The organism is Pseudomonas sp. A6 (assembly GCF_052367875.1).
Classification (GTDB): domain Bacteria; phylum Pseudomonadota; class Gammaproteobacteria; order Pseudomonadales; family Pseudomonadaceae; genus Pseudomonas; species Pseudomonas citronellolis.
On the sequence record NZ_CP198970.1, the window covers coordinates 5,120,649 to 5,174,770 of the forward strand.

Annotated in this window: 54 protein-coding genes (2 of these 54 cut by a window edge); 28 read left to right on the forward strand and 26 right to left on the reverse strand. The window is 69.5% G+C overall.

Translation table 11 applies throughout. The annotated features are described in order from the left end of the window. Together ACTWJ5_RS22360 and ACTWJ5_RS22365 are read left to right on the forward strand one after the other, a co-directional pair. A protein-coding gene (locus ACTWJ5_RS22360; protein WP_444436579.1) for an AI-2E family transporter crosses the window boundary here: on the forward strand, positions 1 to 422 show its 3' portion. 676 nt of this gene lie to the left of the window's left edge; the window shows 422 of its 1,098 coding nt (coding positions 677-1,098); its start codon lies off the left edge, out of view; the stop codon is at positions 420 to 422. A gap of 52 nt (positions 423 to 474) precedes the next feature. Further along, positions 475 to 1,185: an rRNA pseudouridine synthase gene (locus tag ACTWJ5_RS22365; RefSeq protein WP_444436580.1), complete on the forward strand. Its 711-nt coding sequence runs from the start codon at positions 475 to 477 to the stop codon at positions 1,183 to 1,185. Between the two features lie 6 nt (positions 1,186 to 1,191). On the opposite strand, the gene ACTWJ5_RS22370 is transcribed toward ACTWJ5_RS22365, so the two are convergent. Together ACTWJ5_RS22370 and ACTWJ5_RS22375 are read right to left on the reverse strand one after the other, a co-directional pair. Further along, positions 1,192 to 2,127, reverse strand: coding sequence for a p-hydroxyphenylacetate 3-hydroxylase reductase component (locus ACTWJ5_RS22370; protein WP_256512133.1), 936 nt, complete (start codon positions 2,125 to 2,127; stop codon positions 1,192 to 1,194). A gap of 197 nt (positions 2,128 to 2,324) precedes the next feature. Beyond that, positions 2,325 to 3,494: a p-hydroxyphenylacetate 3-hydroxylase oxygenase component gene (locus ACTWJ5_RS22375; RefSeq protein ID WP_009621689.1), complete on the reverse strand. Its 1,170-nt coding sequence runs from the start codon at positions 3,492 to 3,494 to the stop codon at positions 2,325 to 2,327. Between the two features lie 301 nt (positions 3,495 to 3,795). Here ACTWJ5_RS22375 and ACTWJ5_RS22380 point away from each other — a divergent pair, with 301 nt between their 5' ends. Continuing rightward, positions 3,796 to 5,025, forward strand: a complete 1,230-nt coding sequence (locus tag ACTWJ5_RS22380; protein ID WP_116423619.1) for an MFS transporter — start codon at positions 3,796 to 3,798, stop codon at positions 5,023 to 5,025. Position 5,026: 1 nt separating this feature from the next. On the opposite strand, the gene ACTWJ5_RS22385 is transcribed toward ACTWJ5_RS22380, so the two are convergent. From ACTWJ5_RS22385 to hpaR, 3 genes are all read right to left on the reverse strand, one after another. Then, a complete protein-coding gene (locus ACTWJ5_RS22385) occupies positions 5,027 to 6,232 on the reverse strand; it encodes a Bcr/CflA family multidrug efflux MFS transporter (RefSeq protein WP_116423618.1) in 1,206 nt (401 codons plus the stop codon). A gap of 401 nt (positions 6,233 to 6,633) precedes the next feature. Beyond that, positions 6,634 to 7,548, reverse strand: coding sequence for a 4-hydroxyphenylacetate catabolism regulatory protein HpaA (gene hpaA, locus ACTWJ5_RS22390; protein WP_009621686.1), 915 nt, complete (start codon positions 7,546 to 7,548; stop codon positions 6,634 to 6,636). Positions 7,549 to 7,750: 202 nt separating this feature from the next. After that, a complete protein-coding gene (gene hpaR, locus ACTWJ5_RS22395; RefSeq protein ID WP_009621684.1) occupies positions 7,751 to 8,173 on the reverse strand; it encodes a homoprotocatechuate degradation operon regulator HpaR in 423 nt (140 codons plus the stop codon). 275 nt (positions 8,174 to 8,448) lie between these two features. Here hpaR and ACTWJ5_RS22400 point away from each other — a divergent pair, with 275 nt between their 5' ends. From ACTWJ5_RS22400 to ACTWJ5_RS22495, 20 genes are all read left to right on the forward strand, one after another. Beyond that, complete coding sequence (locus ACTWJ5_RS22400; RefSeq protein WP_444436581.1) at positions 8,449 to 9,114, forward strand: fumarylacetoacetate hydrolase family protein; 666 nt, start codon at positions 8,449 to 8,451, stop codon at positions 9,112 to 9,114. A 1-nt stretch (position 9,115) separates the two neighbouring features. Further along, positions 9,116 to 9,886 (forward strand): fumarylacetoacetate hydrolase family protein, encoded by a 771-nt coding sequence (locus ACTWJ5_RS22405; protein ID WP_444436582.1) that lies wholly within the window; start codon positions 9,116 to 9,118, stop codon positions 9,884 to 9,886. Positions 9,887 to 9,905: 19 nt separating this feature from the next. After that, entirely contained in the window at positions 9,906 to 11,366 is a 1,461-nt protein-coding gene (hpaE, locus tag ACTWJ5_RS22410) for a 5-carboxymethyl-2-hydroxymuconate semialdehyde dehydrogenase (RefSeq protein WP_444436583.1), read from the forward strand. A 112-nt stretch (positions 11,367 to 11,478) separates the two neighbouring features. After that, on the forward strand, positions 11,479 to 12,402 hold the full coding sequence (gene hpaD, locus ACTWJ5_RS22415) for a 3,4-dihydroxyphenylacetate 2,3-dioxygenase (RefSeq protein WP_444436584.1): 924 nt from the start codon (positions 11,479 to 11,481) through the stop codon (positions 12,400 to 12,402). A gap of 10 nt (positions 12,403 to 12,412) precedes the next feature. Next, positions 12,413 to 12,805: a 5-carboxymethyl-2-hydroxymuconate Delta-isomerase gene (locus ACTWJ5_RS22420; RefSeq protein ID WP_444436585.1), complete on the forward strand. Its 393-nt coding sequence runs from the start codon at positions 12,413 to 12,415 to the stop codon at positions 12,803 to 12,805. A gap of 43 nt (positions 12,806 to 12,848) precedes the next feature. Beyond that, the gene (locus ACTWJ5_RS22425) at positions 12,849 to 14,168 is read left to right on the forward strand and encodes an MFS transporter (RefSeq protein WP_253390897.1); all 1,320 of its coding nucleotides are present in this window, start codon (positions 12,849 to 12,851) and stop codon (positions 14,166 to 14,168) included. Positions 14,169 to 14,180: 12 nt separating this feature from the next. Beyond that, positions 14,181 to 14,984, forward strand: coding sequence for a 2-oxo-hept-4-ene-1,7-dioate hydratase (hpaH, locus tag ACTWJ5_RS22430; RefSeq protein ID WP_116423615.1), 804 nt, complete (start codon positions 14,181 to 14,183; stop codon positions 14,982 to 14,984). A 67-nt stretch (positions 14,985 to 15,051) separates the two neighbouring features. Continuing rightward, positions 15,052 to 15,858, forward strand: coding sequence for a 4-hydroxy-2-oxoheptanedioate aldolase (hpaI, locus tag ACTWJ5_RS22435; RefSeq protein WP_116423614.1), 807 nt, complete (start codon positions 15,052 to 15,054; stop codon positions 15,856 to 15,858). A gap of 140 nt (positions 15,859 to 15,998) precedes the next feature. After that, positions 15,999 to 16,439, forward strand: coding sequence for a GlcG/HbpS family heme-binding protein (locus tag ACTWJ5_RS22440; RefSeq protein WP_116423613.1), 441 nt, complete (start codon positions 15,999 to 16,001; stop codon positions 16,437 to 16,439). 128 nt (positions 16,440 to 16,567) lie between these two features. Next, the gene (locus tag ACTWJ5_RS22445) at positions 16,568 to 17,866 is read left to right on the forward strand and encodes an NAD(P)/FAD-dependent oxidoreductase (protein ID WP_043270797.1); all 1,299 of its coding nucleotides are present in this window, start codon (positions 16,568 to 16,570) and stop codon (positions 17,864 to 17,866) included. A gap of 35 nt (positions 17,867 to 17,901) precedes the next feature. Beyond that, on the forward strand, positions 17,902 to 18,267 hold the full coding sequence (locus tag ACTWJ5_RS22450; protein WP_009621663.1) for a cupin domain-containing protein: 366 nt from the start codon (positions 17,902 to 17,904) through the stop codon (positions 18,265 to 18,267). 236 nt (positions 18,268 to 18,503) lie between these two features. Beyond that, positions 18,504 to 19,172: a helix-turn-helix transcriptional regulator gene (locus ACTWJ5_RS22455; protein ID WP_116423612.1), complete on the forward strand. Its 669-nt coding sequence runs from the start codon at positions 18,504 to 18,506 to the stop codon at positions 19,170 to 19,172. Between the two features lie 59 nt (positions 19,173 to 19,231). Further along, the gene (locus ACTWJ5_RS22460) at positions 19,232 to 20,047 is read left to right on the forward strand and encodes a molybdenum cofactor biosynthesis F family protein (RefSeq protein WP_444436586.1); all 816 of its coding nucleotides are present in this window, start codon (positions 19,232 to 19,234) and stop codon (positions 20,045 to 20,047) included. Next, on the forward strand, positions 20,044 to 20,838 hold the full coding sequence (locus ACTWJ5_RS22465) for an SDR family NAD(P)-dependent oxidoreductase (RefSeq protein ID WP_444436587.1): 795 nt from the start codon (positions 20,044 to 20,046) through the stop codon (positions 20,836 to 20,838). Before ACTWJ5_RS22460 ends, ACTWJ5_RS22465 begins: the two co-directional genes overlap by 4 nt. Next, positions 20,835 to 21,602 (forward strand): SDR family oxidoreductase, encoded by a 768-nt coding sequence (locus ACTWJ5_RS22470; RefSeq protein WP_444436588.1) that lies wholly within the window; start codon positions 20,835 to 20,837, stop codon positions 21,600 to 21,602. The genes ACTWJ5_RS22465 and ACTWJ5_RS22470 overlap by 4 nt, the downstream gene beginning before the upstream one ends. Positions 21,603 to 21,746: 144 nt before the next feature. Beyond that, entirely contained in the window at positions 21,747 to 22,733 is a 987-nt protein-coding gene (locus ACTWJ5_RS22475; RefSeq protein WP_444436589.1) for a response regulator transcription factor, read from the forward strand. A 104-nt stretch (positions 22,734 to 22,837) separates the two neighbouring features. Then, positions 22,838 to 23,707, forward strand: coding sequence for a transporter (locus tag ACTWJ5_RS22480; RefSeq protein ID WP_444436590.1), 870 nt, complete (start codon positions 22,838 to 22,840; stop codon positions 23,705 to 23,707). Between the two features lie 10 nt (positions 23,708 to 23,717). Further along, on the forward strand, positions 23,718 to 24,872 hold the full coding sequence (locus tag ACTWJ5_RS22485; protein WP_444436591.1) for an MFS transporter: 1,155 nt from the start codon (positions 23,718 to 23,720) through the stop codon (positions 24,870 to 24,872). Between the two features lie 33 nt (positions 24,873 to 24,905). Then, entirely contained in the window at positions 24,906 to 26,018 is a 1,113-nt protein-coding gene (locus ACTWJ5_RS22490; protein WP_444436592.1) for a class II histone deacetylase, read from the forward strand. A 133-nt stretch (positions 26,019 to 26,151) separates the two neighbouring features. Beyond that, positions 26,152 to 26,490 (forward strand): hypothetical protein, encoded by a 339-nt coding sequence (locus ACTWJ5_RS22495; RefSeq protein ID WP_444436593.1) that lies wholly within the window; start codon positions 26,152 to 26,154, stop codon positions 26,488 to 26,490. Between the two features lies 1 nt (position 26,491). Here ACTWJ5_RS22495 and feaR read toward each other — a convergent pair whose 3' ends face one another. From feaR to ACTWJ5_RS22510, 3 genes are all read right to left on the reverse strand, one after another. Continuing rightward, positions 26,492 to 27,433, reverse strand: a complete 942-nt coding sequence (feaR, locus tag ACTWJ5_RS22500; protein ID WP_301500286.1) for a transcriptional regulator FeaR — start codon at positions 27,431 to 27,433, stop codon at positions 26,492 to 26,494. Between the two features lie 153 nt (positions 27,434 to 27,586). Continuing rightward, positions 27,587 to 28,165, reverse strand: coding sequence for a DUF3156 family protein (locus tag ACTWJ5_RS22505; protein WP_256512149.1), 579 nt, complete (start codon positions 28,163 to 28,165; stop codon positions 27,587 to 27,589). Then, on the reverse strand, positions 28,146 to 29,645 hold the full coding sequence (locus ACTWJ5_RS22510; protein ID WP_116423605.1) for an APC family permease: 1,500 nt from the start codon (positions 29,643 to 29,645) through the stop codon (positions 28,146 to 28,148). Before ACTWJ5_RS22510 ends, ACTWJ5_RS22505 begins: the two co-directional genes overlap by 20 nt. Before the next feature lie 245 nt (positions 29,646 to 29,890). Here ACTWJ5_RS22510 and ACTWJ5_RS22515 point away from each other — a divergent pair, with 245 nt between their 5' ends. Next, a complete protein-coding gene (locus ACTWJ5_RS22515; RefSeq protein WP_253390887.1) occupies positions 29,891 to 31,387 on the forward strand; it encodes an aldehyde dehydrogenase family protein in 1,497 nt (498 codons plus the stop codon). A 222-nt stretch (positions 31,388 to 31,609) separates the two neighbouring features. Here the strand turns inward: ACTWJ5_RS22515 and ACTWJ5_RS22520 are convergent, their stop codons facing one another. From ACTWJ5_RS22520 to ACTWJ5_RS22530, 3 genes are read right to left on the reverse strand one after another with little or no spacing between them, the layout of a single operon-like run. Continuing rightward, positions 31,610 to 32,932 (reverse strand): TRAP transporter large permease, encoded by a 1,323-nt coding sequence (locus tag ACTWJ5_RS22520; RefSeq protein ID WP_116423603.1) that lies wholly within the window; start codon positions 32,930 to 32,932, stop codon positions 31,610 to 31,612. Continuing rightward, positions 32,929 to 33,465, reverse strand: a complete 537-nt coding sequence (locus ACTWJ5_RS22525) for a TRAP transporter small permease (protein ID WP_261748073.1) — start codon at positions 33,463 to 33,465, stop codon at positions 32,929 to 32,931. Before ACTWJ5_RS22525 ends, ACTWJ5_RS22520 begins: the two co-directional genes overlap by 4 nt. Positions 33,466 to 33,477: 12 nt before the next feature. Continuing rightward, on the reverse strand, positions 33,478 to 34,509 hold the full coding sequence (locus tag ACTWJ5_RS22530; RefSeq protein ID WP_261748071.1) for a TRAP transporter substrate-binding protein: 1,032 nt from the start codon (positions 34,507 to 34,509) through the stop codon (positions 33,478 to 33,480). A 350-nt stretch (positions 34,510 to 34,859) separates the two neighbouring features. Here ACTWJ5_RS22530 and ACTWJ5_RS22535 point away from each other — a divergent pair, with 350 nt between their 5' ends. Then, a complete protein-coding gene (locus ACTWJ5_RS22535; RefSeq protein WP_444436594.1) occupies positions 34,860 to 36,119 on the forward strand; it encodes an OprD family porin in 1,260 nt (419 codons plus the stop codon). A 3-nt stretch (positions 36,120 to 36,122) separates the two neighbouring features. Here the strand turns inward: ACTWJ5_RS22535 and ACTWJ5_RS22540 are convergent, their stop codons facing one another. The 13 genes from ACTWJ5_RS22540 to ACTWJ5_RS22600 form a co-directional block, all read right to left on the reverse strand. Further along, positions 36,123 to 36,944 carry a hypothetical protein gene (locus ACTWJ5_RS22540; protein ID WP_444436595.1) on the reverse strand — a complete coding sequence of 274 codons (822 nt, stop codon included), beginning with the start codon at positions 36,942 to 36,944 and terminating at the stop codon, positions 36,123 to 36,125. A 124-nt stretch (positions 36,945 to 37,068) separates the two neighbouring features. Further along, a complete protein-coding gene (flhB, locus tag ACTWJ5_RS22545) occupies positions 37,069 to 38,205 on the reverse strand; it encodes a flagellar biosynthesis protein FlhB (protein ID WP_444436596.1) in 1,137 nt (378 codons plus the stop codon). Continuing rightward, positions 38,205 to 38,981 (reverse strand): flagellar biosynthetic protein FliR, encoded by a 777-nt coding sequence (fliR, locus tag ACTWJ5_RS22550; RefSeq protein ID WP_058490600.1) that lies wholly within the window; start codon positions 38,979 to 38,981, stop codon positions 38,205 to 38,207. Before fliR ends, flhB begins: the two co-directional genes overlap by 1 nt. Beyond that, complete coding sequence (fliQ, locus tag ACTWJ5_RS22555; RefSeq protein WP_009621633.1) at positions 38,981 to 39,250, reverse strand: flagellar biosynthesis protein FliQ; 270 nt, start codon at positions 39,248 to 39,250, stop codon at positions 38,981 to 38,983. The genes fliR and fliQ overlap by 1 nt, the downstream gene beginning before the upstream one ends. 19 nt (positions 39,251 to 39,269) lie before the next feature. Then, positions 39,270 to 40,049: a flagellar type III secretion system pore protein FliP gene (gene fliP, locus ACTWJ5_RS22560; RefSeq protein WP_061562328.1), complete on the reverse strand. Its 780-nt coding sequence runs from the start codon at positions 40,047 to 40,049 to the stop codon at positions 39,270 to 39,272. After that, positions 40,046 to 40,528 (reverse strand): flagellar biosynthetic protein FliO, encoded by a 483-nt coding sequence (gene fliO / locus ACTWJ5_RS22565; protein ID WP_074977326.1) that lies wholly within the window; start codon positions 40,526 to 40,528, stop codon positions 40,046 to 40,048. The genes fliP and fliO overlap by 4 nt, the downstream gene beginning before the upstream one ends. A gap of 2 nt (positions 40,529 to 40,530) precedes the next feature. Continuing rightward, positions 40,531 to 40,998 carry a flagellar motor switch protein FliN gene (gene fliN, locus ACTWJ5_RS22570; RefSeq protein WP_009621630.1) on the reverse strand — a complete coding sequence of 156 codons (468 nt, stop codon included), beginning with the start codon at positions 40,996 to 40,998 and terminating at the stop codon, positions 40,531 to 40,533. 25 nt (positions 40,999 to 41,023) lie between these two features. Then, the gene (gene fliM, locus ACTWJ5_RS22575) at positions 41,024 to 41,995 is read right to left on the reverse strand and encodes a flagellar motor switch protein FliM (RefSeq protein ID WP_009621629.1); all 972 of its coding nucleotides are present in this window, start codon (positions 41,993 to 41,995) and stop codon (positions 41,024 to 41,026) included. Positions 41,996 to 42,005: 10 nt separating this feature from the next. Next, entirely contained in the window at positions 42,006 to 42,518 is a 513-nt protein-coding gene (gene fliL / locus ACTWJ5_RS22580) for a flagellar basal body-associated protein FliL (protein WP_074977068.1), read from the reverse strand. 356 nt (positions 42,519 to 42,874) lie between these two features. Then, positions 42,875 to 44,152: a flagellar hook-length control protein FliK gene (locus ACTWJ5_RS22585; RefSeq protein WP_444436597.1), complete on the reverse strand. Its 1,278-nt coding sequence runs from the start codon at positions 44,150 to 44,152 to the stop codon at positions 42,875 to 42,877. Between the two features lie 73 nt (positions 44,153 to 44,225). Continuing rightward, positions 44,226 to 44,576 carry an Hpt domain-containing protein gene (locus tag ACTWJ5_RS22590; protein ID WP_009621625.1) on the reverse strand — a complete coding sequence of 117 codons (351 nt, stop codon included), beginning with the start codon at positions 44,574 to 44,576 and terminating at the stop codon, positions 44,226 to 44,228. Between the two features lie 53 nt (positions 44,577 to 44,629). Continuing rightward, positions 44,630 to 46,330: an ATP-binding SpoIIE family protein phosphatase gene (locus tag ACTWJ5_RS22595; RefSeq protein WP_116423596.1), complete on the reverse strand. Its 1,701-nt coding sequence runs from the start codon at positions 46,328 to 46,330 to the stop codon at positions 44,630 to 44,632. A gap of 12 nt (positions 46,331 to 46,342) precedes the next feature. Further along, positions 46,343 to 46,648 (reverse strand): STAS domain-containing protein, encoded by a 306-nt coding sequence (locus tag ACTWJ5_RS22600; protein ID WP_074977073.1) that lies wholly within the window; start codon positions 46,646 to 46,648, stop codon positions 46,343 to 46,345. Between the two features lie 214 nt (positions 46,649 to 46,862). Between ACTWJ5_RS22600 and ACTWJ5_RS22605 the strand changes: the two genes are divergently transcribed. Then, a complete protein-coding gene (locus ACTWJ5_RS22605) occupies positions 46,863 to 47,576 on the forward strand; it encodes a TorF family putative porin (protein WP_256512153.1) in 714 nt (237 codons plus the stop codon). 364 nt (positions 47,577 to 47,940) lie between these two features. On the opposite strand, the gene ACTWJ5_RS22610 is transcribed toward ACTWJ5_RS22605, so the two are convergent. Next, the gene (locus ACTWJ5_RS22610) at positions 47,941 to 48,939 is read right to left on the reverse strand and encodes an AraC family transcriptional regulator (protein ID WP_009621616.1); all 999 of its coding nucleotides are present in this window, start codon (positions 48,937 to 48,939) and stop codon (positions 47,941 to 47,943) included. A gap of 129 nt (positions 48,940 to 49,068) precedes the next feature. Here ACTWJ5_RS22610 and ACTWJ5_RS22615 point away from each other — a divergent pair, with 129 nt between their 5' ends. Further along, the gene (locus ACTWJ5_RS22615; protein WP_009621613.1) at positions 49,069 to 49,386 is read left to right on the forward strand and encodes an Mpo1-like protein; all 318 of its coding nucleotides are present in this window, start codon (positions 49,069 to 49,071) and stop codon (positions 49,384 to 49,386) included. A 74-nt stretch (positions 49,387 to 49,460) separates the two neighbouring features. Here ACTWJ5_RS22615 and ACTWJ5_RS22620 read toward each other — a convergent pair whose 3' ends face one another. After that, positions 49,461 to 53,789, reverse strand: coding sequence for a DEAD/DEAH box helicase (locus ACTWJ5_RS22620; RefSeq protein ID WP_444436598.1), 4,329 nt, complete (start codon positions 53,787 to 53,789; stop codon positions 49,461 to 49,463). Between the two features lie 271 nt (positions 53,790 to 54,060). Between ACTWJ5_RS22620 and ACTWJ5_RS22625 the strand changes: the two genes are divergently transcribed. Next, positions 54,061 to 54,122: the 5' end (the start) of a DUF4388 domain-containing protein gene (locus tag ACTWJ5_RS22625; RefSeq protein ID WP_249917318.1), read on the forward strand. 544 nt of this gene lie beyond the right edge of the window; the window shows 62 of its 606 coding nt (coding positions 1-62); the start codon lies at positions 54,061 to 54,063; its stop codon lies off the right edge, out of view.

Below are 54,122 nucleotides of genomic sequence, written 5' to 3' on the forward strand. Positions count from 1 at the left end.
CCTTCATCCAGACTCTGCTGCTGGGCCTGGGCTTCATCGTCATGGGCATCCCCGCCGCCGGCCTGCTGTCCCTCGGCGTGCTGCTGCTGGGCATCGTCCAGCTGCCGGTGGCGGTGATCTCGCTGCCGGCCATCGTCTACGTGTTCTGGAGCGGCGACTACGGCACCGTCAGCTCGGTGGTGTTCACCGTCTGGACGGTGCTGGCCGGGCTTTCCGACAACGTGCTCAAGCCGCTGATGCTCGGCCGCGGCGTCGCCGTGCCGATGCCGGTGATCCTCCTCGGCGCCCTGGGCGGGATGCTCACCGGCGGCATCATCGGCCTGTTCATCGGCCCGGTGGTGCTGGCCCTGGGCTTCCAGCTGTTCATGACCTGGGTGCGCGAGGGCGCCCGGCCGCCGGAGCCCGAGGACGTTTCGCCCTGAACCCGCGGCCCGGGAGTACAATGGCGGCCTTTCCCGCCGCCGACTCCCTGCCATGACCGAAACCACCCGCCTGTCCAAGCGCCTCGCCGAACTGCTGCCCTGCTCCCGCCGCGAGGCCGAGCTGTACATCGAGGGAGGCTGGGTCACGGTGGATGGCCAACCCGTCGACGAGCCGCACTTCCGCGTCGCCGGGCAGCGCGTCGAGCTGTTGCCCGGGGCCATCCCGGCGCCGATTCCGCCGGCCACCCTGCTGCTGTACAAGCCGGCCGGCCACTCCGCCGAGCAGGCCCTGGGCCTGCTGGTGGCGGCCAATCGCTGGGAAGCCGACAGCGCCGAGCAACGTCCGCTGAGCAAGCACTTCGCCCGCCAGCAGAGCACCACGCCGCTGGACGACCAGGCCAGCGGGCTGCTGGTGTTCACCCAGAACTACGGCGTGCTGCACCGCCTGCAGGACGATGCGGCGACCATCGAGCACGAGTACCTGGTGGAAGTCGACGGCAGCCTCGACGACGCCGGCCTGGCGCGCCTGCGCCACGGCCTGCTGTACCAGGGCCGGCCGCTGCCGGCGCTGAAGGTCAGCTGGCAGAACGAGACGCGCCTGCGCTTCGCCGGCAAGGGCTTCCGCCCCGGGCAGATCGCCGACATGTGTCGCCAGGTCGGCCTGAAGGTCGTGGGCATCCGCCGCCTGCGCCTGGGCGGCGTGTCCATGGGCAAGATGGAACCGGGGCAGTGGCGCTACCTGCTGCCCAGCGAGCGCTTCTGACAGCTTCTACTGCGGCTGGGCCAGGCCCCTGAGCACGGTCTTGAAGGTCTCTACCTGCTCGCTGCTGAAGCGCGAGAAGACCTTGGCCTGCTGTTCCTCGGCGATGCTCCACAGCGTCTCGGCCTGGTCGATGCCGGCGGCGGTCAGCGCGCAGCCGCCCTCGCCCACCTGCAGCAGGCCCTTGCGTTCGAGGTTGGCGCGGGCCTCCTCGATCTCCCGCAGCGGCATCGCCACCAGTTGCTGCAGCGCCGTGGTGTCCAGGGCGGCGTCCTTCTCCATCACCATCAGCATGCGCGCCTCGCTGGTGCGCAGGCCGCTGGCCAGTTGCCGCGGCTGGTAGTCGGCCTGGTAGCAGCGCAGCGCCTGGGTCATCAGGTAGTAGAGGTTGTGGTTCAGGCGGCCCTGGAAGGCGGTGCGCGGCACCCCGGCCTGGGCCTCGCGCAGGCGCGGGTGCGGCAGCACGCTGGAGTACACGCCCTGGTGGTAGAGCAGCGGCGCGCGGCCCAGGTCGTCGAAGGCCAGCACGCGGCCGATGAGGATCCAGTGGTCGCCGCCGTCGAGCTTCTGCTGCAGCTCGCACTGGAAGCGCGCCGCGCAGTCCGGCAGCAGCGGCGCGCCGCCGGCGCCCTGCTCGCAGGCCACGCCGGCGAACTTGTCGGCGCTGGGCCGGGCGAACTGGTTGGACAGGTCGATCTGGTCGGCGGCCAGCACGTTCACCGCGTAGTGGCTGGCCTTGTCGAACAGCGCCAGGCTGGTGGCGCGCTTGTCGATGCTCCAGAGCACCAGCGGCGGGTCGAGGGATACCGAGTTGAAGCTGTTGGCGGTCATGCCGACACGCTCGCCGTCGGCGGCCGCGGTCATTACGGTGACGCCGGTGGCGAAGTTGCCCAGGGCACGGCGGAAGGCACGCGGGTCCAGGCCCGCTTCATTGTTCTGGTTCATGGCGGTTCCTCCGCACCGGCGCGGGGGCCGGCGGGATTGAAGAGATTCATCTGCGGTTGGCGCCCACTTGCAGGAGCGAGGGGGACGCCTAGTTCTTGCTCGCGAACGGATTCCGCAGCGGGGTCGGTTCGCGAGCAAGCTCGCTCCTACGAAGAGCGGTTCGGTGCGGCCCGCAGGATGGGTGTGGGCGTGGTGGCTCAGACCATGCTCGGATCAGGCTCCAGGCCCATCAGCTCGCGGCCGAGGATCTGCGCGCAGACGTCGTAGTCGGTGTAGGCGTGGGCGCCGGTCATGTGCGAGTCGCGGAACAGCCGCTGCATCTCGTTGCTCTCGAACCAGGCGGTGCCGCCGGCGGCCTCGAACAGGCGGTCCACGGCCTGGATGCACATCTTCACCGCGTAGGCCTGGTTGGTGCGCCAGAAGGCCAGGGTCTCGCGGCTGGGGTATTCGTGGCGCTCGCCGTGCTCGGCGTGGTCCTGCCAGGTCTTCTCGAGGAAGGCGCGGGCGGCGGCCACCTGGTGGGTGGACTCGGCCAGGCGCATCAGCGCCGGGGTGGCGGTGCCGACGCTGGCGCCGGTGTAGGCGCGCACGCGGTTGCGCGTCTTCTCCTTGAAGGCTTCCAGCATGCGCTCGGCGATGCCCAGGCCGATGGAGGCGAAGCCGCTGGCGAAGTACGGGCGGTACGGGGTGTAGAAGATCTTGCTGTAGGGGTACAGGCCGAAGCCGGCGGAGCGGCCTTCCATCATGTCCTTGGCCGCCTGGATGCGGTGGTTGGGCACGAAGGCGTCCTTCACCACCAGGGTCTTGGTGCCGCTGCCCTTCATGCCGGCGGCGTACCAGTCGTCGCGGATCTCGTAGTCGCTGCGCGGCAGCACGGCGAAGCAGTACACCTGCTCGCCCTCGGCGTTCTGCCGGCGGCAGCCGAGGATGGCCCATTCGGCGTGGTCGCTGCCGCTGCTCCAGCCCATCTCGCCGTTGAACAGGATGCCGCCCTCGACCTCCTGGATGCGCCCGAACGGCGCGATGCTGCTGCTGGCGGTGGCGTCGGGGTTCTCGCCCCAGACCTCGTCCTGCAGTTGCTTGGAGAACATCGCCAGTTGGTGGCTGTGGGTGCACAGCAGGCTGAAGGCCCAGGCGGTGCTGGCGCAGGCGCCGGCCAGGGCGACCACGCAGTCGGCGAACTCGGGCAGGGAGATTTCCATGCCGCCGTAGCACTTGGGCTGGAAGGCGCGGTGCATACCGATGCCCTTGAGCAGGGCGATGTTCTCGGCGGGCGCGGTGCGCGCCTGTTCGGCCTTGGCGGCGTTGGCAGCAATGGCGGGCAGGACGGATTTCAGGTCTTCGAGCAGGGGGTTTGGCTTTTTCATCTTGGCGACCCTTGATTGTTATTGGAGGCGCGCCGCCGTCTTCGAATGCTTGGCGACTGGCGGCAGGGCTCTCGTGGCGAGAGTGGCAGGGCCGATTATGGGAGCCGCCCGGCGGGGCCTTGAATGCAACTTCCGCGGACTCGATTGCACTTTTCATGGGATTTAGCGGCCCCTGGAAGCGGCGAAATCGGCGCCGGGCCAGGCGCCGCGCGGCTTTCGTTAACATCTGAACGTTCTGACGGAATTTTTCCGTTATCATGGCGCCCTTCCCTCATTCGCCCTCCGCCCGAGCGAGCCGCCGATGTCCGCTTCCCGTTCCTGGCCGAACAGCCTGCGCGCGCTGCGCCACCGCAACTTCCGCCTGTACTTCGCCGGCCATGCGGTCTCAACCCTGGGCACCTGGGTCCAGCAGGTGGCGCTGGCCTGGCTGGTCTACCGGCTGACCGGCTCGGCGGCGCTGCTGGGCATCACCAGTTGCGTGGCGCTGCTGCCGCAGCTGTTCATCGGCCCCCTGGCCGGGGCCTGGATCGACCGCCACGACAAGCGCCGCCTGCTGCTCGCCAGCCAGAGCCTGATGGCCCTGCAGGCCGCGGTCCTGGCCGGGCTGACCGCCAGCGGGCTGATCACCCCGGCGCTGATCGTCGGCATGTCGGCGCTGCTCGGCGTGCTCAGCGCCTTCGACACGCCGCTGCGGCAATCGCTGCTCAGCCGCTTCGTCGACGACCGCGCCGACCTGCCCAACGCCCTGGCGCTGAACGCCTCGCTGTTCACCTGCTCGCGCTTCGTCGGCCCGCCGCTGGCCGGGCTGCTGCTGGGGCTGACCAGCGAAAGCCTGTGCTTCGCCCTCAACGCCCTGTCCTACCTGGCGCTGGTGGCCGGCCTGCTGCGGGTGCGCCTGGCGCCGGGGGTGCGCGCCAGCGGCAGCATGGGCAGCGTGTTCCGCGAGGGCCTGGACTATGCCCTGCGCACCCCGAGCGTGCGCCGGCTGATGCTCGGCGTGCTGCTGGTCAACCTCACCGCCTCCAGCTACGCGGCGCTGCTGCCGGTGTTCGCCCGCGACGTCTTCGCCGGCGATGCGCGCACCTTGGGCTGGCTGTGGGGCGCGGCCGGCTTCGGTTCGCTGCTGTCGAGCCTGTTCCTGGCGCAGCACCAGGACCCGGCGCGCTTGCCGCGGATCATCCTGCTCTCCGCCCTGGCCAGCGCCGGCGCGCTGCTGGCGTTCGCCCTCAGCCGCCACCTGCCGCTGTCGCTGGCGGCCATGGCGGTGCTGGGTTTCGGCGTCACGGTGAACAACGTCGGCACCAACATCGTCATCCAGAGCAGCGCGCCGGAAGCGCTGCGCGGCCGCGTGGTATCGATCTACACCGCCACCCGCTTCGGCTTCGACGCCATCGGCGGCCTGCTCGCCGGGCTGCTGGCGGCGCGCTACGGCGGGCCCTGGGCGATGGCCGCGGCCGGCGCCCTGCTGCTGGCCTACTGCGCCTGGCAGGGCCTGCGCCGCCCGGCGCGGACGGAACAGCAGCCGGCCTAGCTCAGGCCGCTTCCACCAGCGGCTGCGGGGAGTGCCAGCGGGCCAGGAGAAAGGCCAGCAGGCAGCCGATGCCGGCGCCGCCGACCACCAGGCACATCGGCCAGGGGCTGCCATCGGAAAGCGCGCCGACCAGCGCGCTGCACGCCGTGCCCAGGGCGAACTGCCCGGTCACCGCCAGCCCGGCGGCGGCCCCGGCCTCGCGCGGGAACAGCGCCAGCAGGCTGGCCACGCAGTTGGCGCCGAGCAGGCCGGTGACGCTGACGTAGAGCAGCACGCCCAGCACCAGCGCCGGCAACCCGCCCCAGCCGGTGAAGCCGCAGACCAATAGCAGCAGCCCCGACAGCGCAGCCACGGCAGCGCCGCAGGCGAGCATCCGCTGCGGCCCGAGCCGCCCCACCAGGCGCGCATTGAGGCTGGTGGCCAGGATGATGCCGGCGATGTTCAGGCTGAACAGCCAGGCATAGGCCTGCGGGGACACGCCGAAATGCTCGATGTAGACGAAGGGCGAGGCGGTGATGAAGGCGAACATGCCGCCGAACGAAAGGCCCATGCACAGCATGTAGCCCAGCGCCCTGGGCTGCAGGAGGATGCGCCCGTAGGCGTGGAACACCTGCGCCACCGACTGCCCGCGCTGCGCCGCCGGCAGGCTCTCGGGAATCCGCCACAGCACCGTGAGCAGGCACAGCGCGGCGAAGGCGAAGAGCACGGCGAACACCGCGCGCCAGCCGGCGGCCTGGGCCAGCAGGCTGCCCAGCAGCGGCGCTACCAGGGTGGCGAGCATGGTCACCAGGTGCATCAGCGAAAGCACCCGCGCCGACTGCTGCAGGGGGAACAGGTCGCGCACTATGGCCCGCGCCAGCACCGAGGCCGCCGCCCCGCCCAGGGCCTGGAAGAAACGCCAGGCGATCAGCGCCGAAGCCGTGCCGGCGAACAGGCAGCCGAGGGTGGCCAGCAGATAAAGACAGATGCCGCCCAGCAGCAGGCGCCGGCGGCCGAAGCGGTCCGACAGCGGCCCGTAGAACAGCATGCCCAGGCACAGGCCGGCGAGGAACAGGCTGATGGTCAGTTGCACCTCGCTGGCACCGGCGGACAGGTCTCTGGCGATCAGCGGCAGGCTGGGGAGGTAGGTGTCGATGGACAGGGGCGCGAAGGCGACCAGCGCGGCCAGGGGCAGGATCAGGCGCTGGGGGTGGGCTGGGGTGGGCATGGGCGGGTCCGGATGGGGGCGGAGCATAAAGTTAACAAGTTAACCAAAGGACCGGAAGCCACGGGTTTCTGTCGGGGCAACGGGATGCTTTTCGTAGGAGCGAGCTTGCTCGCGAACAGCGGTGCCAGGTTCAGCAACGGAGCGGGATAGAAGTCCGTAACCCTCTCCCCAGCCCTCTCCCTGAAGGGAGAGGGGGCTTGTCCGTGCCGAGAAGATGACAGCTTCAGCTTGCAGCCACGGTGCTTGCCGGCTGACTCCAAACTACCCAAATGCACCGAACGGTCCCCTCTCCCTTCAGGGAGAGGGTTAGGGAGAGGGCGCTCTCAAACCCAGCCCCCATAGTCACCGACGAACCCCGTTCGCGAGCAAGCTCGCTCCTACGAAAAGCCAGCAGCACCCACCTACCGCCAGGCTTCTTCCTTGTCACCCGCCCTACGCTGCCGGTACTCCCCCGGCGCCATCCCGGCATTGCGGGCGAAGAAGCGGCTGAAGTAGGCCGGGTCCTTGAACCCCAGCTGGTAGCAGATCTCGTTCACCGAGCTGCCGCTGAACAGCAGCAGGCGCCGCGCCTCCTGCATCAGCCGTTCGTGGACCAGGCGCTTGGACGGCAGCCCGGCGACGCGCCGGCAGATGTCGTTCAGCCGCGCCTCGGTCACGCCGATGCGCTCGGCGTAGGCCGTCAGCGGCCAGTGCTCGGGGTAGTGCTGCTCGATCAGCTGGTTGAAGCGCTGAAACAGGCGCAGGTCCTCGCGGCGCATGGGCTGCGCCTTGAGCGAACGCGCCGACAGGCGCAGCAGGCTGACGAAGATCAGCCGCACCAGGTCGGCCAGGGCCAGCTCGCGGCCGGGGCGCTCGCCACGGAATTCCTCGCGCAGCAGCTCGAACAGGCCGTCGACCCGCGCCACCTCGCCGGCGAAGGTCTCGTCCAGCTGGTCGAAGGCCACGCACACCGGGCCGATGTCCGGCCCGGCGGCCAAGCCCTGCTCCGGCGCCAGCAGCGGCCAGAGCAGTTGCTGGCGCACGGTCAGCACGTGGCCGTCGGCGTCGTTCTCGGTGACGAAGGCATGGGGGATGGTTGGCGGGGTGAGGAAGAACAGCGGGCCCTGGCGGTGGTAGAGCTGCTCGTCGAGGTACACGCGCACCGAGCCGCTTTTGACGTAGTGCACCTGGAAGAAGCGGTCGTGGCGGTGCACCGGCATGTTGCGGCCGAAGAAGTCGGCCAGCTTGCCCAGCTCCTCGTAGTGCACCTCGGAATCGCTGTAGCGCAGGTCGTAGACCTGGCCGATGTCGATGTTGGGGATGGGTGCGCGGGCCATGGGGTTACCTGCCTGTGGGACTGTAGGGGCGAACTAGCTCCAGCGCCTCACCTCGAACCGTCATTCCCGCGAACGCGGGAACCCAGAGACTTCGGTCGCGTGCACTGGAAGCCACTGGTTCCCCGCGTTCGCGGGGATGACGAATCCGATTTCGGCGCGAGAGGCAGGTTCGCGAGCAAGCTCGCTCCTACACAGAAGAGCCTCAGGGCTTGATCTTCTTCAGCTCGTCCAGCAACCCCAGCAATTGCTGCAGCTTGTCCTCGCCGAACTGTTCGAGGATACGCCGGTAGTTGTTCTCCATGTCGTCGCTCATGGCCACGAAGCACTGCTGGCCCTTCTCGCTCAGGCACACCAGCACGCGGCGCTGGTCGTGCTCGGACTTCCAGCGGCGCACCAGGCCGTCGCGCTCCATGCGCGCCAGCACGCCGGTCATGCTCGGCTTGAGGATGCAGGCCTGCTGCGCCAGCTGGTAGATCTCCATCTCGCCCTGCTGGCGGAGGATGCGCACGATGCGCCATTGCTGCTCGGTCAGGTCGTGCTGGTTGAGCGAGGGGCGGAAGAAGGCCATGGCGGCCTCGCGGGCCTGCAGCAGGGTGAGGGTCAGGGACGGACGCGGCGTGGACATGTAGATGGGCTACTCGACTGAAAATAGGAAAGATTTTAACCAGCATAGCCCCTGCATAGGCAAACCCTGCGACGACCCGCGCGGCGCCCTGGCAGCGTCGGTCAAGGCCATGGCAGCGCCGGACAATCCCCACGCCGGCGCGCCTGCTCCAATGCCTGCAGCGAAACCAGGCCCCGATGGACGAGGCTTGACCATAGTTAACATATTAACTATAACGCTAACATGTTAACGATACCCGGGTATCCACGGCCCGGGTGAAGCAGGAGAACGAAGCCATGCGTCGCGCTATCAGCGAAGCCGCAACGGGCACCCTGTTCGGCGTCGCGCTGAACTACCAGGGCCTGTTGCACAGCCGGCTGGAGGAATTCCAGCAGCCGCCCTACCAGAAGCCGCCGGTCAAGCCGGTGCTGTTCATCAAGACGCCGAACACCCGCAACGGCGACGGCCAGGCGGTGGTGTTCCCCGCCGGCGTCGAGCGCCTGCAGCCGGGCCCGGCCCTGGGCGTGGTGCTCGGCCGCGACGCCAGCCGCGTCAGCGAGGACGAGGCCATGGATTACGTGGCCGGCTACGTCATCGTCAACGAATTCAGCCTGCCGGAAGACAGCTACTACCGCCCGGCGGTCAAGGCCAAGTGCCGCGACGGCTTCTGCCCGCTGGGCAGCGAAGTGGTCGGCCGCGACGAGATCGCCGACCCGCACGCCCTGCCGCTGCGCCTGCTGGTCAACGGCGAAGTGCGCCAGCAGAACAGCACCGCCAACCTGGTGCGCAGCATTCCCAAACTGATCGCCGAGATCAGCGAGTTCATGACCCTGCACGCCGGCGACGTGCTCATCACCGGCACCCCCGAAGGCCGCATCGACGTGCAGCCGGGCGACGAAGTGGTGGTGGAGATCGAAGGTCTCGGCCGCCTGGTCAATCACGTCGTGGCGGAGGAAGCCTGAGATGAAACACGCACGCATCCGCTACCAGGGCGAAGTCCACGCAGTGACCGTGGAAGCCGACAACGCCGTGCGCCTGGCCGATGGCCGCCTGCTCGGCGAGCACGAGGTGCAGTGGCTGCCGCCGGCCGAAGGGAGCATGTTCGCCCTCGGCCTGAACTACGCCGACCACGCCGCCGAACTGGCCTTCAAGGCGCCCACCGAGCCGCTGGCGTTCATCAAGTCCAGGGGCACCTACACCGGCCACAACCAGGTCACCTGGCGCCCGGACAACGTCGCCTACATGCACTACGAGTGCGAGCTGGTGGCGGTGATCGGCAAGCCGGCGCGCAACGTCAGGCGCGAGGACGCCCTCGCCTACCTGGCCGGCTACACCGTCTGCAACGACTACGCCATCCGCGACTACCTGGAGAACTACTATCGCCCCAACCTGCGGGTGAAGAACCGCGACGCCACCACCCCGGTCGGCCCCTGGCTCGTCGACGCCGCCGACGTGGCCGATCCGTCGAAGCTGAAGCTGCGCACCTGGGTCAACGGCGAGCTGAAGCAGGAAGGCACCACCGCGGACATGATCTTCGACATCCCCTACCTGATCGAATACTTCTCCAGCTTCATGACCCTGCAGCCGGGCGACATGATCGCCACCGGCACGCCGGAAGGCCTGGCCGACGTGGTGCCGGGCGATGAAGTGGTGGTGGAAGTGGAAGGCGTCGGCCGCCTGGTCAACCGCATCGTCAGCGAGGCCGAGTTCTTCGCGAACCGCGCCCGTCCCTAATCGAGATAGAGAAACAAGCATGATCAAGCACTGGATCAACGGCCGCGAGGTCGAGAGCAAAGAAGTCTTCCAGACCATCAACCCGGCCACCACCGAGGTGATCGCCGAAGTCGCCAGCGGCGGTGCCGAGGAAATCGCCATGGCCGTGGCCGCGGCCAAGGAAGCCTTCCCGAAATGGGCCAACACCCCGGCCAAGGAACGCGCCAAGCTGATGCGCAAGCTGGGCGAGCTGATCGATGCGAACGTGCCCAACCTGGCCGAGCTGGAAACCCTCGACACCGGCCTGCCGATCCACCAGACGCGCAACGTGCTGATCCCGCGCGCCTCGCACAACTTCGAGTTCTTCGCCGAGGTCTGCACGCGCATGGACGGCCACAGCTACCCGGTGGACGACCAGATGCTCAACTACACCCTGTACCAGCCGGTGGGGGTGTGCGGCCTGGTCTCGCCGTGGAACGTGCCGTTCATGACCGCCACCTGGAAGACCGCGCCCTGCCTGGCCCTGGGCAACACCGCGGTGCTGAAGATGAGCGAGCTCTCGCCCCTGACCGCCAACGAGCTGGGCCGCCTGGCCCTGGAAGCCGGCATCCCGCCGGGCGTGCTCAACGTGGTGCAGGGCTACGGCGCCACCGCCGGCGACGCCCTGGTGCGCCACCCCGACGTGCGCGCCATCTCCTTCACCGGCGGCACCGCCACCGGGCGCAAGATCATGCAGACCGCCGGCCTGAAGAAGTACTCCATGGAGCTGGGCGGCAAGTCGCCGGTGCTGATCTTCGACGACGCCGACCTCGACCGCGCCCTGGACGCCGCGCTGTTCACCATCTTCTCGCTGAACGGCGAGCGCTGCACCGCCGGCAGCCGTATCTTCATCCAGGAGAGCGTGTACGAGCGCTTCGTCGAGGAGTTCGCCGCCCGCGCCAAGCGCCTGATCGTCGGCGACCCGCAGGACCCTAAGACCCAGGTCGGCTCGATGATCACCCAGCAGCACTACGACAAGGTCACCGGCTACATCCGCATCGGCATGGAAGAAGGCGCGCGCCTGGTCGCCGGCGGCCTGGAGCGCCCGGCCAACCTCCCGGCGCACCTGGCCCGCGGGCAGTTCGTGCAGCCCACGGTGTTCGCCGACGTGGACAACCGCATGCGCATCGCCCAGGAAGAAATCTTCGGCCCGGTGGTCTGCCTGCTGAAGTTTAAGGACGAGGCCGAGGCCCTGCGCCTGGCCAACGACACCGAATACGGCCTGGCCTCCTACATCTGGACCCAGGACATCGGCAAGGCCCACCGCCTGGCGCGCGGCATCGAGGCCGGCATGGTATTCATCAACAGCCAGAACGTGCGCGACCTGCGCCAGCCGTTCGGCGGGGTGAAGGGCTCGGGCACCGGCCGCGAGGGCGGCGAGTACAGCTTCGAGGTCTTCGCCGAGATCAAGAACGTGTGCATTTCCATGGGCAGCCACCACATCCCCCGCTGGGGCGTGTAAAAAGGCGGCCCGATGAGAGCGGCCGCCCAGGCCGCCTGCATCGCCGGCGTGCAGCCACAATCACAAGAATCCGGGCGCCCCAGCGCAGGCGCCCCGCACCAGGAGAACCACCATGGGCAAACTCGCTCTGGCTGCCAAGATCACCCACGTTCCCTCGCTGTACCTTTCCGAACTGCCCGGCCCGCGCCAGGGTTGCCGCCAGGCGGCGATCGACGGCCACAAGGAGATCGGCCGCCGCTGCCGTGAGCTGGGGGTGGACACCATCGTGGTGTTCGACACCCACTGGCTGGTCAACGCCGGCTACCACATCAACTGCGCGCCGCACTTCCAGGGGCTGTACACCAGCAACGAGCTGCCGCACTTCATCGCCAACATGGAGTACGAGTTCCCCGGCAACCCCGAGCTGGGCCGCATCCTCGCCGAGGGCTGCACCGCCATGGGCGTGGACGTGCTGGCCCACGACGCCACCACCCTCGGCCCGGAGTACGGCACCCTGGTGCCGATGCGCTACATGAACGCCGACCAGCACTTCAAGGTGGTCTCGGTCTCGGCGCTGTGCACCGTGCACTACCTCAACGACAGCGCGCGCCTGGGCTGGGCCATGCGCAAGGCGGTGGAAGAACACTACGACGGCACCGTGGCCTTCCTCGCCAGCGGCTCGCTGACCCACCGCTTCGCCCAGAACGGCCAGGCCCCGGAATTCGCCGACAAGGTCTGGAGCCCCTTCCTGGAAACCCTCGACCACGAGGTGGTGCGGATGTGGCAGCGCGGCGACTGGCAGGCCTTCTGCGGCATGCTCCCGGAGTACGCGGCCAAGGGCCACGGCGAAGGCTTCATGCACGACACCGCCATGCTCCTCGGCGCGCTGGGCTGGTCGGACTACGACGGCAAGGCCGAGGTGGTCACGCCCTACTTCGGCTCCTCCGGCACCGGGCAGATCAACGCGGTGTTCCCGGTCACCCCGCAGGACGGTTCGGCGATCCCCGCCGCCCAGGCCTCCAACTCCGCCGGCAACCCGTCCGCCAGCCGCCTCTGAGGAGCCCGCCATGCCGCACTTCATCGCCGAGTACACGCACAACATCGAAACCGAGGCCGACCTGCCCGACCTCTTCGAGAAGGTCCACGCCTGCCTCGGCGCGAGCGGGGTGTTCCCGCTCGGCGGCATCCGCAGCCGCGCCGTGCGCCTGGACACCTGGCGCATGGCCGACGGCGCGCACGACTACGCCTTCGTCCACATGAGCCTGAAGGTGGGCGCCGGGCGCGACCTGGCCACCCGCAGGCAGGTCGCCGACGCGCTGTTCGAGGTGATCAAGGCGCACTTCGCCGACCTCCAGGCGCGCCGGCTGCTGGCGTTGTCCTTCGAGATGAGCGAGCTGAACGCCGAGCTCAACTACAAGCAGAACAACGTCCACGCCTTCCTCAACGGCCAGGCGGGCTGAAGCCCGCCGCGCCCCCGGCCACTCGCAGAACAAAGACAAGACCATGAGCACCGCCACCCTGCCCTCCGCCGCACCACCCTCCACCGCCCTGGCCGCCGGCAGCGACGCCACCCACGCCCGCGTGGTCTGGCGCCTGATGCCGCTGCTGCTGATCTGCTACGTCTTCGCCCACCTGGACCGCATCAACATCGGCTTCGCCAAGCTGCAGATGAGCGCCGACCTGCACTTCAGCGACACCGTCTACGGCCTGGGCGCCGGGCTGTTCTTCGTCGCCTACGCGCTGTTCGGCGTGCCCAGCAACCTGATGCTGGAGCGCGTCGGCCCGCGCCGCTGGATCGCCTTCCTGATGGTCACCTGGGGCCTGCTGTCCACCGCCATGCTGCTGGTGCAGAGCGCGGCCGGCTTCTACAGCCTGCGCCTGCTGCTGGGGGTGGCCGAGGCCGGCTTCTTCCCCGGCATCCTGGTCTACATCAACCGCTGGTTCCCGGCGCGCCGCCGCGCCGGCGTCACCGCGCTGTTCGCCATCGCCGTGCCCATGGCCGGGGTGATCGGCGGGCCGCTGTCCGGCGGCATCCTCGAGGGCTTCCACGACTTCCTCGGGCTGCGCGGCTGGCAGTGGATGTTCCTCATCGAGGGCCTGCCGGTGGTGCTGCTCGGCCTGCTGGTCTGGCGCCGCCTGCCGGAGAGCTTCGAGCGCGTGGCCTGGCTCAGCGACGAGCAGAAGGCCGGCCTGCGCGCGGAGATGCAGGGCGAGGAACAGCGCAAGCAAATCACCTCCCTCGCCGGCATCTTCCGCGACCGCCAGGTCTGGCTGCTGGTGGCCATCTACTTCGCGGTGATGCTGGCGGTGAACACCCTGGCGTTCTGGATGCCCAGCCTGATCCACGGCGCCGGCATCGGCTCCGACGGCCGCGTCGGCCTGCTCAGCGCCCTGCCGTACCTCGCCGGCTGCGTGTTCATGATCGCCCTGGGGCGCTCCTCCGACCGCCGCCGCGAGCGCCGCTGGCACCTCGCCGTGCCGCTGCTGCTGGCCGCCGCCGGCCTGGCCCTGACGGGCCTGGCGCCGAGCAGCGCGTGGCTGGTGCTGGCCGGGCTGGTGCTCGCCGGCATGGGCGCCAGCGCCGCGCTGCCGATGTTCTGGCAGCTGCCGCCGGCCTTCCTCGCCGACCGCGCCCAGGCCGCCGGCATCGCCCTGATCAGCTCCTTCGGCAGCATCGCCGCCTTCGCCGCGCCCTACTTCATCGGCTGGATGCGCGACACCACCCACAGCTCCAGCCTGGCCCTGTACCTGCTGGCCATCCTCATCGCCCTCGGCGCCGCCCTGGTCCTGCGCACCCCGGCCGCCGTGGTCAACCCCCGCTAAAGAGATATCGCCATGCTCGACTCCAGCCTCATCCAGGAAGCCGCCGCCCGCCTCGACGCCGCCGAGCGTTCGCGCCAGCAGGTGCGGCAGTTCTCCCTCGACTACCCGGACATCGCCATCGAGGACGCCTACGCCATCCAGCGCGCCTGGGTGGCTCAGAAGATAGCCAATGGCCGCGTGCTCAAGGGTCACAAGATCGGCCTGACCTCGCGGGCCATGCAGGTCTCGTCGAACATCACCGAGCCGGACTACGGCGCGCTGCTGGACGACATGTTCTTCGAGGAAGGCAGCGACATCCCCTTCGAGCGCTTCATCGTGCCGCGGGTGGAAGTGGAACTGGCGTTCATCCTCGGCAAGCCGCTGAAGGGGCCGAACGTCACCCTGTTCGACGTGCTGGAGGCCACCGAGTGGGTGATCCCGGCGCTGGAGATCATCGACGCGCGCATCCAGCAGGTGGACCCGCAGACGAAGGTCACCCGCAAGGTCTTCGACACCATCTCCGACAACGCCGCCAACGCCGGCGTGGTCATGGGCGGCCGCGCCGTGCGGCCGACCGAGATCGACCTGCGACGCGTGCCGGCGATCCTCTACCGCAACGGCGTGATCGAGGAATCCGGCGTCTCCGCCGCGGTGCTCAACCACCCGGCCAAGGGCGTGGCCTGGCTGGCCAACAAGCTGGCCCCCTACGACGTCACCCTGGAACCCGGCCAGGTGATCCTCGGCGGCTCCTTCACCCGCCCGGTGGCGGCGGCGCCCGGCGATACCTTCCACGTCGACTACGACCAGCTCGGCAGCATCTCCTGCCGCTTCGTCTGAGCCGCCCCTTGTCTGCGCCATCCCTTGTAGGAGCGAGCTTGCTCGCGAACCGCTCCGAGGTAGCCCCATGAAAGTGCCCATCAACACCTTCAAACAACGCCTGCAATCCGCCGAAGCCCAGATCGGCCTCTGGCTCGGCCTGGCCGATCCCTACTGCGCCGAGCTGGCGGCCAACGCCGGCTTCGACTGGCTGCTGATCGACGGCGAGCACGCGCCCAACGACCTGCGCAGCCTGCTCGGCCAGTTGCAGGCGGTGGCGCCCTACCCGGTGCAGCCGATCATCCGTCCGGTGCTCGGCGACACGGCGCTGATCAAGCAACTGCTCGACATAGGCGCGCAGACGCTGCTGGTGCCCATGGTGGATTCCGCCGAGCAGGCCCGTGAGCTGGTGCGCGCCATGCGCTACCCGCCGTTCGGCGTGCGCGGCGTGGGCAGCGCCCTGGCCCGCGCCTCGCGCTGGAACAGCATCCCCGGCTACCTCGACGAGGCCGATGCGCAAATGTGCCTGCTGGTGCAGGTGGAGAACCTCGAAGGCCTGGCCAACCTCGACGCTATCGCCGCGGTGGACGGCGTCGACGGCGTGTTCATCGGCCCGGCCGACCTCAGCGCGGCCATGGGCCAGCGCGGCAACCCCGGGCACCCGGAAGTGCAGGCCGCCATCGAGGACGCCATCGCCCGCATCCAGCGCGCCGGCAAGGCCGCCGGCATCCTCAGCGCCGACGAGAAGCTGGCGCGGCGCTACCTGGAGCTGGGCGCCAGGTTCGTCGCCGTGGGCGTAGACACCAGCCTGCTGATGCGTTCGCTGCGCGAACTGGCCGGCAAGTTCAAGGGCGGCGCCCAGCCCCAGGCCCCGTCCGCCCCCTCGGTGTACTGAGGCCCCGCCGCCCGCCGGGCCCGCGCGGGAAGGCGCGGCCGCCGGGCGGCGCCCAGGCAAGGATTTTCCTGGCCCTTGCAAAGCCCCGTCCCCTTTCGGTCATGATCCGCCCCGCCACCTTCCCACTCGGAGTCCCCTCGATGACCGCTCTCGTCCGCCAGCAGGCACACCTCACCCTGAACCTCGCCCAGCAGGCGCTGCAGGCCGCGCTCGCGCACGCCGAGGAACTGGGCCTGCGGCTCAGCATCGCGCTGGTCGACGCCAGCGGCCTGCCGGTGCTCACCGCGCACATGGACGGCGCCGCGCAGCCGTGCCGCGAAATCGCGCTGAAGAAAGCCGGCACCGCCGCCGCCTTCGACAAACCCACCGGCGACTGGCAGGCCTACCTGGAACAGAGCGCGCCCACCGTGCGCCAGGGCCTGCCGCTGCAGACCGGGCTGGTGCTGTTCGGCGGCGGCGAGCCGCTGCGCCTGGGCGAGGTGGTCATCGGCGCGGTCGGCGTCTCCGGCGCCTCCGAGGCGCAGGACATGCTCTGCGCCCGCGCCGCCGTCGAGCGCGTGCGCCAACTGCTGGCCGACTGAGCCGCCGCTGTCAGCCCGGGACAAGCGGCCGGGCAGCCTGGATCAAGACAAACCCTGCCGCGCGGGCCCTAATAGGCCATCCGCGCGGCAACCGTCGCGCTCCATTCCTCCGGTTCCAGGCTGCAGTCATGATCAACATCGAGACCCCCACCTACTACACCGCGACCAAGAAATACGACCTGTCCTTCCCCTCCCTGGAGGCGGACCTGGAGGCCGACGTCGTCGTGATCGGCGGCGGCTTCTCCGGCATCAACACCGCCCTGGAGCTGGCCGAGAAGGGCATCACCAACATCGTCGTGCTGGAGGCGCGCTACCTCGGCTTCGGCGGCACCGGGCGCAACGGCGGGCAGATCATGGCCGGCATCGGCCACGACCTGGAGAAGATCAGGAAGGACGTCGGCGAGGACGGCCTGCGGCAGATCTTCGAGATCAGCGACCTGGGCGCCGACATCATCAAGGGCCGCATCCAGAAGTACGGCATCGACGCCGACTTCTGCCACGGCTACGGCTACATGGGCTTCAACGCCCGCCAGGCGAAGACCCTGCGGGCCTGGGAGAAGGAGTTCAAGTCGCTGAACTCCACCCACGAGATCCGCTACCTGGACGGCTCCGAGGTGCGCCAGATCATCGGCTCCGACGCCTACTCCAGCGCCCTGCTGCACATGGGCGGCGGCCACGTGCACTCGCTCAACCTGCTGCTCGGCGAGGCCAAGGCCCTGGCCAGCCACGGGGTGAAGATCTTCGAGTACAGCCCGGCGCTGGACGTGACCTACGGCGAGCGCATCACCGTGCGCACCGCCAAGGGCTCGGTGAAGGCCGGCAAGCTGCTCTGGGCCTGCGACAGCTTCCTCAACAAGCTGGAGCCGGAGCTGCACAAGAGCACCATCAACACCTACGCCTTCCAGATGATGACCGAGCCGCTGTCGGACGAACTCATCCAGCGCATCAGCCCGATCCGCGGCGCCTACAGCGACATCCGCCCGGTCATCGACTACTACCGCGTGACCCGCGAGAACCGCCTGCTGTTCGGCGCCGCCACGCCCTTCATCGAGCACATCCCGCGCGACCTCAAGGCCTGGAACCGGGCGCTGATGCTGAAGATCTTCCCCTACCTGGAAAACGTGAAGATCGACCTGGCCTGGGGCGGTCCCATGGCCTGCAGCCCCAACCTGTTCCCGCAGATCGGCGCCCTGCCCGGCCGCCCCAACGCCTTCTTCGTACAGGGCTACTCCGGCTTCGGCGTCACCCCCAGCCACATCATCTGCAAGGTGCTGGCCGAGGGCATGAGCGAAGGCTCGGCGCGCTACGACCTGATCAGCTCGGTGCGGCGCATCCGCGTCCACGGCAAGGACCAGTTCCGCCCGCTGCTGCTCAGCGCCGGCAAGACCTGGCACCAGGTGTCCGGCTACTGGTCCGGGCGCCGCTGAACCCGCTTTCCACTCACTTGCACAGGAGCAAGCACATGGCACTCACCCCCATCAGGCAAGGCATCACCCTCGACCAACTGGACGCCTGGGGCACCGTGGCCGACCTCGGCTCGGAAATCCTCGAAGGCGAGGTCCGCGCCTTCGGCAAGATGACCGCCGGCGCCCCCACCGACCCGGTCAGCGCCGCCTACTTCGGCACCACCGGCGGCAAGTTCCGCATGACCTATCCCTTCAACGAACAGGCCACGGTGGTCAGCGGCGAGGTGCGGCTGACCGACGAGGCTACCGGGCAGAGCCAGCTGTACAAGGCCGGGGACAGCTGGTTCGTGACCAAGGGCACGCAGGTGCTTTGGGAGGTGTTGGGGGAGGGGTTCGTGAAGCATTACTACGCGGTGGTTTGAGGGCTGGTTCGGTAGCCTGAAGAGCCCCTCTCCCTAACCCTCTCCCTGAAGGGAGAGGGAGCTAGCCCGTGCCGAGAGGAGGCCTGGTTTCAGCCGAAAGCATTTGGCGTTGCCGGCTGACGCCAGAACATCCAACCCTGCCCAACGGTCCCCTCTCCCTTCAGGGAGAGGGTTAGGGAGAGGGAAAACAAGCTACCCTCAGGCACTTCACCCCACCCCCACGCAGGACCCAGCCCATGCCCACCCCCGAACAGATCGGCCAACGCTGCCTGCACAGCTTCCACCAACTGGTCCCCGCCACCCGCGCCGCCTTCTACCGCATCGACGCCGACCTGCAGGCCTGCGACTTCCAGCTGCTCGGCATGGGCCGGCAGATGCACGCCGACTACCTCGACCACTACCACCGCCTCGACCCGCTGCGGCCCGGCGCCTGCCTGGCCACCGGCCTGCCGGTGGTGCCGTTGGCCGTGGGCATGGCGCAGCAGCCCGGCGACCAGCGCGAGCGCTACCACGGCTTCCTGCGCCGGCACGGGGTGATCGACGTGGTGGAAGTCATCGCCGCCGACCGCGGCCGCCCTCTGGCCGGGCTTTCCCTGCTGCGGCGCGTCGGCGAAGCGCCTTTCTCCAGCGACGAACTCGACCGCCTGCGGGCCCTGCAGGGGCTGCTGGAGCTGGCCGCCCAGGCCCTACCCCGCAGCCACGACGCCCTCGCCCAACTCACCCCGCGCGAGCGCGAGATCGCCTTGCTGCTGCGCGACGGCGCCAGCAACAAGGACCTGGCGCGCCAGCTCGGCCTGGGCCTGGCCACGGTGAAGACGCACCTCATCCACCTGTTCCGCAAGGCCGGCGTGGCCAGCCGCACCGAGCTGCTGGCGCGGCTGTTCCTGGATCAACCATCCGGTTGATGTTCCCCGCGCGCCCCGCCGCGCAGCATGGGGGCTCCACAAACACAGGAGTCCCACCCATGACCGCTTCTTCCGACTGGATCACCGTTGGCGCCCTCGCCGAGGGTTTCGCCCCCGAGGCCTTCATCCTGCCGTGCCTGGCCGACCTCGCCGGGCAGCGCCTGGAACTGCACTTCGCCAACGGCTGGCGCATCGAGCACCGGTTCGACGCCGAGACCACCCGCTGGCGCGCCGCCGACGGCCACTCCGCGGGCGAGGCGCCCTACCGCGCCACCTCGGTGCGCCCCGGCATCGTGCTGGTCGACTTCATCAAGCGCGAGGACGGCCAGGCCTGGTCGGTCAGCCTGGTGCTGGACCGCCACAGCCAGTCCTTCACCGCCGTGCTCGGCCAGCTGCCCGGCGCCGCCGAGACCGGCGAAGGCCTCTACGCCCGTGCCCTGGCCGGCAAGGAACTGACCGGCGTGCAGGTGCAGATCCTCCACGGCAGCCTCGACCGCCCCTGGCAGGACGGCGCCTGCCCGCACGCGCCGAGCAGCGAGCTGGTGGGCCTGCGCAACCGCTACCGCTACAGCCCCACCGAGGTCTACGAGCACATCTACCTGAACGACGGCTTCTACACCTGGCAGTGCCTGGCCGGCGTCGAGGCCGGGCTGTGCGACACCGACCGCTGCCACTACTACAAGGTCGCCGAGCAGCTGTACCTGTTCGTCTGGCGCGAGAAGATCGTCCCCACCCTCGGCCTGGTGATGATCGACCTGCAGCAGCACCGCAGCGACGGCAAGATCTTCGGCTACGCCGGCAGCGGCTTCGACGAGCTGTCCAACTTCCCGGTCGCCTCCTACTGCGACGAACTCAACCGCACGGTGTACCCGTGAGCGGCCGCGTCGTCGTCATCACCGGCGCCGGCACCGGCATAGGCGCGGCCTGCGCGCGGCGCTTCGCCGAAGCGGGCGACAAGGTGGTGCTGATCGGCCGCCGCCGCGAGGCCCTGGAACAGGTCGCCGCCCAGTGCGGCGGCCTGGTGCTGGCCGGCGACGCCGCCGATGGCGAGACCTGGCGGGACTTCGTGCAGCGCATCGAGGCGGCCTTCGGCGGCATCGACGTGCTGGTCGCCTGCGCCGGCGGCCACGGCCTGGGCGCGGCCGGCGAGACCAGCGACCAGGCCTGGCGCGACGCCCTGCGCGGCAACCTCGACAGCGCCTTCGCCAGCGCCCGCGCCTGCCTGCCATCGCTGCTGGCGCGGCGCGGCAACATGGTGCTGGTCGGCTCCATCGCCTCCCTGGTGGCCGGGCCCGGCGTGTGCGGCTACACCGTCGCCAAGCACGCGCTGCTCGGGCTGATGCGCTCCCTGGCGCGGGACTATGGCCCGCACGGCGTGCGCGTCAACGCCCTGTGCCCCGGCTGGGTGCGCACGCCCATGGCCGACGCCGAGATGCAGCCGCTGATGCGGCACCATGGCGAAAGCCTGGACGCCGCCTACGTGCGGGTCACCGCCGAGGTGCCGCTGCGCCGCCCGGCCACGGCGGACGAGATCGCCGGGCTGTGCCAGTTCCTCGCCAGCGAGTCGGCGGCCATCGTCACCGGCGCCTGCCTGGTGGCCGACGGCGGCGCCAGCGTGGTGGACCTGCCCACCCTCGCCTTCGAACGCATGGAGAACCAGCCATGACGCGCTTCGACTTCAGCGGCCGGCGCGTGCTGGTCACCGGCGCGGCCCAGGGCATCGGCCGCCGTATCGCCGAAGATTTCGCCGCGGCCGGCGCCTCGCTACTGCTGCTCGACCGCCAGGAGCAGGCCGTCGCAGCCCTGGCCAGCGAACTGCGCAATCAGGGCCGCGAGGCCCGGGCGCTGGCCGTGGACCTGGCCGATCCGCCGGCCATCGCCGCCGCCCTCGCCGGGCTCGATGGCCTGGACGTGCTGGTGCACAACGCCGCCTACTTCCCGCTGACCGATTTCGCCGCCATCACCCCGCAGCTGCTGCAACGCACCCTGGCGGTGAACCTGGGCGCGCTGTTCTGGCTGACCCAGGCCGCCCTGCCGCTGTTCGCCGCGCGCGGCGGCGGCTGCGTGCTGGCCACCTCCTCGGTCACAGGCCCCCGGGTGGCCTACCCGGGGCTGAGCCACTACGCGGCGTCCAAGGCCGGGGTCAACGGCTTCATCCGCAACGCCGCGCTGGAACTGGCGCCACGCAACATCCGCGTCAACGGCGTGGAACCGGGGATGATCCACACCCCGGCCATGGCCAACCTCGGCGACGCAGCACTGGAAGCGCGCATCGCCGCCGGCATCCCCCTGGGCCGCCTCGGCCAGCCGGCGGACATCGCCAACGCCATGCTCTTCCTCGCCTCCGACGCCGCCACCTACATCACCGGGCAGACGCTGGTGGTGGACGGCGGCGCCACCCTGCCGGAAAGCAGTGCCGCGCTGGCCTGAACGAGCCGCCCATCCTGCATCTGCAGGATGGTGCGCTCGCGCCGCGATGCGGATACTCAGCCCCAGGCCCTGCCCTGTCGTCCCGACACCCGGCCGCTCACTGATGACTGACAACAACAACTAAAGTCGCAGCAGGGGAACCCCATGAGCAGCACCCTCGACCTGTCCTTCGGCGCCCAGCGCTTCAGCGAATTCAACGCCCTGGTCCTGGACCTCCAGCGCCTGGCCCAGGAATGCGCGCTGCCCGGCTTCCACGCCGCCGCCATGGGCCGCCTGCAGCAGATGCTGGACTTCGACATGGCCTGGTGGGGCCGCGCGGCCCTGGTCGACGGCCTGCCGCTGGAGCACAGCAGCCACCTCTACCGGCTGCCGGACAGCTACCTGGAGGACTGGCAGGCGATCCGCCACCAGGACATCACCGTCAAGCGCGTCTACGCCACGCCCGGCCACTCGGTGCGCATCGACACCCGCGCCGCCGACTGCACCCCCGGCCTGCGCTGGCTGGCCGAGCGCCACGGCTTCGGCGAATTCCTCTGCATCATCCACATCGACCCGCGCACCCAGCTCAGCCTGCACCTGAGCCTGTACCGCCGCGCCGGCGCGCGCCCCTTCGACGCCAGCGAGCGCTTCCTGGTGGACCAGCTGATGCCGCACCTGGTGGCCGCCGAAGGGGCCAACCAGATCCGCGCCCTGGTGGCCCTGCGCGAGCGCCTGGACGCGCCCAACCCGCTGGCCCTGGCGGTATGCGACCGGCGCGGCCTGCTGCATTACGCCGAGCGCGGCTTCGTCGAACTGCTGCTGCGCGAATGGCCGCGCTGGACCGGCCCGCGCCTGCCGGCGGCGGTCGACCCGGCCGCCGGCTACAGCGGCCAGCACCTGCAACTGCAGGCCACCGCCGTGCACGACCTGCTGCTGCTCAGCGCCCGCCTGTGCCCGGCCATGGCCCGCCTGAGCACCCGCGAGGCCGAGGTGGCGCAGCGCTTCGGCCTGGGCAGCACCTACAAGGAAATCGCCCGCGACCTGGGCCTGGCGCCGAACACCGTGCGCCACCACATCCGCAGCATCTACAGCAAGCTCGGCGTCAACGGCAAGGCCGGCATCGCCCAACTGCTGCACCACCCGCCCGGCTGATAGCCGGCCGCATTTCCCCAACGCCTCCACATCCCGACGCCGCGCCCGCGCGCGGCGCCAGGGGAGGCTTTCGCCCGCCTCACCGACAGAAGAAGAAAACCACCATGAAGCTGCACCGAAGCCTTTCGCTCTGCGCCCTTGGCGCGCTGTACCTCGGCCCGGCCCAGGCCGCCGACCTCAACGCCCGCGACTTCTTTTCCGCCCCCGTGGGCACCAGCCTGGGGGTGACCTACCTGCCGCTGACGCGCTCCGACGACTACCACGGCGCGGCGGACAGCAGCGGCAAGGCCGACCTCAAGGTGAATGCCCTGGCCTACCGCCAGCTGTGGTTCAGCGACATCTGCGGGCGCCTGTGCACGCCGCAGTTCATCGTGCCCTACGCCGACATCGAGGCGCGCGGCCCCGGCGCCGCCGAACGCAGCCGCGAGCGCGGGGTGGGCGACCCGCAGGTAGGCGGCACGCTGTTCTTCATCGACGAGCCGCAGACGCGCACCTACAGCGGCCTGCTGGCCCTGGTCAGCCTGCCCCTGGGCGAATACCACGTCAAGGACCCGGGCGTATCGCCCGGCGCCAACCGCTGGGCGCTGCACCTGAACTACAACTACACCCGCGGCTTGGGCGAGAACTGGGTGCTGGAGGCCAACCTGGAAGCCCAGCTCTACGGCAACAACGACGACTACCTCGGCGCCACCCTCGAACAGAAGCCGCTGTACCGCCTGCAGGCCTTCGCCTCCTACGACTTCACCCCCGCCACCTACGCCGCGCTGCGCCTGATCGCCGCCGACGGCGGCGCTCTGCGCCTGGGCGGCCACGACATCGACGACAGCCATCAGCGCTACACCCAGGCCGGTTTCGAGGTCGGCCACTGGCTGGACAAGCGCAACCAAGTGCTGCTCGGCCTCACCCGCAATGTCTCCACCGCCAACGCGTATGCCCAGGACAACCTGCTGCTGCGCTTCGTCCACGCCTTCTGAGGTCGCCGCCATGACTGTTCCGCGTACTCCCTCGCCGGCCCTGCTGGCGGCCGTGGTGCTGTTCGCCGCCATCACCCCCGCGGTGCTGCTCACCGCCCCGGCCATCGCCAGCCAGCTGGCCGCGCAACTGCACCTGGAGCCGGCGCGCATCGGCGACCTGTTCGGCGTCGAGCTGGGCGCCATGAGCCTGGCCACCCTGCCCTCGCTGTTCTGGCTCAGGCGCGTGGACTGGCGCCTGGCCGGGCTGCTGGCGGCGCTGGGCTTCATCCTGGCCAACCTGGCCTCGGCGAACGCCGGCGGCTACCAGGCGCTGCTCGTGCTGCGCGCCCTCAGCGCCTTCTGCGGCGGCTCGCTGATGATCCTCTGCCTGTCCTGCGCCGCCGGCATGCCCAACCCCAGCCGCGCCTACGGCATCTGGGTGCTGGGCCAGCTGGTGCTCGGCGCCGTCGGCCTGGCCGTGCTGCCGCGCCTGTACCAGGCCTACGGCCTGGGCGCCGGCTACCTGGGCCTGGCCGGGCTGATGCTGCTGGCGCTGCCGCTGGTGCGCGCCCTGCCGAGCGGCGCCCTGGCCGCCGCCGGCCCGCGCAGGACCGTCGAAGCGCCGCGCTGGAAGATCGCCGCCGCCATCCTCGGCCTGCTGGGTTTCTACGTCGCCCTGAGCGCGGTCTGGACCTTCGTCGGCGCCATCGGCGAACGCGCCGGGCTGGCCGCCACCCTGGGCGGCGAGGTGCTGGCCGTGGCCACCCTGGCCGGCATCGCCGGCGCCACCTGCGCCAGCCTGGCGGGCGAGCGCTGGCGCCGCGAGGGCCAGCTGGCCGCCGGCTTCGCGCTGATGGCCCTGGCCATCCTCCTGCTGCTCGGCGCCCCGGGCCTGGCGCGCTTCGCCCTGGCCGCGCTGCTGTTCAAGTTCACCTGGACCTATGCCCTGCCCTTCATCCTCGCCTGCCTCGCCGAGCTGGACGCCAGCGGCCGGCTGATGAGCCTGAGCAACCTGGTGATAGGCGCCGGCCTGGCCCTGGGCCCGGCCCTCGGCGGCCGGCTGATCGGCGCCGACGGCGGCTTCCACGGCCTGCTGTTGGGCGCCGCCGCGCTCACCGCGCTGTCCCTGCCCCTGATCCTCGGCAGCCGCCCACGCGCGGCGGCCGCTACTGCGCAACCCCTGTGAATCCCCTGTGAATCCCCGTGAATGGAGCCTTCCATGACCCGACGCACCGCGTTCTTCTTCGATGAACTGAGCCTCTGGCACAGCGCCAGCCAGCACGCCCTGTTCCTGCCCGTGGGCGGCTGGGTGCAGCCGCCGGCCGGCGGCGGCCATGCCGAGTCGCCGGAAAGCAAACGGCGCCTGAAGAACCTGATGGACGTTTCCGGCCTCACCCGCCAGTTGGACCTGCGCAGCGCCGAGCCGGCCAGCGAGCGCGACCTGCTGCGCGTCCACCCGGAGCACTACCTGCAACGCTTCAAGGCCCTGAGCGACGCCGGCGGCGGCGAGCTGGGCGATCACGCGCCCATCGGCCCGGGCAGCTACGAGATCGCCAGGCTCTCCGCCGGCCTGGCCATGGCCGCGGTGGACTGCGTGCTGCGCGGCGAGGCGGACAACGCCTACTCGCTGTCGCGCCCGCCGGGCCACCACTGTCTGGCCGACCAGGCCATGGGCTTCTGCATGCTGGCCAACATCCCCATCGCCATCGAGGCGGCCAGGGCGCGGCACGGCATCGAGCGGGTGGCGGTGGTGGACTGGGACGTGCACCACGGCAACGGCACCCAGGCCATCTACGAGGAACGCGGCGACGTGCTGAGCGTCTCGCTGCACCAGGAGAACTGCTTCCCGCCCGGCTACGGCGGCGTCGCCGACCGCGGCCGCGGCGCCGGCCTGGGCGCCAACCTGAACGTGCCGCTGCCCGCCGGCAGCGGCCACGACGCCTACCTGCAGGCGCTGGACGAGATCGTCCTGCCGGCCCTGCGGCGCTTCCGCCCGCAACTGATCATCGTCGCCTGCGGCTACGACGCCAACGCCGTGGACCCGCTGGCGCGCATGCTGCTGCACAGCGACTCCTTCCGCGCCATGACCGCGCGCCTGCGCGAGGCCGCCGAGCAGCTCTGTGACGGGCGCCTGGTGCTGGTCCACGAAGGCGGCTACGCCGAGGCCTACGTGCCCTTCTGCGGCCTGGCGGTGCTGGAGGAACTGAGCGGCGTCCGCACCGCGGTGGAAGACCCGCTGCTGGAATTCCTCGGCCTGCAGCAGCCGGGCAGCGAGGCGGCAGCCTTCCTCCACCAGCGCGTGCGGGACCTGGCGCGCCAGCTCGCCGACTGAGCCCACCGGCGGCCGCCGCCCCGCGCCGGCCGCCGATCCGTTTGTCCAGGCGTCGAAGCAGGCACGGCACACCCGTGGTCCAATCGGGACAGGCCGGACGAACCTTGCCGGCCCGCCAAACGGAGGCCACGCCATGAGCACCCTGACCATCGAAGGCTGGTGCAAGACCCGCCCCGACGCCCAGCCCATGCCCATCGAGGACATCCACTTCTACCTCAGCGGCACAGACCGCCGGCACCTGGAAGACGCCGAGGAGGAACTGCAGCGCAGCCACGAGCCCGAGCGCTGGGTGGACGTCGACATGAGCACCCTGGAGCTGAACCTGCCCGAGGACTACGGCCCGCTGTCCGACTGCCAGTTGCGCGTCTACCTGGACCGCGACGAGCGCGGCCACTTTCACCTGGTGGGCCACCGCGCCAGCGACGGCAGCCTGATCTACAGCAACGCCGTGCTCATCGACCAGCTGCTCTGATTCAGGCCACGCTCAGGGCGCTGGCGCGGTAGTCCTTGGGCGAGCGCTCGAAGTGCTTCTTGAAGGCGCGGCTGAAGTGCGCCGAGTCGGTGAAGCCCCACTTGTAGGCGATGGTGGTGATCGACTCGCCGCGCAGGATGGGGTTGGCCAGGTCGTCGGCGCTGCGCTGCAGGCGCGCGCGCTGGATGTAGCGGCAGACGCTGTCGCCCTGCTCCTCGAACAGCCGGTACAGGTGGCGCACCGAGATGTTCAGGCGCTGCGCCAGGCCCTGGGGGTTCAGGCCCGGCTGGGTGAGGGATTCGTCGATGACCTTCTGCACGTAGCTGCGCAGGTTGCCGCCCTGCAGCGCCTCGTTGCCGGGCGCCTCGCCGTGGGCGCCGAGGGCCGTGGGCAACAGCGCGATGAAGGCGTTTTCCAGGGCCTCGCTTTCGGCGCCGGCGGGGCTCGAGCCGGACTCGCGGCACAGCTGGTCCACCAACAGGTGCAGCATGCGCCCGCTGGCGCAGGCGGCGGAGACCTTGCCGAACTTGCTGCGCCCGGGCAGCACCTTGTCCAGCGCCGCGCGCGGCAGGTGCAGGGAGGCGTGCTCGATGAGGCCGAAGGGGGTGATCTCGCAGCTGCCCACCGAATCCATCAGCAGCAGCTCGCCGGGGGAAAGCTGGATGTCCACGCCGTTCTGGCTGACCTGGGAGAAGCCGCTGCGCTGGCTGATCAGGAAGCAGTGGCGGTCGTCGTCCTGGTCCGCATTGAGGCGCTTGCGGGCGATCAGCCCGGCATTGGTGCGCAGGTGCGCCATGGTCAGGCCGGAGTGCGATTGCGCGTGGATCTCGCCGATGAACAGCGAACGGCTGAAGGCCAGCTGCGTCTCGAACTGACCGCAGATGGAGCGCAGCGCCGCGCTCCAGCCTTCCAGCCCGACCTGGGCGGCATGATGGGCTTGCATACGCACCTCCGTGGGGTGGCGTTGTTGTTGTCGCGAAACAGTTAACATGTTATCGAAATGCCCGCAACGAATTTCTGACAGCCGTTTCCTATGCAGCTGGCATGCCAGTGGGCGTGGATAACCTGTAAATGAAAGCAGCGCGGCAAGCCGCGCTCAGAGTTCGCTTGCGAGGCGCCCCAGGTGGAACAGCGCGCGCAGCAGGTGGTCGCGCTGTTCGCGCTCCAGGCGCAGGTAGCGGCGGAAGCTGGGCAGGCGGTTGACCACCTCGCTGGCGGCCATGTGCTCCAGGCGGGTGCGCCAGCGCCCGGCGTCGAACTCCAGCTCCAGGCGCTTGAAGTCCAGCGGCGGCAGCGCCCGTTGCAGGTGCTCGTCGGCCGCCAGGCGCTCGGCCAGGCGCGCGCCCAGCGCCGGGTCGCCGGAACGCTGGCGGCATTCCACGCCCTGGCGCCGCAGCACACCCTGGTGGCGCAGCTCGAAGCGCGCCTCGCCGGCATGCGCCGCCGGCCCCTCGACGACGAACTCGGTGAGCACCAGGTGCATGAGGAACTGCGCCTGGGGCCACTCGCGCAGCTCGAAGACCAGCCCGCCGTCCACCGTGCTGAAGCGCCCGGCGCCGGGCTCCAGCGCTTCGAAGGCCAGGCCGCCGAGGTTGCGCCGGGCCTGTTCCAGGGTCACCCCCGGGCGGTAGCCCGAGGGCGGCCGGCGCAGCCAGTCAGACAGCCTTGGAAGCATGGCCGTAGAACTCGCTGGAATGGATGCCGGGTTCGGCGCGGAACTCCTTCTCCAGCACCTCTTCCACCGGCACCGGGCGGAACGGGTTGACCTTCTGCACCAGCAGGGTCCAGACCAGCGCGTAGGCGGCGGTCAGGCCGAGCATCACGGCGAAGGGCACGTAGATGTCGGCGGGGTTCATGCCCGGCGGGGTGATGTACCACATACCGATGAGGATGCCGACGCTGGAGATGATCTGCGGCAGCGGGAACAGCGGCGAGCGGTAGGCCCGCGGCAGGTCCGGGCGGCGGATGCGCAGCAGCACCACGGAGAGGGTCACCAGCAGGTAGGCGGTGCTCCAGGCGCAGACCGCGGCCAACACCAGGTTCATGATGTGGTCGGTGTTGCCGCGCAGCCACAGGGCGTGCAGGCAGGGGATCAGCACCGCCACCAGGATGCACAGCACCGGCGTCTTGAAGCGCGGCTGCAGGTAGGCGAAGCACTTGGGCAGCGCGCCGTCCACGGCCATGCCGTACATGATCCGCGGCACGCCGGCCATCAGGGTGTTGATGGTGGCGGCGCCGGCGAACAGGAAGCCCACGCCCAGCCACAGCGGGCCGACCTGGCCCATCACCTGCTCGGCGAAGCGTGGGATGGCCATGGGCGTGTCCAGCAGGTGCACGCCGGCGGCCGGGTCGAGCAGCACGTTCTCCACCTGGCGCTTCATCGCCGCGCCGTAGATGAACATGCACGAGGCCACGCCGAACAGGCCCAGGGCCATGGCCCGCGGCATCACCTTGGCCGAGTTGCGCAAATCCGGCGCCAGCGGGGTGACGAACTCGCAGCCGACGAACATGAACATGGCCATGCCCACCAGCGAGAGGATGGTCTGCAGGTCGGTGCCCACCAGCGAGGCGCCGAACCAGCCGTCCAGCTGCACCGCCGGGGCGGCCAGCAGGCCGAGCACGCCGAACACCATCAGGGTGCTCCACATGCCGAAGGTCAGCACCACCTCGGCGCGGCCGAAGGCGTTGACGCCGAACACGTTGAGGATGCCGAACACCACCACGAAGCCCACGCCCAGCAGCCAGGAGCCACCGGCGGACTCGGCCAGGGTGTTGAGGTGCTCGAAGTTCACCAGCGCCATCACCCCGGAAAGGATGGTCTCGGCGGTGCCGGCGAAGACGTGGACGATCAGGTAGGCGGCGATGGTCCCGGTGATGGCGAAGAAGCGCCCCATGCCGCAGGAGATGTAGTCGTACACCGAGCCGCTGGTGGGCAGGATCGAGGCCGCCTCGGCGAAGGTGGTGGACTGCGCCAGCATCATCAGCACGGCGATCACCATGGCCGCGGCGAAGGCGCTGCCGCCGATGCCGAAGCCCATGGTGGCGGTGAGGATGACCGGGCTGGCCATGATCAGGCCGATGGTGCTGGCCAGGGCGGTGGGAAAACCGACAGTGCCGCGCTTGAGGTGCGCGTCGAGCTGCTGCTGGATGGACATGGTGGTGAGCCTCTAAGCAGATGTTCTGGTTTGTTGTGGCTTAGGCATGAAGGGGCGGCACGGTGGGGCCTGGCTGACACTCTGCGCCCGGCGCCTGCTGGCGTCTTGCCCAGGCTTGCCGGCGGACTTGTCCATGGCTGCCAGGGCGGCAGTGAGGGTCATGCCCGACTGGCAGGCTCGGACAAGCCGCCGGCGCGCGCCGCGGCTAGCCTGGGCCATCGACCATCGCAGCCCAGGAGTTGCCCATGTCCAGCCCGCTGATCCCGATCCTCCCGGAGGTGCAGGCCTACCTCGCCCGCGCCCACGCCTCCTTCATCGACGGCGAACAATGCGCGCCGCGCGGCGACGCCCGCCGCACCCTGCGCAACCCCGCCGACGACAGCCTCCTGGCCGAGGTGCGCCTGGCCGACCTGGAGCAGGTCGACGCCTGCGTGCAGTCGGCCCACCGCGCCTTCCGCTCCGGCATCTGGAGCGGCCTGGCGCCGAGCGAGCGCGAGCGCCTGCTGCTGCGCTTCGCCGAGCTGGTGGAGCGCCACACCGAGGAACTGGCGCAGCTGGAAAGCCTGGAACAGGGCAAGTCGATCCACATCGCCCGGGCCATCGAGGTCGGCGCCTCCCTCGGCTACATGCGCTACATGGCCGGCTGGGCCACCAAGATCGAGGGGCAGACGCTGGACGTGTCCATCCCGATGCCGGCCGGCGCGCGCTTTTCCGCCTACACCCGGCGCGAGCCGGTGGGTGTGGTGGCCGGCATAGTGCCGTGGAACTTCCCGCTGATGATCGCCCTGTGGAAGGTCATGCCAGCCCTGGCCTGCGGCTGCGCCATTGTCATCAAGCCGGCCGACGAGACGCCGCTGACCGCCCTGCGGGTGGCCGAGCTGGCCAGCGAGGCGGGCATCCCCGCCGGCGTCTTCAACGTCCTGCTCGGCGGCGCCGAGGCCGGCGCGGCGCTGGTGGCGCACCCGCTGCTGAACAAGGTGTCCTTCACCGGCTCCACCTCGGTGGGCAAGCTGGTGGGTGGCGCGGCCCTGCAGAACATGACGCGCTTCACCCTCGAACTGGGCGGCAAGAACCCCATGCTGGTGCTGCCCGACGCCGACCTGGACAAGGCCGTCGCCGGCGCCATCGGCGGCGGCCTGCTGAACCAGGGCCAGGTCTGCGCGGCGGCCTCGCGGCTGTTCGTCCACGCCAGCCGCCACGCCGAGTTCGTCGAGCGCCTGGGCGAACAGGTGGGCAAGCTGAGCATCGGCCCGGGCCTGGACCCGCAGGCCCAGGTCAACCCGCTGGTCTCGCGCCGCCAGCAGGACAGCGTGCTGCGCCACCTGGCCCTGGCCCGGGAACAGGGCGCGCGCTTCATCTGCGGTGGAGGCCGCCCGGACCTGCCCGGCTACTACGTCGAACCGACGGTGCTGGCCGGGGTGAACGCCGGCATGGCCTGCGCCCGCGAGGAAATCTTCGGCCCGGTGCTCTCGGTGCTGAGCTACGACGACCTCGACGCCGCCGTGGCGCAGATCAACGACAACCCCTACGGCCTGGCGGCGAGCATCTGGAGCAACGACCTGGGCCGGGTGATGGACCTGATCCCGCGGATCGAGGCGGGCACGGTGTGGGTCAACAACCACGTGCCGGTGGACCCCAACCTGCCGTTCGGCGGCTACAAGCAGTCGGGGCTGGGGAGGGAGTTCGGACGGGCGGCGATCGAGGGGTTCACGGAGGGGAAGTCGGTTTGTATTGCGTATTGAGGTGAGGGTTGGGGAGTTTGCCGGTGAGCCCAATCGCGGACGGAGTCCGCTCCTACATCCGTGCTTCCAGGAAGCGTAGGAGCGGACTCCGTCCGCGATAACCGGAACCGCCGGCGCGATTCGCGGATGAGATCCCCGCCCACACCACCCCACGTAGGAGCGCGCCCTGCGCGCGAATCGCGGGCAGGGCCCGCTCCTACAGGTTCGGGACGGACGCTCGGCTCAGAAACTCAACAACCACAGCGACAACCCCGGCACCAGCACCAGCAGCACGATGCGCAGCAGGTCGGAGGCGAGGAACGGCAGCACGCCCCGGGCGGTTTCCATGTAGGGCACGTCCTTGGCCAGCTTGTTGACGATGAACAGGTTCATCCCCAATGGCGGGTGGATCAGGCCGATTTCCACCACCATCAGCGCCAGGATGCCGAACCAGATGGACTTCTCCCCCGCCGTCAGGTCGAAGAACTCCAGGCCCATGATCATCGGGTAGAAGATCGGGATGGTCAGCAGGATCATCGCCAGCGAGTCCATCACGCAGCCCAGCAGCAGGTAGATCAGCAGGATCACCGCCAGCACCAGCAGCGGCGCCAGGCCGCTGTCGCGGACCCAGGTGGCCAGCTCCACCGGCATCTGCGTCAGGGCCAGGCCGGAGTTGAGCAGGTCGGCGCCCAGCAGCACCAGGAAGATCATGGCGCTGGCCTCGGCGGTGCCGGTCAGGCTCTTGCCCAGGCCGTCCCAGCGCATGCCGCCGCGCAGCGCCGCCAGCAGGCCGCAGGCCGCGGCGCCGATGGAGGCCGCCTCGGTGGGGTTGGCCCAGCCGCCGTAGATGCCGACGATCACCACCAGGAAGATCGCCAGGATCGGCAGGATCTGCACGAAGGCCGCCAGCCTTTCGCGGCCGCTGGCCTTGGGCGCCGGCTGACAGGCGTTGGGATCGCGGGCGACCTGGATGCGGATCACCAGCATGTAGCCGAGCACCGCGACCAGCGCCGGCAGCATGGCGGCGACGAACAGCTTGGCGATGGACTCCTGGGTCAGCACCGCATAGATGATCAGCGGCACCGACGGCGGGATGAGGATGCCCAGGGTGCCGCCGGCCGCCACCGAGGCCGTGGCCAGGCGCCCGGAGTACTTGTGCCGCGCCAGCTCCGGCAGGGCCACCTGGCCCATGGTCGCCGCGGTGGCCAGGGACGAGCCGCAGATCGCCCCGAAGCCGGCGCAGGCGCCCACCGCCGACAGCGCCAGGCCGCCGCGCCAGTGGCCGATGAAGGCCGAGGCGCAGCGGAACAGCGCCTTCGACAGGCCGCCGTGGGTGGCGAACTGGCCCATCAGCACGAACAGCGGGATCACCGCCAGGTCGTAGTTGGACAGGCGCGCGTAGGCGAGGTTGTTGAGGGTATAGAGCAAGGCGCCGAGGTCGCCCTGGTTGATCACCAGGAAGCACAGCGCGCCGGCCAGGAACATCGCCACGCCGACCTGCACGCGCAGCACCAGCATCGCCAGCAGGCCGGCGAACATCCACAGGCCCAGGGCCATTCCGCTCATCGTCCGGCTCCTTCTTCCAGCAGCGCCAGCAGGCTGCGGCACAGGGCGCACAGGCACAGCAGCGCCAGGCTCGGCACCACCAGCGCCAGGGGGATCCAGTGCGGCACCGCCAGCAGGGTGCTGCTGTCCTCGTGGGCGTGGGCCTCCAGCACCTGCAGGCCGGTGCGCCAGGCCAGCACCGCGGCGACCGTGGCGAACAGCAGGTGCGCCACGGCATCGAGCCCGCGGCGCACGGCCAGGGGCATCCAGTTGGAGAACATCTCCACGCGGATGTGGCTGTTGCGCATCTCGCACAGCGGCAGGAAGGCGGCGATGGCCACCGCCGCGCCCATTTCCAGCAGCTCCATGTCGCCGGTGACCGGCGTCGACCACAGCTTGCGGCCGACGATGGACACCAGGGACATGCCCACCAGGGCCAGCAGCAGGGCGCCGCCAAAATAGGCGAAGCCCTGCGCCAGGGATTCCAGCAGGCGCACCGGCAGGCCCTTGCCGCGGGCCGGCACGGCACCTTCGAGGGACAGCATCTCGCTCATCGCGGCCACCCCTTACAGCTCGACGCCGGCGGCCCGGGACAGCTCGCGCAGCTGGTCGGCCAGTTGCCCGCCCGCCAGGCCCTTGCCCTCGGCGTCGGCCACCCACTCGGCGGTGACCTTGTCGCCGGCCTCGCGCAGGCTCTGGTAGGCCGCCGGCTCGAAGCTGGCCACGCTGTCCTTGGCGACCATGTCGCGGGCCCGCGCCAGTTCGTTCTCCCAGGCTTCGCCGAAGCGCTGCACCAGGGCGTCGCCGCTGTTGCGGTCGAGGATCGCCTTGAGATCGTCGGGCATGCGCTCGTAGCTGCGCGGGTTCATCAGCATGCCCAGCAGGGTGATGGAGAAGGTCGGGCGGCCTTCGGGCACGTCGGTATGGTGCTGCGTCACCTCGTCGAGCTTCAGCGCCGGGATCAGTTCCCAGCTGGCCAGGGCGCCGTCGATCACGCCCTTGGACAGCGACTCGGTGAGCTGCGCCGCCGGCATGCTCACCGGCGCCGCGCCCAGGCCCGTGGCCAGACGGGCGCTCATGCGCGAAGAGGCGCGCAGCTTCAGGCCCTTGAAGTCTTCCAGGCTGTGCACCGCCTTGCCGGTGGTGTGCAGCTGCATGCCGCCGTCGCTGTGCAGGGCCAGCACGCGGTAGCCCTTGTAATCCTCCTGCAGGGCCTGCTGGTAGAACTGCCAGATGATCTTCGACGCCTGCACGCCGTTGGCCGGCAGCATGAACGGCAGCTCCACCGCCTCGCTGCGCGGGAAGCGCCCGGGCGAGTAGCCGGGGGCGGTCCAGACGATGTCCACCACGCCGTTGCGCACCTGGTCCGGCAGTTGCCCCGGGGTGCCGCCGAGCTGCATGGAGGGGTAGATCTGGCACTGGATGCGCTGCTCCGACTCGCGGGCCAGGGTGTCGCACCAGGGCTGGATGACGTGCTGCTGGGCATTGGAGCTGGCCGGGAGGAAGTGCGCGATCTTCAGCGTCACGCGCTCGGCCGCCACGGCCGGGGCCAGGCTGCCACAGGCGAGCAGCAGGGCCAGGAAGGAGGATTTCTTCATGCCGTTACCTCGGTGTTGTTCTTATCGTCGGGTGGACACCTGGCGGCGCCCGGGGGCTAGATTCAGGCACATAGTTAATATTTTAACAATACACCCAACGAATCAGGCAGCGGATTGCCATCCGCACAAATGTGACAAAATGTTAATGGATATCCAGGAAAGGCCTGTAGACGTGGGATTCAAGGCTTCCTCAAGCAGACAACGGCGCGTATTTCGCGGAAAACAGCCGATCCGCAGGAGGAAAGTTCCGGGTTGTTCCGGCATATCATTAACAAATTAATTATGTGGTACAACCTCTCCCCGCTCGCTCCCGCCGAGGAGCGAAGAACAAGAACAACAAGGGGAAGAGCATGTCCGCCACACACATTCAGAAGCGCATTCCGTTCCGCCTCGGCCTGTTGGCCACCGGCCTGCTGCCGCTGGCCGCCCAGGCCGATTTCATCGACGACAGCAGCGGCCGCCTGGACCTGCGCAACTTCTACCAGCTGCGCGACTACCGCCAGGACAACGCCGCGCAATCCCAGGCTGGCAACTGGTCCCAGGCCTTCGTCCTGCGCCTGCAGTCGGGCTTCACCGAAGGCCCCATCGGCTTCGGCCTGGACGCCACCGGGCTGCTCGGCGTCAAGCTCGATTCCGGGCGCGGGCGCAGCGGCGACGGCACCCTGCCCTTCGGGCCCAACTCCCGCGAGCCGGTGGACGACTACAGCCACGCCGGGCTGACCGCCAAGCTGCGCTACTCGAAGACGCAGCTGAACATCGGCCTGCTGGAGCCGCAGCTGCCGGTGGTGTTCCGCGACGACGTGCGCCTGATGCCGCAGACCTTCGACGGCGCCCTGCTGACCTCCAACGAGATCGACGGGCTGACGCTCACCGCCGGCCAGCTGTGGAAGTCGCGCACCCGCGAGTCGGCGGGCAACGACGACATGTACATCATGGGCCGCAGCAAGGCCTTCGCCAGCGACGAGTTCAACCTCGCCGGCGCCAGCTACGCCTTCACCCCGAACCTGACCGCCAGCTACTTCTACGGCCAGCTCAAGGACATCTACCAGCAGCACTACTACGGCCTGGTGCACACCCTGCCGCTGGCCGAGGGCCTGTCGCTGCGCAGCGACCTGCGCTACTTCGACAGCGACGACGACGGCAAGGCCATCTCCGGCCCGGTGGACAACCGCAACCTGAGCATGATGTTCACCCTGCGCGCCGGCGCCCACGCCATCGGCGTGGCCTACCAGAAAATGATCGGCGACGACGGCTTCCCCACCCTCAACGGCTACACCCCGCCCTACTCGCACAATCTGATGACCATCCAGACCTTCACCCAGCCGGGGGAGAAGTCCTGGCAGCTGCGCTACGATTACGACTTCGCCTCCCTCGGCATTCCCGGCCTGAGCTTCATGACCCGCTACACCCGCGGCGACGACATCCGCCGCGGCGCGGGCCTGGAGGACGGCCACGAGTACGAGCGCGACACCGACCTGGCCTACACCCTGCAGGACGGGCCGCTCAAGGGGCTGTCGCTGCGCTGGCGCAACGTGACTGCGCGCAGCAGCCACGGCGCGGACATGGACGAGAACCGCCTGATCGCCAACTACAGCATCCCCATCTGGTGAGTCTCAGGCGGCCGCCCGCCGCCGCGCGCGCGGATCGCCCGGCAGGTAGGCGCCGGTGACCAGGCGCCAGGCCTCGGAGGTGCGCTTGCCGGGCACCCCGTCGATCTTGACGAAGACGCCCGGGAAGCTGTTCAGCCAGGTCTGCAGTTCCTCCACCCGGCGCACCTCGGCCGCGTCCTCGGAGAGGCTCATGGAGTAGTTCACCAGCAGCGGCTGGGCGGCGCTCGGCTTCGGCTGGTCGACGAACTCCAGCAGGCCGCGCTCGGCCATGCGCCGCAGCAACACCGCGGCGCCGCACTGCTTGGACTGGGCGCTATCGGACCAGGTGCCGTCCTGCACGTACTTGCCGCTCTGGTAGTGGTTGCAATAGCTCCACAGGTAGGGCGAAAGCACGTGGGGGTGGTACAGCCGGTAGCCGAAGCCGTTGTAGGCCTCCAGTTGGTAGAGGGTGCCGGCCAGGCTCCAGTCGGTGGCCGCGCCCAGGCGCTTCAGGCGCAGGGCGTCCTCGGCGCTTTCCTCCCAGGTGAACGGCGGCTTGCCCTCCTTCGGCCGCCCTGCCGGCACCTGCACGGTGCGCGCCGTCAGCGGGTCGCCGTTGTGCAGGTGGCGGTCGAAGCGCAGGCCGCTTTCCATGCAGTGCACTACGCCGATGAAGCCCCAGGGGATGCCCAGGGCCTTGCCGACCTCGGCGTAGCGCGGCTGGTTGTCCTCGATGCGTTCGACCAGCGCTTCCACCTCGGCGGCGCGCGCCGGGCGGATCTGGCAGCTGTTGAAGAGTTGTTCGTATTCGCCGCGCAGCGCGGCGCTCAGCAATACCTTGGCCATGGCAGCAATCCCGTGTTGTGGTCCGACTCCGTTCAGGTCGTACCACGGCACGCGCCACCGGCCCTCAAGGGAAAGTGAAGGCCGCCTGCGGCAGCCGTCAATGGCGGGCGACGAACGCGGTGCCTCACTCGTCGCGGCGCAGGTCCGGCGGGATCGGCACCTCGGGCATCGGCCCCGGGCGCTTGCCCTTGCCGGCACGGAACTGCTTGAGCTGGTAGACGTAGGCCAGCACCTGGGCCACCGCCAGGTACAGGCCGGCGGGAATTTCCTGGTCCAGTTCGGTGGAGTAGTACACCGCACGGGCCAGGGCCGGCGACTCCAGCACCATGACCTTGTGCTCCTGGGCCACCTCGCGGATCTTCAGGGCGAGGAAGTCGTTGCCCTTGGCCAGCAGGCGCGGCGCGCCGCCGGCCGCGGCGTCGTACTTCAGGGCCACGGCGAAGTGCGTCGGGTTGGTGATCACCACGTCGGCCTCGGGCACCGCCTGCATCATGCGCCGCTGCGCCATCTCGCGCTGCAGGCGGCGGACCTTGGCCTTGACCTCGGGCTTGCCCTCGGAGTCCTTGTACTCGTCGCGCACTTCCTGCTTGGTCATCAGCAGCTTCTGGCGGTTGTCCCAGAGCTGGTAGGGCACGTCCACGGCGGCGATCAGCAGCAGGCTGCTGGCCATCCAGAAGGCGCTCCAGCCCACCACCTTGACGCTTTCCACGATGGCCGTCCGCAGCGGCTGGTGCAGCAGCGCCAGCAGGGCTTCCTTGTCCGAGCGCAGCACCAGCACCGCCACCGCCAGCACCACGACGAACTTGATCAGCGCCTTGAACAGCTCCAGCACCGACTTGGCGGAGAACATCCGCTTGATCCCCTCCAGCGGGTTCATGCGGCTGAACTTGGGCGCCAGGGCCTCGCCGGAGAACAGCCAGCCGCCCAGGGCGATGGGGCCGATGACCGCGGCGCAGAGCAGCACCAGCAGGATCGGCCAGAGCCCCTCGGCAGCCCCGCGCGCGGCGGTGCCCAGCAGTAGCAGCATGCTCTCGCTGCGCATCGCCGTCTCGCGGGACATCTCGAAGCTGTTGCGCATCACCCCCATCAGCACCTCGGCCAGGTGCGCGCCATACACCAGCAGCGCGCCGGCCCCGGCCATCAGCACGGCGAGGGTGTTGAGCTCGCGGGAACGCGGCAGCTGGCCTTTCTGTCTGGCTTCGCGGCGGCGTTTCTCCGTGGGTTCCTCTGTCTTGTCCTGGCCGCTCTCGCTTTCCGCCATCAGCGCGCCCCCACCAGTTCACGCAGCAGCGCCAGGGCCTCGCGGACGAGGTCCTGGTATTGCGAGAGGATTTCGGCGGTGCCGATCCAGACGATGATGAAGCCCATCACCAGGGTCAGCGGGAAGCCGATGGAGAAGATGTTCAGTTGCGGCGCCGCGCGGGTCATGGCGCCGAAGGCGAGGTTCACCACCAGCAGCGCGGTGACCGCCGGCAGGGCGATCAGCAGGCCGCCGCCGAGCACCCAGCCGAGCTTGCCGGCCACGGTGTACAGGTGCTCGGCCGACAGGCCCTGGCCCACCGGCAGGGTGACGAAGCTCTCGGCGATCACCTCCAGCACCACCAGGTGGCCGTTCATGGCCAGGAACAGCAGGGTCACCAGCAGGCTGAAGAACTGCCCCATCACCGGCACCGAGATGCCGTTGGCCGGGTCCACGGTGGAGGCGAAGCCCAGGCCCATCTGCATCGACAGCAGTTGCCCGGCGACCACGAAGACGTGGAAGAACAATTGCAGGGTGAAGCCGAGCATGGCGCCGATCAGCACCTGCTCGCCCACCAGCAGCATGGCGCGCAGGTTCAGGGCGTCGACCTGGGGCATCGGCGGCAGCGTCGGCACCAGCACCACGGCGATGGCCAGCGACAGGTACAGGCGCACCCGCGCCGGGACCATCTGGTTGCTGAAGATCGGCATGGTCATCAGCAGCGCGGCGATGCGGAACAGCGGCAGCACGAAGCTGCCGACCCAGGCGCCGATCTGCGCGTTGGTCAGTTCCAGCATCAGCCGATCAGCGTGGGGATGCTGGTGATCAGGCCCTGGGTGTACTCCATCAGCTCGCGCACCAGCCAGGGGCCGAGAACGATCAGGGTGCCGAGGGTCACCAGCAGGCGCGGCAGGAAGCTCAGGGTCTGCTCGTTGATCTGCGTGGCGGCCTGGAACATGGCCACCACCAGGCCCACCAGCAGGCTCGGCAGCACCAGGATGGCGACCATCATGGCGGTCAGCCAGAGTGCCTGGCGGAACAGGTCGACGGCGACTTCCGGGGTCATGGCGCGCCCTCCTCTCTAGTCAAACGGTGCCGAAGCTGCCGGCCAGGGTGCCGATGATCAGCGCCCAGCCGTCCACCAGGACGAACAGCATGATCTTGAACGGCAGCGAGATGATCAGCGGCGACAGCATCATCATGCCCATCGCCATGAGCACGCTGGCCACCACCAGGTCGATGATCAGGAACGGGATGAAGATCATGAAGCCGATCTGGAACGCGGTCTTCAGCTCCGAGGTGACGAAGGCCGGGACCAGGATGGTCAGCGGCGTGGCGTCGGCGTTGGCGATGTCGGTGCGCTTGGACAGGCGCACGAACAGGTCCAGGTCCGACTGCCGCGTCTGCGCCAGCATGAACGACTTCAGCGGCACCTCGGCGCGGCTCAGCGCCTCCGGGGCCTGGATCTGCTCGTTCAGGTAGGGCTGCAGCGCGGTGCTGTTGACCTTGTCGAACACCGGCGCCATGACGAACAGGGTGAGGAACAGCGCAAGGCCCACGAGGATCTGGTTCGACGGCGTGGTCTGCAGGCCCAGCGCCTGGCGCAGGATGGCGAAGACGATGATGATCCGGGTGAAGCTGGTCATCAGCATGACGAACGCCGGGATGAAGCTCAGCGCCGTCATGATCAGCAGGATCTGCAGGCTGACCGAGTATTCCTGCTGGCCCTGCGGGTTGGTGGTCACGGTGATCGCCGAGACCTGCAGCGGGTCGGCGGCGAAGGCCTGGGGCGCGAGCAGCGCCAGCAGCACGGCCAGCAGCGGCAGGCAACGGCGCAGTGCCTGGGCGAAGGCGGGGAAGCTCATTGCGGGCGGCCCTTGTCCTTGTTCAGCAGCTCCAGCAGGCGCTGGGCGAATTCCGGCGGCGCCGGCTGCTCGCCGGCCTCGACGCCGCGCACCGGCTCCTTGAGCACGTGCAGCGGGGTGATGCGCCCGGGGGTCAGGCCGAGGAGAATCTGCTCCTCGCCCACCTGCACCAGCAGCAGGCGGTCGCGCGGGCTCAGGGCCTGGCTGGCCACCAGCTTGATCGCCTGGTTGCCGCGCGGGCCGATCTGCTGCACCCGGCGCACCAGCCAGGCGAGCAGGAAGATCAGCGCCACCACCAGCACCAGGCCGAACAGCAGCTGCAGCAGCTGGGCCCCGGCGCTGCCGGTGATCAGGCTCGGCGAGGCGCTGGCGTGGACGATGGCCGGCGCCGGCGCGGCGGCCGGCTCATCGGCGGCCTGGGCCAGGGGCAGCAGCCCCGCCAGCGGCAGGGCGCAGAACAGCGCGAGCAGGCGGGCCATCATCAGCGCAGCTTCTTGATGCGTTCGCTGGGGCTGATCACGTCGGTCAGGCGGATGCCGAACTTCTCGTTCACCACCACCACCTCGCCGTGGGCGATCAGGGTGCCGTTGACCAGCACGTCCAGCGGCTCGCCGGCCAGGCGGTCGAGCTCGATCACCGAGCCCTGGTTGAGCTGCAGCAGGTTGCGGATGGTGATGTCGGTGTGGCCGACCTCCATGGAGATGGTCACCGGGATGTCGAGGATGACGTCCAGGTTCGGCCCCTCCAGGCCGGCGATGGTCGGCGCCCGCGGCGCCATGCCGAACTCTTCCATGGGCGCGCGCGGCGCCACCGGGGCGGCCGGCGCGGCGTTGCCGGCCATCATCGCATCGATGTCGTCCTGGCTGGCGTCGCCCGCCTCGGACAGGGCCGCGGCCCATTCGTCCGCCAGGGCCTGCTCCTCGGGGGTCACTTTGTCTTCATCTGCCATTGTCGGGTCCTCTGGGGGGATGCGCTCAGCGCGGGCGCTCGAGCGGATCGAGAATCTGGAAGGCCAGGTTGCCCTTGTGCGAACCCAGCTTGACCTTGAAGGAAGGCACGCCGTTGGCGCGCATCACCATGAATTCGGGCATCTCCACCGGGATCACGTCGCCCGGCTGCATGTGCAGGATGTCGCGCAGGCGCAGCTGGCGGCGCACCACGGTGGCGTCCACCGGCACGTTGACGTCGAGGATGTCCTCGCGCAGGGCGTTCTGCCAGCGCTCGTCCTGGTCGTCGACGTCGGACTGGAAGCCGGCGTCGAGCATCTCGCGGATCGGCTCGATCATCGCGTAGGGCACGGTGATGTGCAGGTCGCCGCCGCCGCCGTCCAGCTCGATGTGGAAGGTGGAGACCACCACCACCTCGCTGGGGCTGACGATGTTGGCCATGGCCGGGTTCACTTCCGAGTTGACGTACTCGAAGGTGATCGGCAGCACCGCGCTCCAGGCCTCGGCCAAGTCGACGAAGGCCTGCTCGATGACCATGCGCACCACCCGCAGCTCGGTGGGGGTGAACTCGCGGCCCTCGATCTTGGCGTGGCGGCCGTCGCCGCCGAAGAAGTTGTCCACCAGCTTGAACACCAGCTTGGCGTCGAGGATGAACAGCGCGGTGCCGCGCAGCGGCTTCATCTTCACCAGGTTGAGGCTGGTGGGCACGTAGAGCGAGTGCACGTACTCGCCGAACTTCATCACCTGCACGCCGCCCACGGCGACGTCGGCCGAACGCCGCAGCAGGTTGAACATGCTGATGCGGGTGTAGCGGGCGAAGCGCTCGTTGATCATCTCCAGGGTCGGCATGCGACCGCGGACAATGCGGTCCTGGCTGGTCAGGTCGTAGGACTTGACCGCCGTGGGGTCGGAATCGACTTCGGTTTCCACCAGGCCGTCGTCGACGCCATGCAGCAGCGCGTCGATTTCGTCCTGGGAGAGCAGATCTTGCACAGCCATGGCGGCTTACCTACTGGAGTACGAAATTGGTGAAAAGCACCTGTTCCACGGTCAACTGACCGGTGGCCTTCTTGGCCAGTTCCTGGATGCTGGCGGTCGCCTGCTGTCGCAGCATCTCCTTGCCCACCGGGGTGGTCAAGGTGTCGAAATTCTGGCTGGAGAACAGCATCACCAACTGGTTGCGCACCAGCGGCATCTGTTCGCGCAGGGCGTCCAGCTGGGCCTGGTCGCGGCCCATCAGGGCCACGGCGACCTGCAGGTAGCGCTGCCGTCCGCCCTGGTTGAAGTTGACCACGAAGGACGGCGCCAGCATCTCGTAGAGCGCCGGTTTCTTGCCGCTGCCGGCCTCCGCCGCCGGTGCCTCGGCCGGCTTGGCGCCGCGGCTGAGGAAGAACCAGGTGCCGCCCACCGACGCCCCGACCGCCAGCAGGAAGGCCAGGCCCAGGATGATGATGAGCTTGAGCCGGCCCTTGCCGGCGCCGCCCTCGGCGGGTGGAGTGGTCTGCTGATCGTTCTTAGCCATGCCAGAAATCCGTCACTTGCGCGGTCCGTTGCCTGTCCAGAAGGACAGGAGCAAGGGCTGTGCCAGGTCATGCCCGGCCGCCGCGGCGGATATTACAGGCTGCCGATGAGCGGAGCGAGGGGCGGCGTGCGGGATGGCGGAAGTGCGGGGCTGCGCGGGGCTTTGCGTTTGCGATGCCCATGCGACCGTGGCGATGGGTATCGCTGCGCTCAACGCCATCCTACGAGGGTGCTCCGCCAGCTCTTCGTAGGAGCGAGCTTGCTCGCGAATCAACCCCGCTGCGGAATCAGTTCGCGAGCAAGCTCGCTCCTACGAAAGCGCTGCCAACCGGTGGTGTAGGAACGGCAGGACCGGCATCAGGCGTAATAATCCACCATCCCCAACCCACCCAACTGCGGCCGCGCGCGGATTTCGCTGACGCCGCTGAGCACCGGCTCGTCATCGCCTTCCGCGCCCGCCGTGGCAGCGCCGCCGCGAGCGTTGCCCTGCTGCTGGCCCTGGCCTTGCCAGCCGCGGGCCAGGGACTGGTCGGAGACGTTGACGTTGACCTGGTTCATGCCCTGCTGGCCGAGCATCTCGCGCAGGCGGTGCTGCTGGCTGTCCAGGGCCTCGCGCACGCCGGCGCTGGCGCTGGCGAAGGTCACCTGGGTCTGGTCGCTGGTCATGTGGATGCGCACCTCCAGGCGCCCGAGGTCGGCCGGCTCCATCTGGATGTCGGCGGACTTCAGGTTCTGGCTGGACATCCACATCACCCGGTCCACCACCTGGTCGGTCCAGCCGTTCTGCTGCATGGCCACCGGCTGGCCGGGCACCTGCGGGTTGACCGGGCGGCTGGTGAGCGCCTGCGGGGTGCCGTTGAGCGCCTGGGTCATGGCCTCCAGGCGATGGGCGAAGCTCTCGTTGCGCGTCTCGGTCTTGGGCTGTGCCACGTCGTCGGCCAACTGCCCGGCCAGTTCGCCGGCGGCATCGGTGGTCTTGGCCTCGGTCGAACCCTGGGCGTCCTTGAGGCCGGCCAGCAGGCTGGTCATGTCCAGCTTGGCGTCGCCCTTGCCCTGGTCGTCGGTCAGCTTGAGGTTGATTTCACCCTTGCCGGCGGTGGGCAGTTGCAGGGCCTGGGTCACCTCCTCGGCGCCCGCTTCCGGCAACAGGGCCACGCCCTGGGCCTGGTTGAGCTTCTGCAGGTCGCCATCGCTGTTGGCGGCGTTGAGCTGGGCCTGGCCGAGCTGCGCGGCGCTGTCCTGCACCGGCGGCTGCGCGCCCATGGCCAGCGCCAGCAGCGGGTCGAGGCTGGGGTCGGGCGGCTGCTGGCCGTCGTCGTCGGTCGACGCCTGTTCCTGGGCCGGCAAGGGCTTGCCGCCATCGGCAACCTTTGGCTGCTCGCTGCCGGCTTCCGGCGCCTTGGCGCTGTCCTTGGCCGGCGCGTCGTCCTGCCCGCGCGGCTTGTCGCGGCTGGCCTTGGTTTGGGCCTGCGGGCGCTCCTTGGCGGCCGGCCGGCTCTCCTGGGCGTAGACGTCGGCGAAGCTGGAACCCTTGTCGTTGCTGGTGTTGGCCGAATCCTGCGCGGCCCTGGACGGGGATGTCCGGGGGCTCGCTGGCGCGGTCGGCGAAAGTAGGATGTCCGGGGCGACAGCCATCGGCGATCTCCGTTCTCGTTTGCGTCGATGACACGGAGATAGCAAGGGCCGGGCCAGTTTCCCGGATCGCTCGTCAGGAACGTTGCAGGCGCTGCTGGCGCAACAGGATGCGGACGATGGCGAACTCGCGTTCGACCTGCTCGATCAGCCCGGCGGCCTTGGCCATGTCGCCCTGCCGGGCGGCGTCTTCCAGGCGCTTGCACAGCGCGGCCAGGGCCGGCGCGCCCATGTTCCCGCAGCTGCCCTTGAAGCTGTGCGCGGCGTGGCGCAGGGCCTGGCCGTCGAGTTCCGCCAAGGCCTCGTGGAGGTTGCGCAGGCGCTCCTCGGAATCCGCGACGAAGGTGTCCAGCAACAGCGGAAACTCTTCCGCCATCACCTCCCGCAAAGCCTTCAGTACGGCATCGTCGAGATGCACATCGGACATTCGCTCGCTCCCTGGCTACCCGTGGCCAGGGCCGGCGCACGGGAAGTGCCGGATTATGCCTGAGCGGACCAGAAAAACTCCACGGACACCGACTTGCCGTCCGCCGACCACTGGCAGCGGTCGGCCAGGCTGCGCACCAGGGTCAGGCCGCGGCCGCTGAAGGAACCCGGCGCGCACTGCGCCTGGGCTTGCAGCACGGCATTGACGTCGAAGCCGTTGCCGCTGTCCTCCACCCGCACCAGCAGGCGGCCGCCGTCGCCATGGGGGGCGAGGTCGATGTGGAAGCGCACGAAGCCGTGGTCGAGGCTTTCCAGGCGCCTGCGGCGTTCCTCGTAGTAGCGGGCGAAGCCCTGGGCGTCGCACTTCAGGCGCGACTCCAGGCCCATCACGCCGTGCTCCAGGGCATTGGAATAGAGCTCGGCGAGCACCGTGTACAGCGCCCCGCCGCGGGGGCGCAGGTCATGCACCTCCATCAGCAGCTGCAACAGGAACGGCAGGGGGTTGAAGTGACGCAGCGTAGGGGAGCGGAATTCGAAGCTGCAGGACCAGTCCTGGGTGCCGCCCAGCCCGCTCTCGGAAAACGCCAGCGGCGGCCGCTGCAGGCTGGCGTCGGGCACCAGGGCCACCTCCAGCATGCTCAGGTCGTCCTGGGCCTCGCCGCGGAAGCGCACCAGCGCCGCCTTCACCCCGTCGAACAGCCGCGAAGCGTCGCGCTGCTCCTCGAACACCTGGCGCAGGCGCTGCTCGCCGAACATCTCGCCCTGCGGGTTGCGCGCCTCCAGCACGCCGTCGGAGAACAGCAACACGCGGTCGCCGTCCTCCATTGGGAAGACTTCGCAAGCCTCGTCGAAGGCCGCCGGCTCCAGAATGCCCAGCGGCAGGTGGCGCGACACCAGGGGCTGCAGTTCGCGGCCCTGGCGGAACAGGTAGCCGTCGGGCAGGCCGCCGTTCCACACCTCCAGCAGGCCGCGCTGGAAGCTCAGGTTGAGCATGCTGGCGCAGCAGAACACCCCCACCGGCAGGATGCGCTTCAGCTTGGCGTTCATCTCGCGGAGGATGTCGGCGATCGGGTAGCCCTTGGCGGTCATGCCGTAGAACACCTCGGCCAGCGGCATGGCGCCGATGGCCGCCGGCAGGCCGTGGCCGGTGAAGTCGCCGAGCAGCACGTGCATGCCGCCGGAGGGCTTGTAGGCGGCCAGCAGCAGGTCGCCGTTGAACAGCGCGAAGGGCGACTGCAGGTAGCGGATGTTCGGCGCGTTCAGGCAGCCGGAATGCGCCACCTTGTCGAACACCGCCTTGGCTACCCGCTGCTCGTTGAGCAGGTGCTCGTTGTGCCGGGCGATCAGGTCGCGTTGCGCCAGCACCTCGCGCTGCAGGTGGTGCAGGCGGCCCATGGCGCGGATCTTGGCTTCGAGGATCACCCGGTTGTAGGGCTTGGAGAGGAAGTCGTCGCCGCCGGCCTCCAGGCTCTGCACCAGGGCCTCGGTCTCGGTCAGCGAGGTGAGGAAGATGATCGGCACCAGCTCCTCGCCGGCCTGGCGGCGGATCCGCCGGGCCGCCTCGAAGCCGTCCATCACCGGCATCAGGGCATCCATCAGCACCAACTGCGGGCGCTCCTGCTCGAACAGCGCCAGGGCCTCCAGGCCGTTGGCGGCGGTCAGCACGCGGTGGCCCTGGCGGCTGACGATGGTGGACAGCAGCAGGCGGTCGGCGGCGTTGTCGTCGGCGATCAGGACCGTGAGGAAGTTGGCCATGACCGCCACGGCTCAGGAAATGCGGAACAGTTGTTCGAAGTTGGAGATGGAGAGGATCTTGCGCACGTCCGGGCTGCAGTGCGCCAGGCTGATCTGCGCATGTTCGCCGCCGGCGTGGTCGCGCAGCAGCAGGAGCATGCCCAGCGCCGAGCTGTCCAGGTAGGTGGCGCCCTTGAGGTCGACGACGTAGCGCCGCGGGGTGGTCTCGACGCGCTCGTAGGCGTCGCGGAATTCCTGGTGCGCACCGAAGTCGAAGCGGCCCTGAACGACGATGGTCAGTTCCTGGCCGTCGGCCGAAGGTACGGATGTGATGGCCATGGAGGCCTCCCTGCTGAATGAACTGCGCATGCTGGGGAAGATTTAGCAGCTAGTCCGCGGCCCGGCAACCTCGACGAACGCCGGTACGCAAAGGTTCGCTCCGGCCGACAAATGGACCGCCGGTCATTGCCCGGTCAAGGAATGGATTTACCCTGTAAAGGTGCGGAGGGGACCGCACCTGCCAAGGAGCATTTCGAAGATCGAGGGGGGAGCCATGATCATCCACCGTCTGCTGCTGGGCGCCACGCTGTGCGCCAGCCTGGCCGCCAATGCCCAGGTCATGCAGCGCCAGCTCGGCGACTTCGACCTCAAGCTCGCCACCTCGCCGGCCCGCAGCATGGCCCAGGGCCTGGTCCAGCCCGGCGGCCTGGACAGCCTGCACGGCGGGCTCGACGCCAGCCACGACTCGGGCTGGTACTTCGGCGGCTGGGCCGCCAACCTGGAGCCGGACAAGCCCACCGAAGTCGATTCCTACGCCGGCTTCAAGCGCCCGCTGGGCAATGGCCACCTCGGCTACGAGCTGGGCAGCATCCGCTACGTGCACCCGCAGCGGCCGGACCTGGACACCCAGGACGTCTACGGCGGCCTGTCGATCTTCGGCAGCCGCCTGGGCGCCGCCTACAGCAACAGCGCCGGGCGCAGCAGCGCCACCCTGTTCGCCGACCTGGGCCTGACGCCGCCGCTGGGCTTCGACCTGACGCTCAGGTACGCCAGCTACAGCCTGGAAAACCCGGTGAGCGTGACCAATGGCTACGTCAGCGGCTTCAACGACTGGTCGGTGAACCTCAGCCGCCCCTGGCTGGGCCTGGACCTGAACTTCTCCTACAGCGGCAGCAGCCTGAGCGGGACGGACTGCACCGCCTATTCCGGCCACAACGCCTATTGCGACAGCGCCGTGACCTTCAAGGCGTCGCGGTCGTTCTTCTGAGCCTGCGCGGATAATCGCGGACGGAGTCCGCTCCTACGGTTTCAGGAGACACGGGCGTAGGAGCAACTGTCTTGCCGGCTGCACCGAGACGCTTTTCGTAGGATGGGTTGAGCCTTGGCGAAACCCATGCGGTTGCGGTGATGGGTATCGCTTCGCTCAACACCATCCTACGAAAAGCCATGCTCGCTCATGCGGTAGGACCTTGTCCGCGATGGCCGGACGTATCGGCGCGATTCGCGGATGAGATCCGCTCCTGCGGGTTGCCCCATACGCCACAGCCATGTAGGAGCGCGCCCTGCGCGCGATTCGCGGGCAGGGCCCGCTCCTACGATCACCGGGGAGGCATGGAATTTCCCTCGACCGCCTACAACCGCTCCCGATACTCCCCCGGCGTCACCCCGAACCAGCGACGGAAGGCGCGGAAGAAATTGCTCGGCTCGGAGAACCCCAGCAGGTAGGCGATCTCCAGCAGCGTCATGTGCGGCGTCGCCAGGTACTGCTGGGCCAGCTCGCGGCGGGTGTCGTCGAGCAGTTGCTGGTAGCTGCTGCCCTCCTCCTGCAAGCGCCGCTGCAGAGTGCGCTCGGACAAGTGGAGGATTTCCGCCACCACCTCGCGCCGCGGCTCGCCCTGGGGCAGCAGGCGGCACAGCACCTGGCGCGTCTGGTGGCTGAAGCGGCTGCTGCCGAAGCGCGCCAGGTACTCGCCGGCGAAACGGTCATGCAGGCGCGCCAGTTCGGCGTTGGCCGTCGGCAGCGGCGCATTCATGTCCTCGTGGGAAAACAGCATGGCGCACTGCCCGTGGCCATGGCTGAGCGGCGCCTGGAACAGCGCCTGGTAGGGCGCCAGGTCGACCGGCGGTTCGCCCGCCAGGCGGACCTCCAGCGGGCGGATGTCGCGCCCGGTGATCCAGCGCACCAGGGCGATCATGCTGGCCAGCGAACTTTCCGCGCTCTGCCGTGGCGGCAGCAGGCGGTCGCCATGCACCTGCACGCTGAACAGGCAGCCCTCGGGCAGGCGGCGGAAACTCGCGTCCGCCCCCTCGGCGATGATCCGCTGGTAACGCTCCAGGCGCTCGAAGGCCTCGGCCAGGGTGCGGCTGGACATCATCGAATACCCCAGCACCGGAAACGCCGGGGTGTGCACGCGGGCGAAGTTGAGGGCGATGGCCGGATTGCCGCTGCGCTGCACGGCCAACTGCCACAGGCGCGTCATGTCGTCCTGGGGGAAACGCGCGTCCGGGTCGGCGAGGACGGCAAGGTCCAGGCCCAGCTCGGCGAACAGCTCGCGGCTGTCCAGCCCCTCCAGCTCGATGGCGAGGAGGATCCCACGAACCCAACTGGACAGGGTGGTACGCTCAGGCATCTCGGTTCTTCTTGTTGTCAGCGCGCGCAAGGAATGGCGGGGTTGGATACTAAACTGGCTGCAGGGGTCATCTGCAAGTCATCGGCCGCCTTCGTAGACTGCGGCCATCACAACAACAGGAGGTGCGCCATGACCACCCACACCGCCGAGCGTTTCCACAGCTTCGCCGAGTTCTACCCCTTCTACCTGCAGGAACACAGCAACCCCACCTGCCGCCGCCTGCACTACGTGGGCAGCCTGCTGGTGCTGGCGATCCTCGCCTACGCCATCGCCAGCGGCAACCTGCTGTGGCTCATCGCCCTGCCCTTCGCCGGCTACGGCTTCGCCTGGGTCGGCCACTTCGTCTTCGAAAAGAACCGCCCGGCCACCTTCAAGTACCCGCTGTGGTCGTTCATGGGCGACTGGGTGATGCTCAGGGATGCCTTTACGGGGCGGATTAGGTTCTGAGGTTGCAGCGGTTTGCTCGCGAGCGACATGGGTTCGCGAGCAAGCTCGCTCCTACGAAAAGCATGAAGCGTGATCTAGCGCCGGATCAGTAGCTCCCGCACCTTCGCCACTTCCTCCGCCGGCAGTTCCGCCCAGAGCACCGGCTTGCCGGCGATGAGCGCGCCCAGGGCGGCGCCGTCGCGGTAGAGCACGCGGTTGCCGGCTACTGCCGGTACCTTGCTGCCCGGCAGCAGGGTGCCGGCGAGGTTGAGCGGGTCCACCGCCGAGAGCACCAGGTATTCGCCGTCCTTTTCGCGCCGGCGCACTTCGCGCAGCAGGCCGACGGCCTCGGGCAGGGCGAACTGTTCACCGGTGAGGCCGGCGACGAAGCGTCCGCCGCGGATTTCCCCGCGGGCTTCCAGGCGATGGTAGACGCGCAGCAGGTCGCGCCAGGGCGGCAGCCAGTCGGCTTCGCGCTCCAGCACGCGCCAGCAGACCACGCCGTAGCGGCGCAGCAGGGTCATGGCCACGAGTTCCAGCACTTCCGCCTGCAGGCGCGGTGGCTGACCTTCGATCAGTTCGCTGCGCGGGCGGCGCAGCAGCGCCCAGCGGCCGGCGTCGGCCATGCCGAACAGTGGGGTGCGGGCCCGGCGCTCCTGGCGGCTGCGCTTGGCCGCCGGCAGCAGCAGCGCGCGCAGGCCGGCGAAGCTGTCGGCGTTCACCCGGCCCACCGCCACCAGTTCGCCCAGGGCCATTTCCAGTTCGCTGCGCAGCAGATGCGCCTCGCTGGTAAGTTCGTCGAAGAAGAGTGCGCCCTGCTCCTGCAACGCCTGCAACACCTTCTGCGCCTTCGAGGACAGCTCGGCCTCCGGCGCATCGGCGCAGAGCGCGCCCCACAGCGGCAACTGGCGGCGCGGCAGCAGGACGATGGGCGTGCTGCGCAGCGGCCCGGCGCCGCTGCGCCCGCGCGCCGTGCCGCGGCTGGGCAGGCGCGCCCAGACCAGGCGGCCGGCGCGGCACAGGTCGTCCAGCCAGTTGATGCCGTAGTCGGCCACCCGCGCCGGCAGCAGGTCGCTTTCCCAGGCCCCGGCGGCGGCCTGGAAGCCTTCCAGCTGGCTGAGCACGCCGGCCAAGGCCTCGGCGCCGTGCGCCCGGGTGGTTCTGGAGACGCGCTGCCAGTCGAACAGGAAGCGCATGAAGTCGGCGCGCTCCACCGGCTCGATCTCGCGGCGCAGGCGGCGCACCGTGTAGCGGTGGATGCGTGCCAGCAGGTGGCGCTCGCACCATTCCTCGTCGTCGATGCCGGGGCTGAAGCGGCCACGCAGCACGTAGCCCTCGCGCTCCAGGCCGGCCAGGGCGAAGGCGATGTCGGCGGGCGGCAGGTCGAGGTCCATGGCCAGTTGTGCCTGGGTGCGCGGGCCGAAGCCGGTCAGGCGCGCGCGCAGCAGTTCCAGGCGCGCATCCTCGGCGGACCAGCCTTCCTGCAACGCCAGCGGCAGGTCCAGCTCGGGCGCCAGCCGTGCCTGTGGATAGACCGCCCGCAACTGGCTGAGGCGTTCGGCGGCCACCCAGAGGTCGGCCGCGCCGCTGCGCAGGCGTGTCGCCCGCCCGGCCTTGGCCAGGCGCCCGAGCAGCAGTTCCCAGCCCAGGTTGGCGCGGGCTTCCTCGGCGAGGATGCAGCCCAGGCCGGTCAGCGCCTCGTGCATCTCGTCGGCGTCGCGGGCCTCGGGCCAGGCTTCGGCGCGCACCGCGGCGATGGCCTCGGGATCGAGGGCGCCGAGGTCGTCGGCGGATTCCGGGTCGCTCCAGCGCCGGCTCAGCACGGCCTGGGTGCGGCGCTCTTCCAGCGGGGCGTCGTCGAGGTAGGCGTAGGGGCTGGCGCTCAGTACTTCCGCCGCCAGCGGCGAAGGCGCCGGCAGGTCGCGGGCGTGCAGCGCCACCTCCCCGGCCTCCATGCGCCGCAGCAGGGCCAGCCAGCCCTCGCAGTCCATGGCTTCGTGCAGGCAGTCGTCGAGGGTCTGGGCCACCAGCGGGTGATCGGGAATCTCGCGCTCGCCGACGATGTTCTCCAGGCACGCCACCTGGTCGGGGAACACCGCCGCCAACAGGTCCTCGCTGCGCATGCGCTGCAGTTGCGGGGCCACCTTGCGCCCGCCGCGGAAGCGCGGAAGGGCCAGCGAGGTGGTGGCGTTCCAGCGCCAGCGCACGCCGAACAGCGGCGCGTCGAGCAGGGCCTGGATCAGCACGTGCTCGGCGCTCTTCGAATTCAGGTAGCGCCATACCTCGTCCAGCGGGAAGCTGTGGCTGGTGGACAGCGAGAGGATGATGGCGTCTTCGGTGGCCGCCGCCTGCAGCTCGAAGTTGAAGGTGCGGCAGAAGCGCTTGCGCAGGGCCAGGCCCCAGGCGCGGTTGATGCGGCTGCCGTAGGGCGAGTGCAGCACCAGTTGCATGCCGCCGGATTCGTCGAAGAAGCGCTCCAGCACCAGCGCCGACTGGCTCGGCAGCACACCGAGAGCGGCGCGGGCGCGGGCCAGGTATTCCACCAGTTGCCGGGCCGCGGCTTCCTGCAGGCCCAGTTCGTCCTCCAGCCAGCGCAGCGCCGGGGCCAGGGGCGCGTCGCTGCCCTGCCCTTCGGCCAGCAAGGCGTCCAGGCGCTCACGCAGGCGCGACACGCTCATCGACAGCTCGTCGCTGCGCCCCGGCGCCTCGCCCAGCCAGAACGGGATGTTCGGCGGCAGGCCCTGGGCGTCCTCGACGCGCACCTTGCCCGGCTCCACGCGGAGGATGCGATAGGAGACGTTGCCCAGCTGGAACACGTCGCCGGCCAGGCTTTCCACGGCGAAGTCCTCGTTCACCGTGCCCACGGTCAGGCCCTGGGGCTCCAGCAGCACCTGATAGTCGCCGGCGTCGGGGATGGTGCCCCCGGAGGTCACCGCGGTCAGCCGCGCGCCGCGCCGGCCACGCAGCAGGCCATGGACGCCGTCGCGGTGCAGGTAGGCGCCGCGCTGGCCGTTGTGGCTGGCGTAGCCCTCGGCGAGCATGCGCAGCACCGCATCGAAGCGCTCGCGCGGCAGGCCGGCGTAGGGCTGGGCGTGGCTCAGCAGCTGGAACAGCTCGTCCTCGTTCCACTCGCGGCAGGCCACTTCCGCGACTATCTGCTGGGCCAGCACGTCCAGCGGCGCGCGGGGGATCGCCAGGGCGTCCAGTTCATCGCGGCGCACGCTGTCGAGCAGCGCCACGCATTCGATCAGTTCGTCGCGGGAGGTGGGGAACAGCCGCCCTTTCGGCGTGCCGCCGACGCTGTGCCCGGAACGCCCGACGCGCTGCAGGAAAGAGGCGATGGAACGCGGCGAGGCGACCTGGCAGACCAGCTCGACGTCGCCGATGTCGATGCCCAGCTCCAGCGAGGCGGTGGCCACCAGCACCTTCAGGCGCCCGGCCTTGAGCCGCTGCTCGGCGCCCAGGCGCTGTTCCTTGGACAGGCTGCCGTGGTGCGCGGCGACCTTGTCTATCCCCAGGCGCTCGCCCAGGTGGCGGGTGATGCGCTCGGCCAGCCGGCGGGTGTTGACGAACACCAGGGTGGTGCGGTGTTCCTCGGCCAGCGCGGCGAGGCGGTCGTAGACGCTGTCCCAGACCTCGTGGGACATCACCGCCTCCAGCGGCGCCGGCGGCACTTCGATGCCCAGGTCGCGGGCGCGGCTGTAGCCGATGTCGACGATGCGGCAGTCGGCGTTGCCGCAGAGGAACCGCGCCACCGCCTCGATGGGCTTCTGCGTGGCGGACAGGCCGATGCGCACCAGCGGTTCGGCGCACAAGGCCTGCAGGCGCTCCAGCGACAGCGCCAGGTGGCTGCCGCGCTTGCTGCCGGCCAGGGCATGGATTTCGTCGACGATGACGCTGCGCGCGCCGGCCAGCATCTGCCGCCCGGAGTCGGAGCCGAGCAGCACGTAGAGCGATTCCGGGGTGGTCACCAGGATGTGCGGCGGCCGCCGGCGCATGGCCTCGCGCTCGCCCTGGCTGGTGTCGCCGGTGCGCACCGCGCTGCGGATATCCACGGCCGGCAGGCCCTGGCGCTCAAGCTCGGCGCGGATGCCGGCCAGGGGTTCTTCCAGGTTGATGCGGATGTCGTTGGACAGCGCCTTGAGCGGCGAGACGTAGACCACGCAGGTGCGGTCCGGCAGCTCGCCGCCGTTGGCCAGGCCCTCGCGCACCAGTTGGTCGATGGCCGAGAGGAAGGCGGTGAGGGTCTTGCCGGAGCCGGTGGGCGCGGCCACCAGGGTCGAGCGCCCGGCGCGGATCGACGGCCAGGCCTGCACCTGGGCCGGGGTGGGCGCGGCGAAGTGGCGGGCGAACCAGGCGGCGACGGCGGGGTGGAAACCCTGCAGGACGTCGGCGGGCGTGGCGCTGCTGGCGAGTCGGTTCATGGGCACCAATATGGTGGCGGCGGGCATGGCCCTCAAGCACCGCCGATCGTGGCTGGCCTGACGCGGCGCAGGCATCGCGCGGCCAGGTCATGGGGGACCGAAGGAAACAGCCTTAGCACTCTACACAAACGACAGCGCCCCTCGGAGATCACCTACAAGCAGTACGGGCATGTCATAACAATTCCTCCCATTATCATCTCGGCGCATCACGAATCGCGCACTGACTCCCTTCCAGGACAGGGCGCCCGCCCCGCCCTGGAGGACATTTCGTTTGGCAATTTTCGGCAAGCTCTCCGACTTCCCGCTCGCGGAAGTCCTCTCGGTCATCGGCAA

Excerpts from the sequence above, each read along its gene's own strand:
- ACTWJ5_RS22365 (WP_444436580.1), top strand. The coding sequence starts at position 475 with ATGACCGAAACCACCCGCCTGTCCAAGCGCCTCGCCGAACTGCTGCCC.
- ACTWJ5_RS22370 (WP_256512133.1), bottom strand. The coding sequence starts at position 2,127 with ATGAACCAGAACAATGAAGCGGGCCTGGACCCGCGTGCCTTCCGCCGT.
- ACTWJ5_RS22375 (WP_009621689.1), bottom strand. The coding sequence starts at position 3,494 with ATGAAAAAGCCAAACCCCCTGCTCGAAGACCTGAAATCCGTCCTGCCC.
- ACTWJ5_RS22380 (WP_116423619.1), top strand. The coding sequence starts at position 3,796 with ATGTCCGCTTCCCGTTCCTGGCCGAACAGCCTGCGCGCGCTGCGCCAC.
- ACTWJ5_RS22385 (WP_116423618.1), bottom strand. The coding sequence starts at position 6,232 with ATGCCCACCCCAGCCCACCCCCAGCGCCTGATCCTGCCCCTGGCCGCG.
- hpaA (WP_009621686.1), bottom strand. The coding sequence starts at position 7,548 with ATGGCCCGCGCACCCATCCCCAACATCGACATCGGCCAGGTCTACGAC.
- hpaR (WP_009621684.1), bottom strand. The coding sequence starts at position 8,173 with ATGTCCACGCCGCGTCCGTCCCTGACCCTCACCCTGCTGCAGGCCCGC.
- ACTWJ5_RS22400 (WP_444436581.1), top strand. The coding sequence starts at position 8,449 with ATGCGTCGCGCTATCAGCGAAGCCGCAACGGGCACCCTGTTCGGCGTC.
- ACTWJ5_RS22405 (WP_444436582.1), top strand. The coding sequence starts at position 9,116 with ATGAAACACGCACGCATCCGCTACCAGGGCGAAGTCCACGCAGTGACC.
- hpaE (WP_444436583.1), top strand. The coding sequence starts at position 9,906 with ATGATCAAGCACTGGATCAACGGCCGCGAGGTCGAGAGCAAAGAAGTC.
- hpaD (WP_444436584.1), top strand. The coding sequence starts at position 11,479 with ATGGGCAAACTCGCTCTGGCTGCCAAGATCACCCACGTTCCCTCGCTG.
- ACTWJ5_RS22420 (WP_444436585.1), top strand. The coding sequence starts at position 12,413 with ATGCCGCACTTCATCGCCGAGTACACGCACAACATCGAAACCGAGGCC.
- ACTWJ5_RS22425 (WP_253390897.1), top strand. The coding sequence starts at position 12,849 with ATGAGCACCGCCACCCTGCCCTCCGCCGCACCACCCTCCACCGCCCTG.
- hpaH (WP_116423615.1), top strand. The coding sequence starts at position 14,181 with ATGCTCGACTCCAGCCTCATCCAGGAAGCCGCCGCCCGCCTCGACGCC.
- hpaI (WP_116423614.1), top strand. The coding sequence starts at position 15,052 with ATGAAAGTGCCCATCAACACCTTCAAACAACGCCTGCAATCCGCCGAA.
- ACTWJ5_RS22440 (WP_116423613.1), top strand. The coding sequence starts at position 15,999 with ATGACCGCTCTCGTCCGCCAGCAGGCACACCTCACCCTGAACCTCGCC.
- ACTWJ5_RS22445 (WP_043270797.1), top strand. The coding sequence starts at position 16,568 with ATGATCAACATCGAGACCCCCACCTACTACACCGCGACCAAGAAATAC.
- ACTWJ5_RS22450 (WP_009621663.1), top strand. The coding sequence starts at position 17,902 with ATGGCACTCACCCCCATCAGGCAAGGCATCACCCTCGACCAACTGGAC.
- ACTWJ5_RS22455 (WP_116423612.1), top strand. The coding sequence starts at position 18,504 with ATGCCCACCCCCGAACAGATCGGCCAACGCTGCCTGCACAGCTTCCAC.
- ACTWJ5_RS22460 (WP_444436586.1), top strand. The coding sequence starts at position 19,232 with ATGACCGCTTCTTCCGACTGGATCACCGTTGGCGCCCTCGCCGAGGGT.
- ACTWJ5_RS22470 (WP_444436588.1), top strand. The coding sequence starts at position 20,835 with ATGACGCGCTTCGACTTCAGCGGCCGGCGCGTGCTGGTCACCGGCGCG.
- ACTWJ5_RS22475 (WP_444436589.1), top strand. The coding sequence starts at position 21,747 with ATGAGCAGCACCCTCGACCTGTCCTTCGGCGCCCAGCGCTTCAGCGAA.
- ACTWJ5_RS22480 (WP_444436590.1), top strand. The coding sequence starts at position 22,838 with ATGAAGCTGCACCGAAGCCTTTCGCTCTGCGCCCTTGGCGCGCTGTAC.
- ACTWJ5_RS22485 (WP_444436591.1), top strand. The coding sequence starts at position 23,718 with ATGACTGTTCCGCGTACTCCCTCGCCGGCCCTGCTGGCGGCCGTGGTG.
- ACTWJ5_RS22490 (WP_444436592.1), top strand. The coding sequence starts at position 24,906 with ATGACCCGACGCACCGCGTTCTTCTTCGATGAACTGAGCCTCTGGCAC.
- ACTWJ5_RS22495 (WP_444436593.1), top strand. The coding sequence starts at position 26,152 with ATGAGCACCCTGACCATCGAAGGCTGGTGCAAGACCCGCCCCGACGCC.
- feaR (WP_301500286.1), bottom strand. The coding sequence starts at position 27,433 with ATGCAAGCCCATCATGCCGCCCAGGTCGGGCTGGAAGGCTGGAGCGCG.
- ACTWJ5_RS22505 (WP_256512149.1), bottom strand. The coding sequence starts at position 28,165 with ATGCTTCCAAGGCTGTCTGACTGGCTGCGCCGGCCGCCCTCGGGCTAC.
- ACTWJ5_RS22510 (WP_116423605.1), bottom strand. The coding sequence starts at position 29,645 with ATGTCCATCCAGCAGCAGCTCGACGCGCACCTCAAGCGCGGCACTGTC.
- ACTWJ5_RS22515 (WP_253390887.1), top strand. The coding sequence starts at position 29,891 with ATGTCCAGCCCGCTGATCCCGATCCTCCCGGAGGTGCAGGCCTACCTC.
- ACTWJ5_RS22520 (WP_116423603.1), bottom strand. The coding sequence starts at position 32,932 with ATGAGCGGAATGGCCCTGGGCCTGTGGATGTTCGCCGGCCTGCTGGCG.
- ACTWJ5_RS22525 (WP_261748073.1), bottom strand. The coding sequence starts at position 33,465 with ATGAGCGAGATGCTGTCCCTCGAAGGTGCCGTGCCGGCCCGCGGCAAG.
- ACTWJ5_RS22530 (WP_261748071.1), bottom strand. The coding sequence starts at position 34,509 with ATGAAGAAATCCTCCTTCCTGGCCCTGCTGCTCGCCTGTGGCAGCCTG.
- ACTWJ5_RS22535 (WP_444436594.1), top strand. The coding sequence starts at position 34,860 with ATGTCCGCCACACACATTCAGAAGCGCATTCCGTTCCGCCTCGGCCTG.
- ACTWJ5_RS22540 (WP_444436595.1), bottom strand. The coding sequence starts at position 36,944 with ATGGCCAAGGTATTGCTGAGCGCCGCGCTGCGCGGCGAATACGAACAA.
- flhB (WP_444436596.1), bottom strand. The coding sequence starts at position 38,205 with ATGGCGGAAAGCGAGAGCGGCCAGGACAAGACAGAGGAACCCACGGAG.
- fliR (WP_058490600.1), bottom strand. The coding sequence starts at position 38,981 with ATGCTGGAACTGACCAACGCGCAGATCGGCGCCTGGGTCGGCAGCTTC.
- fliQ (WP_009621633.1), bottom strand. The coding sequence starts at position 39,250 with ATGACCCCGGAAGTCGCCGTCGACCTGTTCCGCCAGGCACTCTGGCTG.
- fliP (WP_061562328.1), bottom strand. The coding sequence starts at position 40,049 with ATGAGCTTCCCCGCCTTCGCCCAGGCACTGCGCCGTTGCCTGCCGCTG.
- fliO (WP_074977326.1), bottom strand. The coding sequence starts at position 40,528 with ATGGCCCGCCTGCTCGCGCTGTTCTGCGCCCTGCCGCTGGCGGGGCTG.
- fliN (WP_009621630.1), bottom strand. The coding sequence starts at position 40,998 with ATGGCAGATGAAGACAAAGTGACCCCCGAGGAGCAGGCCCTGGCGGAC.
- fliM (WP_009621629.1), bottom strand. The coding sequence starts at position 41,995 with ATGGCTGTGCAAGATCTGCTCTCCCAGGACGAAATCGACGCGCTGCTG.
- fliL (WP_074977068.1), bottom strand. The coding sequence starts at position 42,518 with ATGGCTAAGAACGATCAGCAGACCACTCCACCCGCCGAGGGCGGCGCC.
- ACTWJ5_RS22585 (WP_444436597.1), bottom strand. The coding sequence starts at position 44,152 with ATGGCTGTCGCCCCGGACATCCTACTTTCGCCGACCGCGCCAGCGAGC.
- ACTWJ5_RS22590 (WP_009621625.1), bottom strand. The coding sequence starts at position 44,576 with ATGTCCGATGTGCATCTCGACGATGCCGTACTGAAGGCTTTGCGGGAG.
- ACTWJ5_RS22595 (WP_116423596.1), bottom strand. The coding sequence starts at position 46,330 with ATGGCCAACTTCCTCACGGTCCTGATCGCCGACGACAACGCCGCCGAC.
- ACTWJ5_RS22600 (WP_074977073.1), bottom strand. The coding sequence starts at position 46,648 with ATGGCCATCACATCCGTACCTTCGGCCGACGGCCAGGAACTGACCATC.
- ACTWJ5_RS22605 (WP_256512153.1), top strand. The coding sequence starts at position 46,863 with ATGATCATCCACCGTCTGCTGCTGGGCGCCACGCTGTGCGCCAGCCTG.
- ACTWJ5_RS22610 (WP_009621616.1), bottom strand. The coding sequence starts at position 48,939 with ATGCCTGAGCGTACCACCCTGTCCAGTTGGGTTCGTGGGATCCTCCTC.
- ACTWJ5_RS22615 (WP_009621613.1), top strand. The coding sequence starts at position 49,069 with ATGACCACCCACACCGCCGAGCGTTTCCACAGCTTCGCCGAGTTCTAC.
- ACTWJ5_RS22620 (WP_444436598.1), bottom strand. The coding sequence starts at position 53,789 with ATGAACCGACTCGCCAGCAGCGCCACGCCCGCCGACGTCCTGCAGGGT.